61 protein-coding genes and 2 tRNA genes (1 of these 63 running past the window's edge) are annotated in these 56,408 nt (G+C 58.1%); 35 read left to right on the top strand and 28 right to left on the bottom strand.

What is annotated here, in order from left to right; genetic code table 11:
• A protein-coding gene (locus NT179_10985) for an AsmA family protein (protein ID MCX5722534.1) crosses the window boundary here: on the top strand, positions 1-143 show its 3' portion. It extends 1,744 nt beyond the left edge of the window; the window shows 143 of its 1,887 coding nt (coding positions 1,745-1,887); the start codon falls outside the window, past its left edge; its stop codon occupies positions 141-143.
• 43 nt (positions 144-186) lie between these two features.
• On the opposite strand, the gene NT179_10980 is transcribed toward NT179_10985, so the two are convergent.
• Both NT179_10980 and NT179_10975 read right to left on the bottom strand, forming a co-directional pair.
• Entirely contained in the window at positions 187-1,431 is a 1,245-nt protein-coding gene (locus NT179_10980) for an ABC transporter substrate-binding protein (protein MCX5722533.1), read from the bottom strand.
• A gap of 163 nt (positions 1,432-1,594) precedes the next feature.
• Entirely contained in the window at positions 1,595-2,668 is a 1,074-nt protein-coding gene (locus tag NT179_10975) for a HEAT repeat domain-containing protein (protein ID MCX5722532.1), read from the bottom strand.
• 422 nt (positions 2,669-3,090) lie between these two features.
• Between NT179_10975 and NT179_10970 the strand changes: the two genes are divergently transcribed.
• The 6 genes from NT179_10970 (at position 3,091) to NT179_10945 (ending at position 7,843) form a co-directional block, all read left to right on the top strand.
• Positions 3,091-3,173, top strand: a tRNA-Leu gene (locus NT179_10970).
• A 68-nt stretch (positions 3,174-3,241) separates the two neighbouring features.
• On the top strand, positions 3,242-4,552 hold the full coding sequence (gene tig, locus NT179_10965; GenBank protein ID MCX5722531.1) for a trigger factor: 1,311 nt from the start codon (positions 3,242-3,244) through the stop codon (positions 4,550-4,552).
• A 68-nt stretch (positions 4,553-4,620) separates the two neighbouring features.
• On the top strand, positions 4,621-5,256 hold the full coding sequence (clpP, locus tag NT179_10960) for an ATP-dependent Clp endopeptidase proteolytic subunit ClpP (GenBank protein MCX5722530.1): 636 nt from the start codon (positions 4,621-4,623) through the stop codon (positions 5,254-5,256).
• 11 nt (positions 5,257-5,267) lie between these two features.
• Positions 5,268-6,524, top strand: a complete 1,257-nt coding sequence (gene clpX, locus NT179_10955) for an ATP-dependent Clp protease ATP-binding subunit ClpX (protein MCX5722529.1) — start codon at positions 5,268-5,270, stop codon at positions 6,522-6,524.
• A 234-nt stretch (positions 6,525-6,758) separates the two neighbouring features.
• Entirely contained in the window at positions 6,759-7,277 is a 519-nt protein-coding gene (locus tag NT179_10950) for a TIGR02266 family protein (GenBank protein ID MCX5722528.1), read from the top strand.
• Positions 7,278-7,324: 47 nt separating this feature from the next.
• A complete protein-coding gene (locus NT179_10945) occupies positions 7,325-7,843 on the top strand; it encodes a PilZ domain-containing protein (GenBank protein ID MCX5722527.1) in 519 nt (172 codons plus the stop codon).
• On the opposite strand, the gene NT179_10940 is transcribed toward NT179_10945, so the two are convergent.
• From NT179_10940 to NT179_10930, 3 genes are all read right to left on the bottom strand, one after another.
• A complete protein-coding gene (locus NT179_10940; GenBank protein ID MCX5722526.1) occupies positions 7,840-8,643 on the bottom strand; it encodes a HEAT repeat domain-containing protein in 804 nt (267 codons plus the stop codon). The two genes, NT179_10945 and NT179_10940, sit on opposite strands and share 4 nt — an antisense overlap.
• Complete coding sequence (gene tatA, locus NT179_10935) at positions 8,640-9,440, bottom strand: twin-arginine translocase TatA/TatE family subunit (protein MCX5722525.1); 801 nt, start codon at positions 9,438-9,440, stop codon at positions 8,640-8,642. The genes NT179_10940 and tatA overlap by 4 nt, the downstream gene beginning before the upstream one ends.
• Positions 9,441-9,548: 108 nt before the next feature.
• The gene (locus NT179_10930; GenBank protein ID MCX5722524.1) at positions 9,549-10,745 is read right to left on the bottom strand and encodes a M24 family metallopeptidase; all 1,197 of its coding nucleotides are present in this window, start codon (positions 10,743-10,745) and stop codon (positions 9,549-9,551) included.
• Positions 10,746-10,826: 81 nt separating this feature from the next.
• Here NT179_10930 and NT179_10925 point away from each other — a divergent pair, with 81 nt between their 5' ends.
• The 4 genes from NT179_10925 (at position 10,827) to NT179_10910 (ending at position 14,140) form a co-directional block, all read left to right on the top strand.
• Complete coding sequence (locus NT179_10925) at positions 10,827-11,291, top strand: hypothetical protein (protein MCX5722523.1); 465 nt, start codon at positions 10,827-10,829, stop codon at positions 11,289-11,291.
• Between the two features lie 140 nt (positions 11,292-11,431).
• Positions 11,432-11,857: a hypothetical protein gene (locus NT179_10920; protein ID MCX5722522.1), complete on the top strand. Its 426-nt coding sequence runs from the start codon at positions 11,432-11,434 to the stop codon at positions 11,855-11,857.
• 3 nt (positions 11,858-11,860) lie between these two features.
• Complete coding sequence (locus tag NT179_10915) at positions 11,861-12,601, top strand: gamma-glutamyl-gamma-aminobutyrate hydrolase family protein (protein MCX5722521.1); 741 nt, start codon at positions 11,861-11,863, stop codon at positions 12,599-12,601.
• 96 nt (positions 12,602-12,697) lie between these two features.
• Positions 12,698-14,140 carry an amino acid permease gene (locus NT179_10910; GenBank protein MCX5722520.1) on the top strand — a complete coding sequence of 481 codons (1,443 nt, stop codon included), beginning with the start codon at positions 12,698-12,700 and terminating at the stop codon, positions 14,138-14,140.
• A gap of 10 nt (positions 14,141-14,150) precedes the next feature.
• Here NT179_10910 and NT179_10905 read toward each other — a convergent pair whose 3' ends face one another.
• The 7 genes from NT179_10905 to NT179_10875 all read right to left on the bottom strand — a co-directional run bounded on the left by NT179_10905 (position 14,151) and on the right by NT179_10875 (position 19,820).
• Positions 14,151-14,504, bottom strand: coding sequence for a hypothetical protein (locus NT179_10905; protein ID MCX5722519.1), 354 nt, complete (start codon positions 14,502-14,504; stop codon positions 14,151-14,153).
• 162 nt (positions 14,505-14,666) lie between these two features.
• Complete coding sequence (locus NT179_10900; GenBank protein ID MCX5722518.1) at positions 14,667-15,155, bottom strand: phosphate-starvation-inducible PsiE family protein; 489 nt, start codon at positions 15,153-15,155, stop codon at positions 14,667-14,669.
• 21 nt (positions 15,156-15,176) lie between these two features.
• Complete coding sequence (locus NT179_10895) at positions 15,177-15,563, bottom strand: hypothetical protein (protein MCX5722517.1); 387 nt, start codon at positions 15,561-15,563, stop codon at positions 15,177-15,179.
• Between the two features lie 154 nt (positions 15,564-15,717).
• On the bottom strand, positions 15,718-16,821 hold the full coding sequence (nagZ, locus tag NT179_10890; protein MCX5722516.1) for a beta-N-acetylhexosaminidase: 1,104 nt from the start codon (positions 16,819-16,821) through the stop codon (positions 15,718-15,720).
• 17 nt (positions 16,822-16,838) lie between these two features.
• Positions 16,839-18,350, bottom strand: a complete 1,512-nt coding sequence (locus NT179_10885) for a leucyl aminopeptidase (GenBank protein ID MCX5722515.1) — start codon at positions 18,348-18,350, stop codon at positions 16,839-16,841.
• A gap of 74 nt (positions 18,351-18,424) precedes the next feature.
• Positions 18,425-19,060: a 7-carboxy-7-deazaguanine synthase QueE gene (queE, locus tag NT179_10880; protein MCX5722514.1), complete on the bottom strand. Its 636-nt coding sequence runs from the start codon at positions 19,058-19,060 to the stop codon at positions 18,425-18,427.
• 49 nt (positions 19,061-19,109) lie between these two features.
• A complete protein-coding gene (locus NT179_10875; GenBank protein ID MCX5722513.1) occupies positions 19,110-19,820 on the bottom strand; it encodes an HAD-IB family hydrolase in 711 nt (236 codons plus the stop codon).
• 118 nt (positions 19,821-19,938) lie between these two features.
• Between NT179_10875 and NT179_10870 the strand changes: the two genes are divergently transcribed.
• The 5 genes from NT179_10870 (at position 19,939) to NT179_10850 (ending at position 24,316) form a co-directional block, all read left to right on the top strand.
• Positions 19,939-20,022: transfer RNA gene (locus NT179_10870), tRNA-Leu, on the top strand.
• Positions 20,023-20,357: 335 nt separating this feature from the next.
• Positions 20,358-22,595: a PAS domain S-box protein gene (locus NT179_10865; protein ID MCX5722512.1), complete on the top strand. Its 2,238-nt coding sequence runs from the start codon at positions 20,358-20,360 to the stop codon at positions 22,593-22,595.
• Positions 22,582-23,238 carry a response regulator transcription factor gene (locus NT179_10860; GenBank protein ID MCX5722511.1) on the top strand — a complete coding sequence of 219 codons (657 nt, stop codon included), beginning with the start codon at positions 22,582-22,584 and terminating at the stop codon, positions 23,236-23,238. Before NT179_10865 ends, NT179_10860 begins: the two co-directional genes overlap by 14 nt.
• Positions 23,239-23,413: 175 nt before the next feature.
• Positions 23,414-23,785, top strand: a complete 372-nt coding sequence (locus NT179_10855; GenBank protein MCX5722510.1) for a response regulator — start codon at positions 23,414-23,416, stop codon at positions 23,783-23,785.
• Positions 23,786-23,872: 87 nt separating this feature from the next.
• A complete protein-coding gene (locus NT179_10850) occupies positions 23,873-24,316 on the top strand; it encodes a hypothetical protein (protein MCX5722509.1) in 444 nt (147 codons plus the stop codon).
• A 3-nt stretch (positions 24,317-24,319) separates the two neighbouring features.
• Here the strand turns inward: NT179_10850 and priA are convergent, their stop codons facing one another.
• Together priA and NT179_10840 are read right to left on the bottom strand one after the other, a co-directional pair.
• On the bottom strand, positions 24,320-26,641 hold the full coding sequence (gene priA, locus NT179_10845; GenBank protein ID MCX5722508.1) for a primosomal protein N': 2,322 nt from the start codon (positions 26,639-26,641) through the stop codon (positions 24,320-24,322).
• A gap of 94 nt (positions 26,642-26,735) precedes the next feature.
• Positions 26,736-27,815 carry a hypothetical protein gene (locus tag NT179_10840; GenBank protein MCX5722507.1) on the bottom strand — a complete coding sequence of 360 codons (1,080 nt, stop codon included), beginning with the start codon at positions 27,813-27,815 and terminating at the stop codon, positions 26,736-26,738.
• Positions 27,816-27,966: 151 nt separating this feature from the next.
• On the opposite strand from NT179_10840, the gene NT179_10835 reads away from it, so the two are divergent.
• From NT179_10835 to NT179_10770, 14 genes are all read left to right on the top strand, one after another.
• Positions 27,967-28,176, top strand: coding sequence for a hypothetical protein (locus NT179_10835; protein MCX5722506.1), 210 nt, complete (start codon positions 27,967-27,969; stop codon positions 28,174-28,176).
• A 174-nt stretch (positions 28,177-28,350) separates the two neighbouring features.
• Positions 28,351-28,734, top strand: coding sequence for an NADH-quinone oxidoreductase subunit A (gene ndhC / locus NT179_10830; protein MCX5722505.1), 384 nt, complete (start codon positions 28,351-28,353; stop codon positions 28,732-28,734).
• Complete coding sequence (locus NT179_10825; protein MCX5722504.1) at positions 28,725-29,252, top strand: NADH-quinone oxidoreductase subunit B; 528 nt, start codon at positions 28,725-28,727, stop codon at positions 29,250-29,252. Before ndhC ends, NT179_10825 begins: the two co-directional genes overlap by 10 nt.
• A 10-nt stretch (positions 29,253-29,262) precedes the next feature.
• A complete protein-coding gene (locus NT179_10820; GenBank protein MCX5722503.1) occupies positions 29,263-29,766 on the top strand; it encodes an NADH-quinone oxidoreductase subunit C in 504 nt (167 codons plus the stop codon).
• Between the two features lie 17 nt (positions 29,767-29,783).
• Positions 29,784-31,028: an NADH dehydrogenase (quinone) subunit D gene (nuoD, locus tag NT179_10815; protein MCX5722502.1), complete on the top strand. Its 1,245-nt coding sequence runs from the start codon at positions 29,784-29,786 to the stop codon at positions 31,026-31,028.
• A 72-nt stretch (positions 31,029-31,100) separates the two neighbouring features.
• Entirely contained in the window at positions 31,101-33,794 is a 2,694-nt protein-coding gene (locus tag NT179_10810) for a molybdopterin-dependent oxidoreductase (GenBank protein ID MCX5722501.1), read from the top strand.
• Between the two features lie 19 nt (positions 33,795-33,813).
• Positions 33,814-34,401: an NADH-quinone oxidoreductase subunit NuoI gene (gene nuoI, locus NT179_10805; GenBank protein MCX5722500.1), complete on the top strand. Its 588-nt coding sequence runs from the start codon at positions 33,814-33,816 to the stop codon at positions 34,399-34,401.
• An 8-nt stretch (positions 34,402-34,409) separates the two neighbouring features.
• Positions 34,410-34,934 (top strand): NADH-quinone oxidoreductase subunit J, encoded by a 525-nt coding sequence (locus NT179_10800; protein MCX5722499.1) that lies wholly within the window; start codon positions 34,410-34,412, stop codon positions 34,932-34,934.
• Positions 34,935-34,964: 30 nt separating this feature from the next.
• The gene (gene nuoK, locus NT179_10795; protein MCX5722498.1) at positions 34,965-35,267 is read left to right on the top strand and encodes an NADH-quinone oxidoreductase subunit NuoK; all 303 of its coding nucleotides are present in this window, start codon (positions 34,965-34,967) and stop codon (positions 35,265-35,267) included.
• Between the two features lies 1 nt (position 35,268).
• Positions 35,269-37,233, top strand: coding sequence for an NADH-quinone oxidoreductase subunit L (gene nuoL, locus NT179_10790; GenBank protein MCX5722497.1), 1,965 nt, complete (start codon positions 35,269-35,271; stop codon positions 37,231-37,233).
• A gap of 9 nt (positions 37,234-37,242) precedes the next feature.
• On the top strand, positions 37,243-38,802 hold the full coding sequence (locus NT179_10785) for an NADH-quinone oxidoreductase subunit M (GenBank protein MCX5722496.1): 1,560 nt from the start codon (positions 37,243-37,245) through the stop codon (positions 38,800-38,802).
• Positions 38,803-38,806: 4 nt separating this feature from the next.
• Positions 38,807-40,498, top strand: coding sequence for an NADH-quinone oxidoreductase subunit M (locus NT179_10780; protein ID MCX5722495.1), 1,692 nt, complete (start codon positions 38,807-38,809; stop codon positions 40,496-40,498).
• Complete coding sequence (locus tag NT179_10775; protein MCX5722494.1) at positions 40,495-41,988, top strand: NADH-quinone oxidoreductase subunit N; 1,494 nt, start codon at positions 40,495-40,497, stop codon at positions 41,986-41,988. Before NT179_10780 ends, NT179_10775 begins: the two co-directional genes overlap by 4 nt.
• Before the next feature lie 113 nt (positions 41,989-42,101).
• Complete coding sequence (locus tag NT179_10770; protein ID MCX5722493.1) at positions 42,102-42,995, top strand: hypothetical protein; 894 nt, start codon at positions 42,102-42,104, stop codon at positions 42,993-42,995.
• Between the two features lie 168 nt (positions 42,996-43,163).
• On the opposite strand, the gene NT179_10765 is transcribed toward NT179_10770, so the two are convergent.
• The gene (locus tag NT179_10765; GenBank protein ID MCX5722492.1) at positions 43,164-43,580 is read right to left on the bottom strand and encodes a rhodanese-like domain-containing protein; all 417 of its coding nucleotides are present in this window, start codon (positions 43,578-43,580) and stop codon (positions 43,164-43,166) included.
• Positions 43,581-43,616: 36 nt separating this feature from the next.
• Between NT179_10765 and NT179_10760 the strand changes: the two genes are divergently transcribed.
• A complete protein-coding gene (locus NT179_10760; protein MCX5722491.1) occupies positions 43,617-43,925 on the top strand; it encodes a hypothetical protein in 309 nt (102 codons plus the stop codon).
• Between the two features lie 7 nt (positions 43,926-43,932).
• Here the strand turns inward: NT179_10760 and pyrE are convergent, their stop codons facing one another.
• The 9 genes from pyrE to NT179_10715 all read right to left on the bottom strand — a co-directional run bounded on the left by pyrE (position 43,933) and on the right by NT179_10715 (position 50,941).
• Positions 43,933-44,511: an orotate phosphoribosyltransferase gene (pyrE, locus tag NT179_10755; protein MCX5722490.1), complete on the bottom strand. Its 579-nt coding sequence runs from the start codon at positions 44,509-44,511 to the stop codon at positions 43,933-43,935.
• Between the two features lie 122 nt (positions 44,512-44,633).
• A complete protein-coding gene (locus NT179_10750) occupies positions 44,634-45,140 on the bottom strand; it encodes a CbiX/SirB N-terminal domain-containing protein (protein ID MCX5722489.1) in 507 nt (168 codons plus the stop codon).
• A gap of 13 nt (positions 45,141-45,153) precedes the next feature.
• Positions 45,154-46,107: a DUF523 and DUF1722 domain-containing protein gene (locus NT179_10745; GenBank protein MCX5722488.1), complete on the bottom strand. Its 954-nt coding sequence runs from the start codon at positions 46,105-46,107 to the stop codon at positions 45,154-45,156.
• Positions 46,108-46,202: 95 nt separating this feature from the next.
• Positions 46,203-46,733, bottom strand: coding sequence for a hypothetical protein (locus NT179_10740; protein ID MCX5722487.1), 531 nt, complete (start codon positions 46,731-46,733; stop codon positions 46,203-46,205).
• Positions 46,734-46,813: 80 nt separating this feature from the next.
• Positions 46,814-47,233, bottom strand: a complete 420-nt coding sequence (locus NT179_10735; protein MCX5722486.1) for a PDZ domain-containing protein — start codon at positions 47,231-47,233, stop codon at positions 46,814-46,816.
• A 231-nt stretch (positions 47,234-47,464) separates the two neighbouring features.
• Positions 47,465-48,382: a TIGR01777 family oxidoreductase gene (locus NT179_10730; protein MCX5722485.1), complete on the bottom strand. Its 918-nt coding sequence runs from the start codon at positions 48,380-48,382 to the stop codon at positions 47,465-47,467.
• Positions 48,383-48,604: 222 nt separating this feature from the next.
• Entirely contained in the window at positions 48,605-49,450 is an 846-nt protein-coding gene (locus NT179_10725; GenBank protein ID MCX5722484.1) for an SUMF1/EgtB/PvdO family nonheme iron enzyme, read from the bottom strand.
• Positions 49,447-49,815, bottom strand: a complete 369-nt coding sequence (locus NT179_10720) for a hypothetical protein (protein MCX5722483.1) — start codon at positions 49,813-49,815, stop codon at positions 49,447-49,449. Before NT179_10720 ends, NT179_10725 begins: the two co-directional genes overlap by 4 nt.
• Positions 49,816-49,975: 160 nt before the next feature.
• Positions 49,976-50,941 carry a formylglycine-generating enzyme family protein gene (locus NT179_10715; GenBank protein ID MCX5722482.1) on the bottom strand — a complete coding sequence of 322 codons (966 nt, stop codon included), beginning with the start codon at positions 50,939-50,941 and terminating at the stop codon, positions 49,976-49,978.
• Between the two features lie 471 nt (positions 50,942-51,412).
• On the opposite strand from NT179_10715, the gene NT179_10710 reads away from it, so the two are divergent.
• Together NT179_10710 and NT179_10705 are read left to right on the top strand one after the other, a co-directional pair.
• A complete protein-coding gene (locus tag NT179_10710; GenBank protein MCX5722481.1) occupies positions 51,413-52,333 on the top strand; it encodes a cobalamin B12-binding domain-containing protein in 921 nt (306 codons plus the stop codon).
• 205 nt (positions 52,334-52,538) lie between these two features.
• Positions 52,539-52,997, top strand: coding sequence for a hypothetical protein (locus tag NT179_10705; GenBank protein ID MCX5722480.1), 459 nt, complete (start codon positions 52,539-52,541; stop codon positions 52,995-52,997).
• Between the two features lie 173 nt (positions 52,998-53,170).
• Here the strand turns inward: NT179_10705 and NT179_10700 are convergent, their stop codons facing one another.
• Complete coding sequence (locus tag NT179_10700) at positions 53,171-53,305, bottom strand: hypothetical protein (GenBank protein ID MCX5722479.1); 135 nt, start codon at positions 53,303-53,305, stop codon at positions 53,171-53,173.
• 167 nt (positions 53,306-53,472) lie between these two features.
• Complete coding sequence (locus tag NT179_10695; protein ID MCX5722478.1) at positions 53,473-53,820, bottom strand: hypothetical protein; 348 nt, start codon at positions 53,818-53,820, stop codon at positions 53,473-53,475.
• 129 nt (positions 53,821-53,949) lie between these two features.
• On the opposite strand from NT179_10695, the gene NT179_10690 reads away from it, so the two are divergent.
• Positions 53,950-54,660: a hypothetical protein gene (locus NT179_10690; GenBank protein ID MCX5722477.1), complete on the top strand. Its 711-nt coding sequence runs from the start codon at positions 53,950-53,952 to the stop codon at positions 54,658-54,660.
• A gap of 28 nt (positions 54,661-54,688) precedes the next feature.
• Here the strand turns inward: NT179_10690 and NT179_10685 are convergent, their stop codons facing one another.
• Positions 54,689-54,967 (bottom strand): hypothetical protein, encoded by a 279-nt coding sequence (locus tag NT179_10685; GenBank protein MCX5722476.1) that lies wholly within the window; start codon positions 54,965-54,967, stop codon positions 54,689-54,691.
• Between the two features lie 213 nt (positions 54,968-55,180).
• On the bottom strand, positions 55,181-55,783 hold the full coding sequence (locus NT179_10680) for a hypothetical protein (GenBank protein MCX5722475.1): 603 nt from the start codon (positions 55,781-55,783) through the stop codon (positions 55,181-55,183).
• A 297-nt stretch (positions 55,784-56,080) separates the two neighbouring features.
• On the opposite strand from NT179_10680, the gene NT179_10675 reads away from it, so the two are divergent.
• Positions 56,081-56,257: a tyrosine-type recombinase/integrase gene (locus NT179_10675; GenBank protein MCX5722474.1), complete on the top strand. Its 177-nt coding sequence runs from the start codon at positions 56,081-56,083 to the stop codon at positions 56,255-56,257.
• The last annotated feature ends 151 nt before the right edge of the window (positions 56,258-56,408 follow it).

Here is a 56,408-nt window from a genome sequence, read left to right as displayed (position 1 = left end):
TGCGTGCGCTCACAGGCAGGGTTCAGGGACAGGTGAAGGAACAGCTCAAGGGGGCTATCGGAGACTTGCTGGGCGGATCGCCGAAATCCCAGGACTTAAAACAAAAGGGGCAGGACTTCTTGAAGGGGTTATTAGGAAGATAGGAATTAGGAACACGTCGCCTTCTGTTGTCTCTTTGGCGATTCGCTACAGCCTGCAGGTATTCTGATCGACAGTCCCTGCTAGGCGATCCCCGGGAACCGTGGCCAGAATCTTATAATGGCCCAGTCCCAGCTCCTTTCCGAATGCCTCGCCGACGAGGACATCCTGCACATGTTGATGGTCCCATGAACGGAAGGAGGACGGGCCGACCTTCAATCCATCGAACTCATGTCCTTCCAACGATTTGATCAGGTGGGCCGTGTCGGTCGAACCGGCCCGCTGGATCGCCTCAAGAATTTGTATCGCCGCGGCGTAGCCGAGGTAGCACCGTGACGTGGGCGTATGGTTGTACTTGTCGATTACGTCTTGGATGAACCGCCGTGAGCCCTCGGTGTTGATCTTGGGATCCCAGATCAGGCCCCAAATTCCCGCATTATTGGCATAGCCTAACGGGCGGCCGATCTGCTCGCCGGCGATCATGCCGCCCACGCCGATCTTCTCCTTGGCCAGCTCCAGTTTCGTATAGGCTTTCAACGCATGGACGAGATCCCACCCATACAGGTTGAGAATGATGGCCGTGGGATTCGTCGCCTTCGCCTCGGTGAAGGCTGGCGTAAAATCCGTCGAGCCGAATGGCGTGACTGTCTCCCCAACGAAATCGACGCCTTGGGACTGGCCCGCCTCCAGCATTGCCTGGGCCGATGCCTTGCCATCGAGGGTGGCAGCCGTAATCATGTGCCAGCGAGTCCCGTAAGCTTTCGCAAGGTGTGGCGCGACAGCCTGAGCCATCATCCGGGCATTGGGCATGAACACGAACGTTTGCGCATTGCAGACTGCGCCTGTCAGCTCGGGGAGATGCGCGCCCGTCACCATGAATAGTTTGTTCTCCCGTTGTGCCAGCGCACTCACGGCGAGGGCGCAGTCCCCGTTGAAGGTCCCCATCAACACGTCGACCCGATCTTCCTTGATAAGCTTCGTAGCCGCTTTCACGGCGGTCTCAGGATTCGACGCATCGTCCGCTTCGAGGATCGCAACCGGGCGTCCCAGTATGCCGCCACGCTTGTTATAGAGATCGATGGCGACGTTGGCTCCGTGCACATCATGGATCGAGGAGGTCTTGTAGGGGCTCGACAAGGGATCAATGATGCCGATCTTGATTGGTTCGCCCGCTGCCGCCATGCGAGGCCCGCCCGTCACCCCCAGCACCTGGTCGATCAGATCCCCGCAGACCAGAGCCCCACTGGTCGCAGCTGTCAGTTGGAGGAATCGTCTGCGTGAATAGTCGGTCATGAGAGTCTCCCATTATATTTAATCCAGCGAAGTAGCCAGTCGCGCCGAGCCGGTCGTGAACTTGGAGAAGAGAATCGCAGACGGGAATGCGCCCATCCTGTTGTCTCCGAGCCGGCTCTCGACCGGCTCGGAGGGCAATACGCACCTTACAGGGGACTGTCAATTAACTGAACTGATCCCATGTATCGCATTGTTTGATCGACCAGAACACCGCTTCTTTGAGTTTCTTCAACGGTATGTTCTCTGGATCGCGCATGCCTTGGAGTTTCTTGTCGAGGTCGTAGAGCGGCTGAATCGATCGTTTGTCCGGAATTTTCCCCAAGGCCCAGGCCACTTCCGTGAGCACAGACCAGTCCGTCTTGGGATCCTTGAGCTTGGTCAGCAGCGGCAGCACGACCGAGGCGTCTCCATGCAGCCCGCCGAGTTGGCCCAACCCTTTGGCCGCGGCTGCTTGCAGCTCGAGATCTTGGGACGTCGTCATGATCTCAATCAGCAGCGGAATGCCCTCCCTCCCGAGATTGCCCATCGCCGACAAGGCCTGTTTCGCTAAGTCTCTATCCTGAAGCGCTTGTTTCAGCCTCGGCAGGGCTTCATCTGCCTGCATTTCACCGAGCAACGAAAAGATTTTGATTTTGCGAGCCTGGTTGGTTTCGGCAGAATCCAGCAGCTTCAATAGCCGCTCCGGCTGGCCCCACTCCGCCGTCAATAGCAGCGGAAACTCGTACTTCTCCAGCTCCTCTTGTAGTTTCCCTATCGCATAGGCCCCTGGGTCCCCGGCCTTCGCGGCTTGGGCTGCCACGACCGCATCGTCGAAGCCGGTGCGCACCTCCCTCTGCCATCGAATCTTTAGTTCCCCCAAGAGATAGGTCAGCTGACAGGCAGGCCCTTTCCAGAGGCGCGACGGAGCATCTGGCAGATCTGCGTCGCCGCCGGCCGCAGTGGTCCCTTCCCAGGTCTTCCGCTGTTCGCACTTCACCTTGAAGACTGCGTCGTGGGGTTTCGTGCGATCCTGAACTATTGTATAGCCCAACTCGCCCAGCCTCCGTGAGACGATGTCGGCAATCGGTCCTGCCTCAACGGATCCCTTATCGGTCAGGGCCATGGCATCGACCAGGACTGTCTGGACCTTGGCGAGTTGCGCCTTCTGATCGATCGTAAAATAATCGCGGTAGGCCCAGGAAGGAGTCGGTAGCAAAACCAGCAGGCAGGCAATGGAAAGGAGAAACGCTCGCATCATGCACCTCCTTACGGAACAGGGCCTCAGGGGAAGCCATTGAATGCAGCGGAGGAGAGGGAGCCTCGTGCTGTTCCCGCTCGTTCCCATGACTCACGTCCTCACCTCGTGTCGGGCCCGCAGGGTTTGAGACGATGGAGCAGCCTCGCCGGTATTATACCCCCCATAAGATGAGGGCGCTACCAATCACTGACTTAGGACAGGGAGTCGTGCGTAGTTGGCCTGATAGGGCTCGATAGAAAGCCTGCTAAACTCAATTGTTTTCCGCTCCTGGGCTGACTCAGGGCCATCTCGCCACGCGTCCTCTCCCCCAGGAGTATGGGTTGACAGTAGGAGGCATCCAACGGTACAAAAGACTAACGCTATTGAGTTATTTCGCTTGTTTGCTCATCATGCTGGAGGCGACTTCAGCATAACCCCACCATGCGAGCGTGGCGAAACTGGCAGACGCGCGAGACTTAGGATCTCGTGGGTAACCGTGGGGGTTCAAGTCCCTCCGCTCGCACCAAACCACGGACGGCTGCGACGGCGCAGTGGCACCTGGCGGCTTCTTACAAGATAAGGGTAGTACCAGCTATGAAAATGGAAGTGACTGAATTAGGACCGATGAAACGCGCCCTCAAGATCGAGGTGCCAGCCGACGAGGTCACGCAACGGTTTGCCCGTGCCTACGTTGAGTTGAACCGCCAGGTCAATATTCCGGGGTTTCGCCCAGGCAAGGCGCCACTGGCCTTGTTGGAAAAGCGCTATTCCAAATCCGTGGAAGAAGACGTGATCCGGAATCTCGTGCCGGACTACTACGACAAGGCCGTTCGCCAAGCGGGGATTGTGCCGGTTCTCGTCGAAATTCCCCCGCTGGAACGAGTCAAGATCAAGAAGGACGAGCCCTTCACCTTTACCGCGACCGTCGAGATCAAGCCGACCATTGAGTTGCGGGACTATAAAGCGCCGAGCCCCATCTCGCTCAAGCCGGACAAGCGCACCGTGACCGAGGAGCAGCTGGCCCGTGGGCTCGAAGTGTTGCGCGAACAGCAAGCCCGCTTGGAAGCGGCGCCAGCCGGCCACGTCATCGCGGAGGGGGACTATATCGTGCTGGACGTGCAGGGCACCCTTGACGGGGCGCCTCTGGACGGCACGAAGAAGGATGGGCAGCTCCATAAGGTCGGATCGAACGCGTCCGTGTTGGGCGTGCAGATCGATTCGCAGGTCATAGGCAAGAAAGAGGGCGACGTAGTCGAGATTTCCCAGCCCTATCCAGCCAGCCATCCCGATCCGCGCGTCGCAGGGAAAACGGTGGTGTTCAACGTGACGTTGAAGGCCGTCAAAGAGAAGAAGTTGCCGGTGTTGGACGACGAGTTCGCCAAAGACTGCGGCCCCTACACCTCGCTCCAGGAAATCAAAGACAAGTTGCAGGGCGGGATGGAGCAGGCCTTGAAGCGAGAGATCGAAGATACCTACAAGGATACGATCATCAAGCGGCTGGTGGAGACCCACCACTTCGATCTTCCGGAAACCCTGGTGGAGCGCGAGCTGGAGGCCATCATCCGCCAGCACGTGCAGCAACAGCAACAGAAGAGCGGCAGCGAAGACGCACTGAGCATGGAAGCGCTCACGGCTCTTCGTCAGGAGCACCGCGATGAAGCCGCGCGCCGCGTGAAGCTTGGCCTTATCTTAGAAGCGATTGCCGAGAAAGAAGGGCTGACGGTTACGCAGGACGATCTGAACGCCGAAGTCATGCGGTTGGCGTCGGAGCTCAAGATGCCGGCTGCCGATCTCGTGAAGATGATCAAGTCGGGCGGGCAAGATTCCATCGATGAATTGCGCGCCAGGATTCTGGCGGACAAGGCCTTGGATTTCGTGTATCGCAATGCGGTGATTCAGGGATAAGAACCGAACGGTGCCGGTCCTCTGGCACCTCGGCTTCAACAGGCTGTAAGCGGAAAGGAACGACGTGCATGCTGGTTCCCATTGTTATTGAAACGACGAACCGAGGCGAACGGGCCTACGACATCTATTCCCGGCTCCTCAAAGACCGGATCATTTTCCTTGGTGCGCCAATCGACGACGTGTTCGCCAACCTGGTCATTGCCCAGCTCTTGTTCCTCGAAGCGGAAGATCCGGAGAAAGACATCAATCTCTACATCAACTCGCCAGGGGGAAGCGTTACGGCAGGTCTGGGTATTTACGACACGATGCAATATGTGAAGCCTCCGATCAACACCATCTGTCTGGGCCAGGCCGCCAGCATGGGAGCCTTCTTGCTCACCGCCGGTACCAAGGGCAAGCGATTCGCCCTGCCGAATGCCAGAGTCATGATCCACCAGCCCATGGGCGGGTTTTCCGGGCAGGCCACGGAAATCGACATTCACGCCAGAGAGATTTTGAAAATCCGCGAGCGGCTCAACGAGATTATGGCCAAACATACCGGCCAGCCGTTGGAGAAGATCGCCCAGGATACCGAACGGGACTACTTCCTGTCGGCGGAAGAGGCCAAGCAGTATGGTCTCATCGACGAAGTCATCACGAGGCCTCCGAAGCTCCTCAAGGCCGTCAGCGGTGATGCAGGGAAAGACGCGGCGAAGGATAAGTAACAGGGGGACGTATGGCTAAGCCGGATAAGATGGATCGACATCTCCGCTGCTCGTTCTGCGGAAAGAGCCGCGACGAAGTCCGCAAATTGATTGCCGGGCCTACCGTCTACATCTGTGACGAATGCGTCAACCTCTGCAACGACATCATTGCCGAGGATTGGGAAGAAGCCAAAGAAGAGATTTCGTCGAAACTGAAAAAGCCGGTGGAAATCAAACACCACCTGGATCAATACGTCGTGGGGCAGGAGCGGGCCAAGCGAATCCTCGCGGTGGCCGTGCATAATCACTACAAGCGGATCTCGTCCAAGGACAAGGACACGGATGAGGTGCAGCTCCAGAAGGGCAACATCCTCATGCTGGGGCCGACGGGCACAGGCAAGACGCTGTTGGCTCAGACCCTCGCGAAGTATCTGGATGTTCCGTTCACGCTGGCCGATGCCACCACGCTGACCGAAGCGGGGTATGTCGGTGAAGATGTGGAAAACATCATCCTCAAGCTCCTGCAGGCAGCGGATTACGATGTCGAGCGGGCCGAGCGGGGCATCGTCTACATCGATGAAATCGACAAGATCAGCCGCAAGAGCGACAGCCCCTCCATTACGCGTGACGTCTCGGGTGAAGGGGTGCAACAGGCGCTGCTCAAACTCATCGAGGGCACCGTTGCCAACGTGCCGCCTCAAGGCGGGCGCAAGCATCCGCATCAAGAATTTATTCAGGTCAACACGAGCAACATCCTGTTCATCTGCGGTGGCGCGTTCGTCGGGCTCGAGCAGATTATCGAACAGCGACTCAACCGCAAGTCGATGGGATTCGGCGCCGAAGTTCGCGGGAAGAACGAAATCAAGCTTGGCGAACTGTTCGCGAAGGTTCAACCGGAAGACTTTCTCAAGTACGGGTTGATCCCGGAATTCGTCGGTCGGCTGCCGGTCGTGGCCACGTTGGATGAGCTGGATGAGCGAGCGCTTATTCGTATTTTGACCGAACCGAAAAACGCCCTTACGAAACAGTACGAGAAGCTGCTCTCCTTTGAAAAAGTGAAGCTGAAGTTCACGGAAGGCGCGTTGGGCGCGATCGCGCGGAAGGCTTTTATTCAGAAGACCGGTGCCCGAGGACTGCGCGCGATCCTGGAAGACGTGATGTTGGACGTGATGTACGACGCCCCGTCGCAAAAGCAGATCAAGGAAGTCCTCATTACTGAGGATGCCATCCTTGGGAAGCATCCGCCCATTCGGATCTTCGAACAGGATAAGGACGTGAAGACAGCGTAAGCCGTTGTAAATAAATGATTTTTATTTAGTAAGCAGTCTTCTTTCATTCAGGAAACAACCAGGACAGGGTCACCCTGTCCTGGTTGTTTTGTTATAGAGCCCCCTCTTGAATCGGCTTGGCCATGAGCCCTCTTTTCATTCCAACCGGTGACAGCCTCCTCATTTCGCGCTTTCCCTCGACAAGATAGAATCCTGCGCTATACTTGCCTTGTCACTCTTGAACGTGGAGGACGTGTGAAGTATCCAGTGTCTTCAAGCCTTCGACACAAAGGCAAAGCCATCGACCTCGACGCAGCCCGGGAAGTCATCACGCTTCTGGGAAGCAACGGTGAGCCTATGGGCAATCTGTCCTGGGATTTCGTCATCGATCAGATTTTGGCCTACCGTAAGCCCCCTACGAGCCGGGAACCCAGGAATGAGCCGCGCGTGACGCTTACGTTCCGCATCAAATACAAGACTCCGGAGGGGCACCGGTTTGAAGGTCGCGCTGGCGGCATCGGCGGAGGCGGGCTCTTCATTGAAAGCCAGAGCCCTCTCACGGTCGGCACCAAGCTCGCGTTGGAATTTTCGCTGCCAGAGAATCCGGCAGAATGGTTGCCGGCTAAGGGAGTTGTCGCGTGGGTCTGCCCTAAGGCAGATCAATATACGTTTAGCCCAGGCATGGGGGTGCGCTTTACAGAAATTAACCCCGATATTCGTACTCGCGTGCTGGAACTGGTGAAATCCATCCAGATCGTCGGGCAGCCCGCCTAGTCGCGACCCTCCCGCATCAAATCATTCCGCGTATCATAGGTCTACGCATGAAGTTTCCTGTCACCACGACAGAAAGACATGAGGGGAAAGTTCTGGCGATGAATGTCGAGGAGGAAGTCCTCACACTTCATAGCGCGACGGGAGAGCTGCTCGGCGCTCTCGCGTGGGGCGATATCATTGAGCGGGTTCTTGTTCGTGACGATGACGCTAAATTTTCCTCGGTGCGTTCTCATCCGAGAGTGCCGCTTGCCGTGAAGGTCCGGTATACGACTCCGGAGGGCAAGCAGTTTGAGAGTTTAACCGGCAGTATCGGTGCGGGTGGCCTGTTCATCGAGAGCAGCGCACCGCTGGCTCCTGGCACCGAATTATCCATCGAGTTTGCTCTGCCAGACCGTCCCCTGGAGAAGCACAGAGTCAAGGCGAAAGTCGCCTGGACTCGCAGCAAGCCTGAACGGTACGTGCTCTTTCCCGGGATGGGCGTCAAATTTACCGCGATCGACGACCAGGCCCGGCACGAGCTTGTTCAGCTGGTTGAGGCGTTGACTCGTTCCCGCAAGGCGGTCTAAGTCCCCTGCTTCGTCCAGCGCCGCACCTCGCGGTCAGCATCCTTCGTGCCCGCTGCTTCAAGCGCGGCCTTTGTCTCGAAATCATTGAATGTTCTCAGGCGATAGGCGGCTTCTGCCCGCACCATGGGCGAGGGATCCTGGGCCAAACATTTTCTGAGCCAAGGGGCGACAGAGGCTCCTCCCCATTCCCCCACCGTTGCCACAATTCCCTGACGAACCTCCGCATCGGAATCACGGCCTGCGGCGATGAGCGCAGGAATCGATTGACTTGAATCGACTTGGAGCAGCGATCGCGCCGTTGCGCTCCTGATTGCCGCATCCGAAGATCGCAGTAAGGAGACGATCGGTTTTAGCAATTGAGGGCTTGGTTCGATTTCACCGGTCGCCACAATCGCAGCCTGCCGGACCGACTCGACGGGATCTTCCAGCGCTTGCGCTAGGAGGAGTATGACCGCTTCTGTGGCTGTTGGCTTCAACCGTCCCAGCGCGGTCACCGTCGCCTCGCGAACCAGCGAGGCCGGATCGCGGGTGAGGGAGAGGATGGAGTCGGTGGCTTGTGGGTCGCCGATTTTGCCGAGGGATTCCACTGCCGTCCGCCGCATCTCTGGCCGCTCATCCTGGAGCAGTGCCAATAATAGCGCGACCGCTTGTGTTTTCGATGAAGGGGGAGAGTCCTGGATACAGCCGGAGAGAGAAAGGATCAGTGAAAGGGCAGCCCATCCGATGGTGCGAGAGGAGGATACGGGACGGAACAGGGGCCAGACATCGGTCAGGCTGATGGAGCCCTTTCCCCAGCTCACGCTTGCTTCGGAGGCTCCTCATGCATTGCAGGCAGTTCTTTGGCTGCTTCAAGGGATTGCTGGAATTCTTTCTGCGCCGAATCCATTTCAGCTTGGATCGTGCGCATCTCAGGATCGACCGAATTCCGAACATCGGCGACGGCCTGTTTGAACGTCCGCAAGGCATCGCCCAACCCCTCGCCCAGGCTCTGCATGTCTTGAGGGGAGACGCCGGTTGGCTGCGCGGCTTTCGCCTTTATCGCCGCTTGCTGCGCCTGTACGCGGGCCACGGCATCCTTGTTCACAATGGCTGAGGGGCGCTTGGCCACTGGTTTGGCCTGCGCGCCGGGAGGAAGGGGCGGGTACTGCGCTTTCATCATCGGTGAGGGAGCCGCCGCTCGTTCTTCCATCGTGGGGGGCTGCTGGCCCTGCGCCGCTGACGGGGCCGCAGCGGATGTCGCTGCGCGAACTGGCTGCGGCGGAGCCGCCATGTTGTACATCAAGGCGGCGGTGGTCCCGGGGGTCAGTTCCGGACCTGGCGTATAAGGAGCGGTGGGCTTCAACGAGGCTGGAGCCTGTCCCTGCGTGACTGTCGTGGCTGGAGCAGCCTGGACCGTTGCTTGGACTTGCATGGGGGCCGGCTCAGTTGTTTCCGGCTGCACCGCCTCCGGCGCGGGGATTTCATTGACTTCTTTTTTAAATCCTCTGAGTGCCTTGCCGACCCCTTCACCGATTTGCGGAAGCTTGCCTGCCCCGAAAATGATGAGGACGATGACCAGGATAATGATGAGTTCTGAGATCCCCATGGTACCAAACATGGCGTCGTTCCTTTGTTCAGTTCGGTAAATCGACCGTGGCCCTGCTATTTTGAGAGCCGAATCAACTGTATAGGCCAGTAGGAGGCACTGTCAAGGAATGGTCAGGGGCTAGAAAATGGAGACGATTTCTCGTTGCAATGGCAACCCAAAGACCAGGGCTTCCCGGTCTGCGAGGTACACATCCAGCTCGCTTCTGATCCCGAACTCGCCCGGCAAGTAGATCCCCGGCTCAATCGAAAAGCAGGTTCTCGGCATCAGGCGGCGGGTGTCCTGCGTCTCCAGGCTGTCGATGTTCGCTCCGTTGCCATGGACCTCTTCGCCGATCGAGTGGCCTGTGCGATGGACGAATTGGTCGCCGTAGCCACCCTGTTGGATGACCTGCCTGCATGCTTGGTCGACTTCCCAGCCGAAGGGGCGGCGGCCTGCCGCAATTTCTGTTTTGGCAAAGGTCAAGGCTGCGTCCCGTCCTTGCCGGACCAAGTCGAAGATCGCGCGATGTTTCACCGGCACAGTTTGCCCGACATAGCCGGTCCAGGTGATATCGGCGTAGACCGCACCGGTCTCCGCTTGTTTGGCCCAGAGATCGATCAGGAGCAATGAGTCGCGGGTCACGTCGGCTGAGCCGGATTTTGTCGGGCCATAATGGGGGTCGGCGCTATGGGCATTGACGGCGGCGATCGGCGCACTCGACGTGACCATGCCCGCATCGCCGATGCGAGCCAGAATAAACTGCTGCACGTCATATTCGGTGAGACCGCGGCCTTGTGCGACTGCGTCACGCACATGGCTGAACGTTTCGTCGACGATGCGCCGGAGCGCCGCCGCGGCAAACTGGTGTGATTCGAGTTGCCGGTCCGTCCAACGCGCTTCAAATATCTGAATCAAATCCGCTGAACTGACCACCTCGGCGCCGTAGCTTCTGATCAACTCGATCGTGCCGCCATCTACGCGCGACACGTAGGGCACAGCATTCAGTGGAGAATATTGCATGGCGACGCGGGGGCTGCCGGCCAACAGGCGCGCCAGGATCTGCCGCTGCTGTTCCCAGGACACGTAGTAGTCAGCCTGTCCTGGCAATGAATCCAACACATGTGGCTCGATGCGGTGCAATAGCTTGACCGGAGTTCCCTGCGCCGGAATCCAGTAGTACCAGCGTCTGGTTACATGGAGCGTTGGATCGAGCTGGAGGATGCGATAGGCGAGGGGATCGCTTCCGCGGAAGTCGTAGAAGAGCCAGCCGTCGATCTCGGCCTCGCGAAGGGCCTGCTGAATCTCGCTCACGCGCTGATGGAGGGCTGTGGTCATCGTAGGGGCATCTTATCGTCGCGCTACCAAGCCGTCAATGAGACGGCGGGTGAGAGCGGCGGTCGTGCTACAATGCGCGTCATGGCAGTCGAGCATGCACCAGAGCCCTCTCAGTTTCGGGTGACCCTGTTTGTCGGACCGCAGCCGGTGGAGGGAAGGCCCGGCCTTTCTTCCTGCGTGTTCAACGTCAAGAAACGGAGTTGGAAGGGCGGGGTCCAGGTTGCCGTCCATATGACGCAGGGCCAAATCGATAGGCTCAGCGCCGAAATGGATTTCCCCGGCTGGTTGGCCCGGGCCTTGAGTGATTCCGTAGCGGAAGATCGTGCATTGTGCCAGGAACGAGCCTGCGAGCTCTTTGTCCAGGCGGTCTGTTGGTGCAAGCTGGACATCCTCTTGCAGTCCGGCATCACGCAAGAGAACCAATGTCTCGCAGAGGACAGCTGGATCGTCGAAGTCGGAGAGTGGGTCATCCGGCGGAGGGGCTTTGTCACATCGTACATTGCCGCCGAGCTGGACCTCGCGCCGGGAGAGTCTGCCGCCTCGTAGGCAACGCGTTCCCTCTGCTCCGCAGGGGCTTTGCAATCAGAGTCGAATTTGCTATAACCCCACTACCCTGCAATGTGGGTGAGCGTCCTGGGGTCAACCACCGCCGCTCAGCTTGTTCTGTCGAAGAAGGAGGATTACCTGTGAATACATACGCATTATCTGCTCGTCTGTGTACGGCTTCCGGTTTCAAGCTGGTCGCAGCCTGTATGCTTCTGGCTTTGTGCACCATCACGATGGTGCCATCGGCTTGGAGTCAGGACGGCACATCGACCTCTTCGAGTATGAGTACCGAAGGGGGCAACCCTTCAAGCGCGGGCCTGCAAGCCGCAGCTGTCCTTTCCACGCTCGTCTATTTTCCACTAAAAACGGCATTTGCCATCGGCGGAGGCATTGTCGGTGGACTGGCCTATGCGTTTTCAGGCGGGAATGAACAGGCGGCCAAAAGCATTTGGACCACGAGCCTCTACGGCACCTACCTCATTACGCCGGACCATCTCCAGGGCAATCGGCCCGTGCGGTTCCTGGGGGTCGCGGATTCGAACGGTGGGTCTGAACCAGTCCGCTAGCCGATGAAACCGATCATCGGCGTCACACCAGACTTTAATGCCGGTGATCGGAAGGAATGGGGCGGGCGCGAGCCCACGTACTTCCTGCGTGCGCGTTATATTCGTGCAATCGAAGAACTGGGCGGCATCCCGCTGGTGCTACCGCTCGTCGCAGACCGGGCCGCGAGGCGGCGGCTGCTGCAGCAACTCGACGGACTTCTCCTTACCGGAAGCGGGCCGGACCTTCCCCCGTCATTGTACGGTGAGCGTCAGCGCTATCCGTTTGGAACCGTGAGCGACCGCCGCGCGAGCTTTGAGTTGGATCTCGTTCACCTGGCCAGGCGGGCTGATGTCCCCCTGCTCGGTATCTGTGGAGGGATGCAGACCATGAACGTCGCCTGCGGCGGCAGTCTGTTCCAGGATATCGCGTCCCAAGTGACGAAGCCGCTCCAGCATCGGCAACGGACTCACGCGACGAATCTCAGTCACAGCGTGACCGTCACCCCGGGCAGTTTGCTCCGCCGTATCGTACGATCCGTCTCGATGCGAGTGAACAGCTCGCACCATCAATCGGTTAAAGCCGTTGCTCCGTCATTGATCGCCAGCGCGGTGGCTCCCGACGGCATCGTCGAGGCGATCGAATCCCCGACCCACCGTTTTTTTCTCGGCATCCAGTGGCACCCGGAATTTTTGTTCGAACAGCATCCTCTCCATCGGCGATTGTTCGAGGCCTTTTTGCGCGCCGCCCGTCGCCGGGCCACTTAGCAGGATGTTGAAAAAAATCGCCAGCTTCGTGCTTGATAGCCGCGCCGCATATTTCGCGATGTGTCGTTTGGCGTCCCAGCGGATCGAGGTGGTCCGGTGATCAGGCGGCTCTTCCGAACGAAATCGATCGATCAGATTCTCAAGGACGCCGATCATCCCGATCATCGTTTAAAAAAGACCCTCACGGCCTGGGATCTGACGGCGCTTGGCATCGGCGCGATCATCGGCACCGGCATCTTCGTGCTCATCGGCACCGCCATCGTCGGCGATGCCCATCGGCCAGGCGCAGGACCGGGAATCATTCTGTCATTCGTGCTCTCCGGCCTGACCTGTGCCTTTGCGGCGCTCTGCTACGCAGAGTTCTCCACGATGATCCCCGTGGCCGGTTCCGCCTATACCTATTCGTATGCAACGCTGGGAGAATTTCTGGCTTGGATCACCGGGTGGAATTTGATCCTTGAATATGGCGTGGCCTGTGTCGCTGTGGCCATTGGCTGGTCCGGCTATTTCAATAATTTGCTCCGGCTGGCCGGGATCGAATTGCCACACTGGGCGACGCACCCACCGGGAGGACCGGACGGGGGCGTGGCCAACTTTCCTGCCGCCATTATCGTGCTGCTGGTCACGATCATCCTCGTTATCGGGATCAAAGAAAGCGCCCGCGCGACCGGCATCATTGTTTGTTTGAAGCTCGCGGTCATTCTCTTTTTCATTGCCGTGGGGACGCCGGCTGTGAATGCGGACAACTGGATCCCCTTCATGCCTCAGGGGTTCGCAGGCGTCGGTGCCGCAGCGGCGATAGTGTTTTTCGCCTATATCGGATTCGACGCCATCTCCACGACCGCCGAGGAGGCCAAAAACCCTCAGAGGGATCTGCCGATCGCGATCATCGCCTCGCTCAGCATCTGCACGGTCCTCTACATTGCCGTGGCCGCTGTCCTGACCGGTTTGGTCCCCGCGTCACAAATCGATATCCATGCGCCGGTGGCGGAAGCGCTTAACAGGGTAGGGTTCAAGTGGGGAGCGGCGATTGTGGGGATCGGGGCTGTGGCAGGAATTACCAGCGTGCTGGTCGTGATGATGCTGGGTCAGATCCGGGTCTTCTTTGCCATGTCGCGCGACCACCTTTTAAGCCCGTGGCTATCAACCGTGCATCCGCGCTATGGCACGCCTCACTATGCCACGATTATCACCGGTATCGGCGTGGCCACGCTTGCCGCCTTGATTCCCATCGGCGACGCGGCGGACATGACGAACATCGGCACCCTCTTTGCGTTTGTCCTGGTCTGTATCGGTGTCGTGATCCTGCGCTATACGAAACCGAATCAGCCCCGCCCGTTCCGTCTTCCCTTCATGCCGGTCGTGCCCATTCTTGGCATGTTGGCCTGCCTTGGCCTCATGAGCTTTCTTCCCTGGGTGACCTGGATCCGATTCGTCGTCTGGACCATTATCGGCATTGCGGTTTACCTGGGATATGGCTTGAAGCATAGCAAGCTGGCCGGCCCTTCCCCTGAAGGCCACCTCCCGCGTGCACGTTAAATAGAGTGGGTTAGTTCGATTCGTCTGCTGGCTGAGCCGCCGGGGCTGGAGCCGCTGCGGATGCCGCCGGCTTAGGCGCGGCAGGTGGCTTGGGAGGAGCAGGTCTTTCAGGCTTGATGCCCCCTTCCCATGAGGGGCCGGAATACATATCCGCCGCGAGACCTGTGGCTTTCCATTTCTCTTCGAAATCAGCCGCTGCTTTATTCGGCGTCTCACCACTGCCGACCACGTCATTCCAGGGATAGGCTCTGGGGCCGATCTGGCACTTCATTTCCATCCGCTTTAAATAGAGGGCGATCGGGTTTCCACGGTAGGGGCCGAGGAAGATGTGTACCGAGCCGACGTATTCGAGTAACTGTGGCATGCCCGCCTCCAAGAGGGTGGCATGATGCCATAAGAGGTGCGCCGAGGGCAAGGAGGTTGCTCCCTTTTGCTCGCAGAACGCGCACGATGAAACTGTGCTCGTTGGACGCGCGCAGTTAGGGAGCAGGCCTCCTTGCCCTTCAATGAGGGAGGGAAGAGAGGGCTACGGCGACGTGGTCTGGGATTGCGCCGGGCGTTTGCGGATCATGAAGACGCCGAGGGTCAGCACCATGATGACCGTAACGTTCAAGCCGACGTCCATGAGGTACTGATAGAATTGCGTGTCGGTCATGGCGGTCAGATGGGAAAGCTCCGCACTGGCGGTGAGAATCCGTCTCGTGCAGGCGATCACGCCGACGGCAAGGTAGGGCTCCAGGTCGAGGATTTCCGTCTGCAGAAACCGGATGACGGTTCGAAACAACTCCAGCAGAATGATGACGAGCAGAATATCGTTTAGCAGCTTCAGCCCTGCCGGCAAGAGTTGCTGGTGGCTGCTGGGATTGAATTGTCCCGCCACAAACACATACCAGGCATGCACGAAGATCAACATGCCGAGGATCAGGAGGCTGAATCCCGCCGTGGCATAGCCCAATCGGTCCAGCCATTCCATGGCCCCGCACCAGCGCGTCATGAGCTCTTTTCTGTGCTGCATGATCCCTCCTGTGTGAAGCCGTTAGGCCGTTCCCGCCGGTCCTGTCGATTCTGGATCCGGTCCCCGCATCTTGCCATATTGAAGGTCCCGCATCGAGCTGGCCGTCAGCGAATGACCACAGCAGCGAATCTCTGTGAAGCCGGCTCCTCCGTCTATGATCATGACGCGCAGCCCGCAGGAATCAGGATACAATTTCTTTTCATCGAGTACGACCGCGGGAGGCAGGCTCCCCTTTTTCCGGCCGCGTATGATTTCGGCGTCCGGCACCAGGTCCTCTTCCGTCAGATCGTGGTCGCAACAGACGATCTTCTCAAACCCGCCGCCGCCGCCCATGACTTTGACGACCAAGCCGCAAGATTGTGAGTGCCGCTTGAATTCATCGAGGATATCGCCTTTTTTCAGTGCCACAATCCCTCCCTGCCGTGCCGGCTGCTGAAACAGTCCGTCAGCGGCGTTCTCGCCTCGCTTCCAGAGCCAGTGAAACGTGAGACGTAAAACGCGAAATGACGGTCAGCGTGCGTATATATTTTCCGCAGCCTGCTCTAGTTGAATCGTTCTTATTTTACAGTGTTGAGACCTTCGGTAACCGATCCCGGACCTGTTCGATGGTGCGCAGCAAGGTCTGATGGGTTCGGCATCCTGCAATGAGTTTCGCGTCGGAGATCGTCACTGGTTTATAGGGCGCCACAAACTTATCTTTGAGTCTGGCGATACGAGCCACCGAGAGGCTTAATCGCTCGGAAGAAATCGTTCCAGCCGAGACTGCCTGCTCGATGGCCTTGAAGGCAGCGATCTCGCGATCCCGATCTTTGCAAATCAACAGCACATCGCATCCCGCCAGCACCGCACGGACTGCAGCGTCTTCCACTCCGTAATGGTCGATGATCGCATGCATCTCCAAGTCGTCCGTCAAGACCACCCCATCGTATTGCAGCTCCTGGCGCAAGAAATTGGTGATGATGGTCGGCGAGAGGGTGGCAGGCAATTCGTTGTCGAGGGCTTGGTACAGGACATGGGCAGTCATCAGTGACGCGACCCCCTGCGTCACGGCACGGCGGAACGGAGGGAACTCGATGGATTCCAATCGCTCACGGGAAGCCTCGACCACCGGAAGCTCTTTGTGGGAATCGACGCTCGTGTCGCCGTGGCCGGGGAAGTGCTTGCCGCAGGCCACGACCTTATTGTCTTGCAGCCCTGCCGCCGTGGCCAAGCCCAGTTCACAGACCACATCCGGCGTCGTCCCGAATGCCCGGTCGCCGATGACCGGATTGGCCGGATTGCTGTTGACGTCGAGCACCGGCGCCATATTCATGTTCACGCCCACCGCCTTCAATTCTTTGGCGATGGTGGCCGCCGCCGCATAGGCCAATTCGGTCGAATTGCAGCGGCCCAAGAGATCGCAGGGCGGGAAAATTGTAAAACCCTTCGGGAGCCTGGAGACTCGACCGCCTTCTTGATCGATCGAGATCAAAAGCGGTGAATGGGGGCTGCAGGCTTGTAAGTCGTTGGTCAGTTCGACTATCTGTTCGACGGATTCCAGATTCCGTGAGAACAGAATGACGCCGCCCGGCTTGTATTCCTTGATGAACGCAGCCAGGTCCGGCGTCACCGACGTGCCTAGAAACCCGACCATGAAGAGCTGTCCGATCTGATCTCGTGTGGTCATGCGATAGGGTTCCACGATTAGAGACTCCGATCAATCAGGTATTGCAGCAACAGCCTGGTTCCAATTGCGGAGGGCCCCTTCGGCACGTAGGCCCGTTCCCGCTCGCTCCAATCCGTACTGGCGATATCGAGGTGGACCCAGGGGCAGTTCCCCACGAACTTGCTCAGGAAGAGCGCGGCGGTGATCATGCCGCCGCCCCGGCCGCCGATGTTGCGCATGTCGGCGACGTCGCTCTTGAGCTGTTCGAAATATTCTTCCCACAGGGGCATTTCCCAGACTCGTTCGCCGGCCTTCTGTCCGGACCGACGCACCTGTTCTTTAAGGGTCACGTCGTTTCCGAACATGCCGATCGCAAATTGGCCGAGCGCTACCACGCAGGCGCCTGTGAGCGTGGCAATGTCGATCAAGGCCGCCGGCTTGTAGCGCATCGCATAGGCGAGGCCGTCGGCCAGGATGAGCCGGCCTTCCGCGTCCGTGTTCTGGACCTCGACGGTCTTCCCCGCCAGCGTCATCACGATATCGCCGGGCTTCATCGCCCGCCCGCCCGGCATGTTTTCCGCCACTGGCAGGATACTGATGAGGCGCAACGGGAGCTTGAGCCGGGCCGCCGCCCTGATCGAGGCGAGGACTTCGGCCCCGCCCGTCATATCGGCCTTCATATGTTCCATATTTTCGGCAGGCTTCAGCGAGATTCCGCCCGTGTCGAAGGTGATCGTCTTCCCAACCAGCACGACCGGACGCTCGTCTTTTTTCTTGGCGCCGTTATATTCCAGAATGATGAACTTAGGCGGCTCCTGGCTCCCGCGCGCCACGCCGAGCAGCGCTCCCATTCCCAAGCGCTCCATGTCTTTCTGTTCGAGAATCTTGATCGTGATCTTTTCAGCCTTGGCGATGGCCTTCGCTTCATCGGCCACCATGGTCGGGGTCAGGACGTTGGAGGGATGGTTGCAGAGGTCTCGGACAAAGACGGTGGCCTCTGCCGTAGCCACGCCGCGCCGGATCCCTTCGGCAACCTGCCGCAACTGACTTTTTTGCGGGATGAGCACCTTCATCTTCGCGACGGTATGATCCGAGGTGGACTCGCTCCGATAGACAGTGAACTGATAACTGCCCAGGATCGCGCCTTCGACCATCGCTTGCGCCACCTCGAGCGATGACATCCCGCTAGGCGTCACTGTCGGCAGCGCTACCGTAAAGGACCCGACTTTCGCCTGCCGGACTCGTTTCGCGGCCGAGCCCATCGCCTGCCGGATCGTCTCCAGCGTGACCGTGCTCTTCTTACCCAAACCGACCAGAATCAGCCGCTTGGCCGGCACCTTGCCCTGCGTGTGGTAGAGCAAGACTTCGTTGGCCTTGCCCTCGAACTCCTTGGATTGCAGCAGCTTGCGCAGCGAGCCTCCGAGAGCCCGATCGAGCAGGGCCGCATCCTGCTTGGCCAAGCCCTCTCCTTCGCAATGCGTGAGCACCAACACCTCTGTCGGTGTCGTCTCCGCTTTTCCAACCTGTGCGTTGACCTGCATGATCTTCATTCACGTCTCCTTGTTTAAGCTGTCAGCCATCAGCATTCAGCTTTCAGTTCAAACGGACCGCTGATGGCCATAACTCACACTCCACGCATGTCGGGGGCCCATATATATTTATGCAACTGTATCTGGAACTTCACCGGAAGTTTGTCGGCCAGAATCCATTCTGCTAGCTGACGCAAGTCGAGCGTGCCGAAGGCCGGACTGAAGAGTATTGAGCAGCGGCCGACCAAGTTATGTTGGACAAGCATCTCGCGAGCCCAATCATAATCGGCCCGATCGGCCAGGACAAATTTCGCCTCATCCTTGGCGGTCAGCGCAGCAAGATTCGGCCAGTGCATCCGCTCTGCCATGCCGCTCCCCGGACATTTCACATCCAGAATGACATGGACTCGGGGATCAACTGGCGCGATATCGATGGTGCCGCTGGTTTCCAGAAGGACGGTGTAGCCGGCATCGCAGAGCCTCGCCATGAGGGGGAGACTCTCAGTCTGCGCGAGCGGTTCCCCTCCTGTGACTTCCACGAGCCGGCATCCATAGGTCTGCACCTTCGCCAAGACCTCATCGATCGAGCAGTCCCGCCCTCCATAAAAGGCATAGTCGGTATCGCACCAGGTGCAGCGGAGCGGGCATCCGGTCAGCCGGACAAATACGCAGGGCTGTCCCGCGTAGCTCGACTCGCCTTGAATGCTATAAAAGATCTCGGTGATGCGCATAAATTAAGACGTGAAAGGCGAAAGGTGGAATGAGCAAGGAGTCACGTCGTTATGTCCATTCCGTCACAGGCCAGCCACGGCGGCGCGCGACGCGTCTCATGCCCCGGATCGGATTAACGACCAGGGGGTGCCCGACTAGTTCCAGGAGGTCGTGGTCTCCGGGGCTGTCTCCGTAGGCGTAGGACCTGGCCAGATCGAGGTCCATTTCCTGGGCATGGGCGAGGATCAACTCGCGCTTGCCACTGCCATAGGGCAGGGGGGGAATCAAGGCGCCGGTATAGAGGGAATTGTGCTGTTCCGGTTTTGCCGCGAAAATTGTGGGTACATTCAAGAATGCTGCAAGGGGCACAATTAAAAAATCCGGCGCGCCAGTCACAAGAATCAGCTGATGTCCAGCCTGTCGATGGGCGTCCAGCTTGGCGCGGCCCTGTGGGGATAGCCGGTCGATCATCTCCGCCTGACAGAACTCCTTTGCATAGGATTCAATGTCGGCGGGGCGCTTGCCCGTCAGATAGACTTTTCGTTCTCGGAGCGAGTGCAGCGAGAAGGGGGGCACATGCCCGGCCAGCCAGGCCATCGTTCGGCTCAACTCGCCCCATCCCACCAGACCGCGCCGCCATAGAAACCGGAAGAACCGTATTTCGCTGGCCTCTCCTGGCAGAAGCGTGTTGTCGACGTCGAATAATGCCGCGACGGACCCTTGGGCCCGTCGTTCAGCGACATCATCAAGTGTAGAAGTCAGGATCTGGTGGCTCTGCACAACGTTGGAGGATCCGGTGAGTATATGCCGCCCGATTCTACCGGACACTCTATTGATTGACAAGGATTTTGCCCCACTTCTATAATACGCCTCCCTCGTCTTCGAAGTGATCTCCAATGCCGAAGTGGTGAAATGGCAGACACGCACGTTTGAGGGGCGTGTGGCGCAAGCCGTGCGGGTTCAAGTCCCGCCTTCGGCACCAATCCAAGTTTGCTTATCCCGGCGACTCTTTTCTACGATCGAGTTGCCGGGGTCGAGCGCCGCTCCTCTTCTTCAAGTGACTCCGCATCGTACGCCGACCAAGCCAGGGCCTTGATCTGGACAGTAGATCTCCATCCGTAGGAGAATATCAAACGCCTGGCATTTCTGTTGAGGATAACCGGGAGCCTGCGCCGATGCGGTGTCTGCAGTCTGATCCGCGCCCACGAACCTGGTTCCCCGTTGTCACCTTCACCGATGTCGTTCTTTTCGTTCCTCCGCTCGTCGATTCGTTCGTTCACGCCTTTGGTCTTTCAGGTCGAAAGGATCGCGCTCCCCATGGCTGGCTTTGAGTTAGATATCACCGAGCAGAAGCGGACAGAAGAGGCTCTCAAGCTGAGCATCGAGCGATTCGACTTGGCCGTTCAGGGCTCTCGGGATGGTCTCTGGGATCTGCACTTCTCTGCCGACGACCCGCTCAATGTTGCCAACCCTACCTACTACTCTCCCCGCATGAAAGAGATCATGGGGGTGAAGGGGGAGGATGGGCCGGATCTGTTGGGGACGTGGGTCACGCGGCTCCATCCGGACGACCGTGAGCGGGTCTTTGCCGCAGTCCATGCGCATCTTACCCGGCGCATTCCCTACGATATCGAGTATCGGATTGTGAGGAAGGACGGCGTATGCCGATGGATTGCGGCCAGAGGTCAGGCGCAGTGGAATGAGACCGGCGACCCGATCCGCATGTCCGGCTCCTTCAGCGACATTACGGAGCGAAAGCAGGCAGAAGAGGCCTTGTGCGAAAGTGAAGTCCGTAGCCGTTCGATTATTGAAACGGCCTTCGATGCGGTGATTGCCACGAATAAAGAAGGTCGCATCATCGGCTGGAATGCGCAAGCTGAGGCCATTTTTGGCTATTCCGCTCACGAAGCAATCGGGCGCGGGTTGAGCGAGACGATTATCCCTGCTCGATTTCGACAGGCCCATGCCATCGGAATTGCGCGGGTCTTTCAAGCCGGAGAAAATCCCGGATCGAAAGGGCGTCGTGAGTTTTCCGCCCTCCATCGAGACGGCCATGAGTTTCCGGTAGAGTTGGCCATTACTTTGTTTCATGTTAATGGCCAGCCTGTATTGAGTGCATTCGTACGAGATATCACGGAACGCAAGCAGGTGGAGGAGGCGCTGCGTGAGAGCGAGGAACGATACCGGCTCCTGACCGCCGCCACCTTCGATGGCATCGCCATCCACGACCAAGGCATTATCCTAGAGGTGAACCCCGGGCTGGAACGGATGTTCGGTTATGGGCCGGGAGAACTCCTCGGGAAACATGTGCTGGACCTGGTGGCCGACGAATCCCGCGAGACGGTTCTCGCCAAAATGAGGAATAACGAGCAAGGTCCGTACGAATCTGTGGGGCGGCGGAAGGACGGTTCGACGTTCTACGGGGAAGTCATCATCAAGCCTTGTCGATACAAAGGGCGGGACGTCCGTCTTGTGGCGGGGCGCGACATTACCGCGCGCAAGCAGACGGAGCAGGCATTGCGCCAGACCGCCGATCGTCTCTCGCTGGCCACGCGTGCAGGCGGCGTGGGTATTTGGGATTGGAACGTTGCGTCAAACGTATTGACCTGGGATGACCAGATGTTTGCTCTCTATGGCGTTTCGCGGGAGAGTTTCACGTGCACCTATGAGGCCTGGAAGGCGTGCGTACTCCCGGGAGACGTCGAGCAAGTCGATGCCGAGGTCCAGAGGGCGCTCCGGGGTGAAAAAGATCTCGATATCGAATTCCGCGTGCTGTGGCCGAACGGCACGATCCGCAACATTCGCGCCCTCACCACCGTGCATCGCGACGTTTCCGGCCACCCCCTGCGTATGATCGGCACGAACTGGGATATCACCGAGCGCAAGCGCATGGAAGAGGCTTTGCGCCAGCGAGAGCACGATCTGCGCGCCGCGATCGAGGAGCGCGAGCGGATCAGCCAGGATCTACATGACGGGATTTTACAGTCGTTGTTTGCCGTGGGCCTGGGCCTGGAAGCGTCCCAGGCGCTGCTGTCTCCAGGGAGCCGCAAGGTGGCCGGTTCGCGATTGGACCAGGCCATCGGCGAGTTGAACCGTGTCATACGCGAAGTCCGGAGTTTCATTGCGGGGCTGGCGCCAGACCCGCTTCAGGGGAAGGACTTGTTGCCGGCGCTGCGTCTCATGTTAAAATCACTGACGCAAAATCACGCGTTGCGTGTGCGTCTTGTGGCCGAGGACCGTGCCGCGCAGGCCGTTTCGGCTGAGCAGGCGGCGCATATGATCTACATCGCCCAGGAAGCGGTGAGTAATTGTCTTCAGCATAGTGGCGCGCAAGAGGCTATGGTATCGCTGAAGCTGTTGAAGCAGGGAGTCCGGTTGAGTATTCGCGACAAAGGCTGTGGATTCAATCCGGCTTCCGTCAAAGGGCATGGGTTGATCAATATGGCCGACCGTGCGCAGAAGATCGGAGGACGGTGCGCCGTCTTCTCGAAAATCAAGAAGGGGACGCGCGTCGTGCTCGATCTGCCCAAAGAGGTCTTGAATGTCCGCCGCTAAGGCCAAGCCGGTTCGTCTGCTCTTGGTCGATGACCATGAAGTGGTTCGTGTCGGCCTTCGGACCGTCTTGCACAACCACCACGGCATTACCGTCGTCGGCGAGGCAGGGTCCAAAGCCGCCGCAGTGCGAGCGGCCAAGCGTTTCCGTCCGGATATCGTCCTGATGGATGTCCGGCTCCCGGATGGCTCCGGGGTCGAAGCCTGCCGCACGATTCTCGCCAATCATCCTGCAACACGTATCATCTTTCTCACCTCCTATGCCGATGAGGAATCCGTCCTGGCGGCGGTGCTGGCCGGCGCGCACGGCTATGTCCTCAAGGATATCGATTCGAGCCTGCTCATTCGATCGATTCGCACCGTGTCCAATGGTCAGTCGATTTTGAACCCGGCCCTCACCCAACAGGCGAGGAATTGGATTAAGGCCGGGCCGGAACAGGGCGGCCTGGCGCGAGGGCAATCCCTGTCCCCTCAGGAGGAACGGGTCTTGGCGTTGGTGGCGGAAGGATTGACCAATAAGGAAATCGCCACCACGATGAAGCTCAGCGACAAGACGGTGAAGAACTATCTTGCTAACATGTTTCAGAAACTGCACATCTCGCGACGGTCGCAAGCCGCCGCTCTCTTCGTCAAACGTCAGACCTGATGGCATCGTCCGCATCAGCGTCTGTGCGCGATAGCAAGAGGGCCGTGGCTATTGACGAAAATGCATTGTTTGTTTGCCTGCTCGCCAGGGAGATGGTACAGTCATAAATATTACCTAGAAGATTCAGCGTGCAGGGATTTGAGGCACGGAGTCATTCACCGAAGCCACGAGGACGATGCCATCTATTCTTGTTGTCGATGACGAAGACCAGATCCGCCGCTTGATCCGAGAAACATTGGAGCAGGCGGGCTATCAGGTTGCGGAAGCGCGTGACGGGAAGGAAGCCATTCTGCAATGTCGGCGGGCCCCGGCCGACCTTATCATTATGGACATTCTCATGCCCGATCAGGACGGTCTGGAGACTACCTCCAGGCTGCGACGGGAATTCCCAGATGTGAAAGTCATCGCGATCACCGGCGGCAGCGAGATGGTTGGCACGCTCAATTTTCTGGACGTGGCCAAAATGCTAGGCGCCCACCGCACGCTGCAGAAACCGTTTGAGATGAAGGCGCTCCTCGACGCAGTCCACGCAGAATTACCGACCTAGCCCTGTTTCCTTTTGCCTCACCCTCCATTGACAACCACGCCGTCAGAATTCACACTGGCCCCTCGTCCACGGAGAGGAACGTTCAGTATGGTTACCGGTTGGTGGAACCCTCAACTCAATGCTGTATTGGGCAGTCTCGTCGTGGCAGCAGGTGCCTGGCTGGCCTGGGACTCGTTTTCACCCTGGGGAATCGTACTCGTTGCAGGGGCCGCAGCAGGACTGCTGCTCTGGCAAGGGCGCACGATCGGACTGGTCTGGGCCTGGGCCACTCTGCTGCTGGGCCTGGAGAGTTTGGCTTGGCCGATCATGACGATGGTGCAGGTTCGCTCGATCACGGCGGAGCCGACTGACGAACAGATGGGGGCGATCCTTTCAGCCGTTCTGACGGGAATTTTTTCGGCGGTCTTTTGGATCACGTTTGCCTACGGGCTCTTTAAACGAGCCAGTCAGCCAAGTCTCGCTCCTTCATCGGAAGCGCCAGGCAACCCTCTGCCTGCGCCTCAATCGAGGCGTTCCCGCAAGAATCGATAGTTGCTACCACATCTCGATCGGATCGACGTCGACATCGAACTTAATGGACCGGCGATGGTGGGTTCGTTCCATGTCCTTGACCGTGGTTCGCACCGCCGCGAGCCCCGTTTCCCGTTCGAGCGATTTCACGAGAATTTGCCACCGATAGCGGCTCCGGAGTTTTGCCACGGGAGAGGGGACTGGGCCGAGAATTGTGAGAGGGCCTGGTCTACCCATCAATGGAGCCATCGGACGGGTCTTTGCCCTGGCCGCTTGTCCTGCTACGGAGGGTGTTGCGTAGGCGGTGAGTCGAGCCACCCAGGCTGTGGCCGCGTCGCGCACCATGTTTCCATCGGTCCCCGAGACGAGGAGGGCGATCAGATGGACCGAGGGCGGATAGCCCAACGCTGCGCGATGGGATAGTTCCTCCGAGAGGAAGAGGGATTCGTCATCCTGTGCCACGGCCTGAATCGCATGGTGCGAGGTCAGAGAGGTTTGCATGATGACCTGGCCTCCAGCCCCTGCCGGACCGGCGAGCGCTACGGCATCGAGCAATGTGTGATAGGTGCGTTCGGCTGATCGGAAATCCGGCACGCTGAGGCCTGCGTCCGCCTGCACCATCCCGACGAGGCCCATGGCCGGAAGCGGTCCGCGCCGTAAGAGCAATTGTGTGCCGACGATGATATCCCATTCCCCCCGGTCGATCTTTCGCCAGAGAGCCTCGGCCTCTGCCGGCTTCTTCATGGTATCTCCATCGAGCCGGATCACGGCTGCGTGGGGAAACAATCGCTTGGCATCCTCTTCGACCCGCTCTGTGCCCTCTCCGATCAATTGCATGCGGGGGCCGGAGCAGGAATGACAGGTTTCCGGGATGGACGATCTGCCTCCGCAATAGGAGCAGAGCAGACGATCCGCCTGTCGAGAATACATCAGCGCCACGCGGCAGGCGGGACAGCGGGGCACCTGGCCGCAGTCGCGACAGACGAGGGCGCCGGCATAACCCTTCCGGTTGAGAAACAGGAGGACGCCGGCCTTGCGGCTGATCGTCTGTTGGATGGCCCGAAGGAGCGGCTGGCTCAGCACCGTGCCGTATCCCTGCTTGCGGAGATCCACGACTTGTATGGCAGGCCGCGCATTGGACGGTACGGACTTGAGGATGATGACTCCGCCTTGTTTCACGGCCGCCCTGGTTTCGAGGGAAGGATGGGAAGAACTCAGGATCAGCACCGTTCGCTCAGTCTGCGCCCTCAACCAAGCCACGTCCCTTGCATGGTAGCGGGGTTCCTGCGCTTCTTTGAGCGCTGCATCTTCTTCTCCCTCGACCCAAATTGCCCCGATAGCAGTCAATGGGAGAAAGATGGCCGATCTGGTTCCCACGACCACTCGAACGACCTGCCGATGGATCTGATCCCAGAGCTCGGCTTTTGCCTGGTCCGACAGTCCGCTATGGACGCAGGCCGGGGCAATGTTCCGTTCATTATCACGGAGCAAGTCTGCCACCCATTGGGCCCGCTCTGCTTCACCCACGAGAATGAGGATCGTTTGCCCACGATCGAGTATCAGGCGAATAGTCTGCTGTAACAGCCTCAATCGATCGGCCCAGGGAGCCTGTACCAGAACCCGGGAGGGGCCAGGATTTTTCAATGTGTCAAAGAGCGGCTCAGCCCACGAGAGGGCTGGATCGTGAAGGAGCGGCGCAGCGTGGTCGGCATGAGCCAGGCTCAATTGTGTGGACGGTTGGGCGAGCGGCGTTGTCGAAGCAGCGGGCAGATCCTGAATTTCCCGCACCCATCCACGAACCGTGAAATCTTGCAATAAGTCGGCAAGGCCGGAGCGGCGGGAGGACTTGCGAAGTCCCGATGGTGTTTTGCTCAGCTTGACGAGCAGAGCCCGTTCCTTCACCGAGCAGGGTTTTCGTGCTGCAACTGCGGCCCTCCCTTGCTCTGTTAGCTGGTAGTGGCTGATCGGCTTCTGTGGCTTGGCGGTTGGAGGCAGTATCAGCCTGAGACATTGCCCCCATGGCGCGACATATTGCTCGGCCACCTGCTGTGAGAGTTGGAACAGGTTGGGCGGCACATCGGTTGCGGTCCCTTCCGGGAGCAACGAGTGAATTTCTTTGAGGCGCGCCGGGTTCAGGCCATAAGGCAGCAGAGGGGAAAGAGCGACGACCGCTCCTTGGAGCATGGTTCGCCCGAAGGGCACAAGCACGCGATGGCCGATGCGCAGCGTCGGCTTGAGCGACAGGGGTACGATATAGGTGAAGGGGCCTGCCAGATGTCGCGGGACAATGACGTCTGCGAACAGAGCCTCAGGCTCCGTGCGGGGAGGGGCTTGGGTCGAAATCATGCGGCATTGTAGCAGCAGTAGAAAAGTGGGAACAACGAGAGAGAAAGGAGGGCTGACGCGATCACGTCAGCCCTCCGCACGATGTTCTGTGAGTTTACGGGAGAGGGACGGCCGGAACCTCGGGGCTTTGATCCGAGTCGCCTTGGCCGACTGATGGAGGAATCGCGTCCTGGACCGATGTTGCAGGGACAGATAATGGGTCCACTGTGGACTGATCCGTTGGAGCTGCCTGGCTCGTTACGTCCACTGCCGTGATCGAAGCGCTGCGTTTCCCAGGACTGAGGAGGGATAGGCGGTAGTCTGTATCGTCCTGCTCGATCGACTTGGCCGTCGGCGCAAGCATGACACCAGGGGATCGTTTGGGAGATCGAGAGATCGGCGCGATGGGAGACACATGAGTTTTCGTGCGGAAACGATCGCCCTTGAGAATGCGGGACGTCGATTTGGTGATCAGCGCCGTGGCAGTTTGGTCCTCCAAGGACAGGACCTTTATTTCTCCCACGACCCGTTGGGGCAGGTTCCCTCCTGACCGGATGACGTCCAGGCGATCCCCTGCCCTGATTCCATCTTCCCGTCCCCGGTCCAGATAGACGACATTCCCCTGTGCCACGAGGTTCATGGTGCCCATGTCGGACTGAAGCTCCACGATCCGTCCCTCCACATCACTGGCGGAGGGCTGGCTGCCGACCGTTCCTTCGTGAATCGGGAGGACGAGCTTCATTACCGGGTCGCCCGGCGATACCGTTGCGTAGGCCCGGACAATCTGAGCGGTGGTCAGGTCCTTGTCAGTCTGGGTCACTTGGACCACAGCAAGCCGGTTAACCAAATGGCCCAGATATTGACCAGTAGTCGGATGGAAGACTTTGTGCGTTCGCTTGTAGATCGTGAAGAGATCTCCCGGCGCCGCCGCGCTGGGATTCACCAGTCGAAGATACAGGATATCCAGGCTGCCCAGGATCATGTGATCTCCGGTGGTCTGATTGTCGCCGGTAATCACGTTCACGAACCCATCTTGGGGAGTCGATCGCTGGATGGCGCCGGACGAATAGGCCAGGGCCTGCTCTCCGGACCGGATCGCATTGAGAGTGTCTGCTGTCCCGGCCAAAGAACAGAGCGGCAGGGCCAGGGTCCAGGCGATGGACGAAACGACATATTTCATTGAATAGTGAGCCATGGGGGTGCCCTTCCGTAAGACAAGGAGTGCTCTCAAACCATAGCAAGTAGCCCTGTATTGTCAAGAATATTGAGGCTTTGCCTCGTTGACCCGCCAATTCACCCGATGCTAAGGTGTGTGAAGATCGATTGCTCACAGATCGGGAACGTCCATGGCTCCTGACAGACCCTCCGTCGACAAGGCCCCACGCCAGACTCCTCCTCGTATTGAGACCCAGATTCACCGCCGGAAGAAGGCCAAGGCCTTTTCGTCCTTGGAGCCTGAATGGGATCAAGTCGACCAGGTGCCTCCTTCCCATCTGCGTATGCCATCAGGTCGCATGGCGCCCACTCCGCCGAACAAAGCCAAAAAATCTTCGTAGCGCGTCTTCTGCCGGATGGCCGGCTCCTGCTTTTTGAGGGATGCCACGCGCAAGGCCGCCGTGCCTAGGACTTTCGGGTCTCGGCTATAGGTCCTTTGGACGCTTGCTATCCCCGCAATCCAGAGTCTAAGATCCCGCTCTCATTTGTACGCAAGGTGTTGAAAGGTCAGCCCTATGAGCGGTTTCGAGTTACTCCTTGAGTACCTAACCCGATACTTTCCGATTCTGCTGTTTATTTTCGTGGCGCTGGCGTTCGGCGTGGTCACGCTACTGCTCAGTTATTTGGTCCAACCCAAGTATCCGGAACCGGAGAAGCTCACCACCTATGAGTGCGGATCGGAGCCGTTTTCCGATGCGCGCATGCCGTTCCCGGTCCGGTATTACATCTTCGCCATGCTCTTCGTGATTTTCGATATCGAAGTGATCTTTCTCTATCCCTGGGCGGTGGTGTTCACCAAGATCGGGTTTATCGGACTGATCGAAATGCTGATTTTTATCGCGTTGTTTTTGGTCGCCTATATTTACGCCTGGCGCAAGGGAGCCCTGGAATGGGACTGATCCAAATCGGTCGACACGACAAGGACGGCACACCGGACATCGTGACCACCACGGTCGAAAAAGCTGTCAATTGGGCTCGCAAGGGCTCGCTCTGGCCGATGACATTCGGTTTGGCCTGTTGCGCGATCGAGATGATCGCCGCCGTGTCGTCACGTTACGATATGGACCGGTATGGGGCCGGCGTCTTCCGGGCTTCGCCACGGCAGTCCGATTTGATGATCGTGGCCGGGACCGTCTGCCGCCGAATGGCGCCAGTCATCCGGAAAATTTACGACCAGATGCCTGAGCCGAAATACGTCATTGCGATGGGGTCCTGCGCCACGTCGGGAAATATCTACGACAGTTACAGCGTCGTCCAGGGCGTCGATCGTTTTGTGCCGGTGGATATCTATGTGCCGGGCTGTCCTCCGACGCCGGAGGCGCTCTTCGACGGCATCCTTAAATTGCAGGAGCGGATCATGCAGAAGCGCGTGTTCCTGAAACAGCCGGAGCAGGTCAGGCCGGGCTATAAGGTATAGGGTTCGATCCATGTCATTGCAGCAAGTGATCAGCCAGCTCCAGGATGCGTTCCCCACCGGCTTGACGAAAATCGTCGAGTGGCGCGGCGAGCTTGCGGTGACCGTGCCGCGGGAGCGGCTCCATGAGGTGGCGCAGTTTCTCCATGACGACCCGGCCATGGACTTTGACTACATCGTGCATGTGAGTTCGGTCGATTGGCCTGATGATGACGAGCGGTTCGAAGTCGTGTATGAGTTCTATTCGATCAAGAAGCGCCAGCGCATCCGCCTCAAAACCAGGACGCCGGAATCGGATTGCATCGTGGATTCTCTGACGGATCTCTGGAAGGGCGCGGATTTCATGGAGCGCGAGGTGTACGACATGATGGGCATCCGTTTCCGGAACCATCCGGATCTCCGCCGGATCCTCATGCCGGACGATTACACCGAAGGCTATCCGCTGCGAAAAGATTTCCCGCTGCGCGGCAAGGGCTGGCGCGACACCTTCGAATTCCTGGACGAAACGGCCCGGTAGGCCCTGTAGGATAGACGATGGCTTTTGAAGATCAACGTACAACCGTCTATAAGGTCGATCCGGCCCATCCGGAAAGCGAGACTCTGCCGACCCTGCGGACGGAAGAGCTCCTGCTCAACATGGGGCCTCAGCATCCAAGCACCCATGGAGTGCTGAAAGTCATTCTCGAGCTGGAAGGCGAGCGCCTCGTTAAATCGACCCCCGTGCTGGGATTCCTCCATCGCGGCGTCGAGAAGCTCGCGGAAGACGGCACCTACCACCAGTTCATTCCCCATACGGACCGGCTCGACTATGTCTGCGCGATGTACAACAACTTCGCGTACTGCCGCGCGGTCGAAAAGCTCATGAACATCACCGTGCCGGACCGCGCCGAATATTTGCGCACGATCGTGGCGGAGGTGCAGCGGATCATCGGCCATCAGTTCTGGCTCGGCACCCAGGCCCTCGACATCGGCGCCATGACCGTCTTCTTCTATTGTTTCCGCGACCGGGAAATTTTGCTGGATTGGTTCGACGAGCTCTGCGGCGCGCGGCTCACGACCAGCTGGTACCGCATCGGCGGCGTCGAACGGGACTTTACCGCGTCGCTGCTCGACAAGCTGAAACAGTTCCTGGACTACTTCCCGCCGAAAATCGATGAATACATCGTCTTTCTGGAGAAGAACCGGATTTGGGTGGCGCGGACGAAGGGCGTGGCGGTGATCTCGGCGGAAGATGCCGTGAGTTTCGGCCTCAGCGGCCCGACGCTCCGCGGGTCCGGCGTCGATTACGATCTCCGGAAGGCCGAACCCTATTCGGCTTACCCAAAATGCGAATTCAGCGTGCCGCTCGGCAAGAACGGCGACACTTACGATCGGTACTGGATTCGCGTTCAGGAACTCTATGAAAGCGTGAAGATCATCCGGCAATGTCTGGAGCAGATGCAGGACGGCCCCATCATGGCCGAGGTGCCCAGCGTTACCATGCCGCCGAAAGAGCGAGTCTTTACGAATCTGGAATCGATGATCCAGCATTTCAAGCTCTTCTCCCAGGGGTTCGATGCGCCTCCGGGAGAGATCTATTGCGGCACCGAAGCGCATAAGGGCGAACTGGGCTTTTACATTGTCAGCGTAGGCGGCGGGAAACCCTACCGCTTGAAGATTCGCGCCCCCTCCTTCATTCACATGGGCGCGTTCGACTATATGTCCAGGGGCTACATGATCGCCGACGCGATCACGCTCTTCGGGACCTACGATATTGTGATGGGTGAGTGCGACCGGTAGACGTGAAACGTGAGAAGTGAACAGTAAACGGTAGAGCGACGATTTCGTTTTGCGTTTCACGGGGAAGAGAACATGGGTTTAAAGCCAGCAACCAATCCTGACGTGGAAGCCACCACGATCGAACTGTCGATTGATGGAAAAACCGTGACCGCCAAGGACGGCGTGTCGCTGTACGACGTGATCTCCAGCACGGGCAAGATCATTCCGGCCATGTGCTACCACTATACGTTCGATCCCTTCGGTTCCTGCGGCATGTGTCTGGTCATGCAGGAAGGCAAGAAAGCGCCGGTTCGTTCCTGCACCGCCAAGGCGGCAGCTGGCATGATCATCAGAACCGAGGGCGAGGACCTCTTCCTGGCCAGGAAGAAAGCGGTGGAGAAGCATCTCTCGGTCCATCCGCTCGATTGCCCGGTCTGCGACGCTGACGGCCATTGTGAACTGCAAGACATGGCGTTCCAGCACGGGGTCACAAACCTGCCCAACGCGAAACAAAAATTCATTCCGGAAGATACCCGCAGCCCGGTGCTCGACTTCAACATGAACCGCTGCATCGCCTGCGCGGAATGCATCAACGTCTGTAAGGACGTGCTGATGATCGACGTGCTCCAGTTCATGAAGAAGGGCGGATTCAATCAAGTCGTGCCGAAGGGCGACGTGGCGTTGTCCTGCGAATTCTGCGGCGATTGCCTCGCGGTTTGCCCGGTCGGCGCCATCACGAACAAGTTCTCCAAGTATCTGTACAAGCCCTGGCAGATGAAAAAGACCACCACGACCTGCAACTACTGCGGGGACGGCTGCCAGATGCATCTTGAGACCAAGGACGCCGAAGTCGTCCGCGTGACCTCGCCTCTCTCCTGGAAGAATAAATGGGGCGACCGGGCCGACACGGCCAAGGGCCATGGAGGGCTGTGCGTGCGCGGGCGCTTCGGGTTCGAGTACATCGATAGCCAGGCCCGGCTGAAGCAGCCGCTTCTCCGCAAGGGCAATCAGCTCGTGCCGACTCCCTGGCTCGAAGCCATGCACTTTGTGTCTGAGCGATTCGCCGAGATCCAGCGCAAGCATGGACCGGGCGCGATTGCCGGCTTGATTACCGCCCGCTGCACCAACGAAGAGCTGTATCTGTTCCAGAAGCTCATGCGCACCGGATTCAAGACCAACCATCTCGACAGCAGCGCGCGCTACGGCCATCTCAATTTCGTGCATGCCTCCCGGCAGGCCTTGGGGATCGGGCGGAGCCCGAACGACTGGGAAGACCTGACGAAGGCCCAGGCGATCATCGTGATCGGCTCCAATATTACGGAGACGAATCCCCTTACGGCCGTGCGGATCAAGGAAGCGCTGCGCGTGTATCAGGCGCAAGTGGTCGTGATCGACTCCACCGTGACGAACATGGCCCGGCTCGCGTCCCATCCCGTCCTGATCAATCCGGGAACGGAAGGGCTCGTGATCGATGGACTCATCAAGGCCGCGTTGGAATTGGACTTGATCGACGAGGCAAGCGTCAAAAAGTACCCGCGGGCCTTCGAGGCCCTGAAGGCCGCCGTGGCTCATATTTCATTGGAGCGGATCGAGGCGCAGACCGGCATGTCGGTCGATTCCTTGAGGAGCACCGTGGCGATCTTCGCCGAAGCGCCCCGCTCCATCATCCTCTGCGCCGAGGGCATCGTCCGCCAAGCCAATGGCTGTCAGAACGTGTTGAAGCTGATCGACCTCGCCTGGATCACCGGCAAGCTGGGCCAGCCAGGTTGCGGGGTGAATACCGTGACGGAAGAGCCGAACGAGCAGGGCGCCGTGGACATGGGCGTCGCGCCGGAATTCCTTCCCGGGCAAGCCTCATTCAACGATCAAGCCGCGCGTGACCGTTTCGGCAAGGCCTGGAATATGCCGCTCCCGGCAGCCAGCTCCGGCGCGAACCTTGTCGAGATTCTCAATCGCTGCAAGAGCGGCGAGATTCGCGCCCTCTATGTGGTCGGCGAAAATCCCCTGGCAACCTTGCCCGCGTCGATGGGGGTTCGTGCTGCGCTGGATCGGTTGGAGTTGCTCGTCGTCCAGGATCCCTTTCTGACCGACACGGCTCGGATGGCCCATGCGGTGCTGCCTGCTTGCACCTCGGCGGAAAAGGACGGCACCTTCACCAATCTGGAAGGTCGCGTCCTGCGTGTCCGTGAGGCCATGGATCCGATCGGGGAAAGTTTGCCGGATTGGCATATCATGACGGCGCTGGCCAACGCGCTGGGTTGTGAGTGGGCCTATGAATCCTCGAACGATATTCAAGCCGAAATCATGAAATTGCTCCCCGGGTACTACAACCTTGGGCAGCCCCGCAAGGTCGTGCCGACGGTGGACCGTTATCTGTCCAGCGGCTATGCCTCCGAAGTCTCGGCGCGCTATCAGGCTTCTGCTCCAGCCCCTAAGGACCAGCGACCCTTCACGCTGCTGATGGGGCAGGTCCTCTATCACTCAGGCAAGATGTCCACGGCAGCGCCCGGTCTCATCAAGATCGCGCCCAATACCGGCCGGCTCAAGATGAATCCGCAAGATATGAAGCGGCTCGGAGTGAGTGAGGGGGCGAGGGTGCGCCTCACGTCGGATAGCGGTTCGCTCCAATTGGCGGTCCAGGCCGATCAGTTCGTCACGCCGCAGACCTGTTTCTTCCCGGAGCATTTCAATGAGCCTCCGGTGAAAGACCTGATGGCGGTCCAGATCGATCCGACGACCGGCGTGCCCTCGTTCAAGCAGACCCGCGTGACGATCGACAAGGCGTAAGGGGAAACAGGAAGCGCACATGCGTATCACCGTACTGATCAAAAAAATTCTCCAGGCCGCCCTGTTCTACGAGATCTGGGACGCGATGAAGGTCACGTTCAAGCATATGTTCCACAAGCCCATCACCTTCCAGTATCCGCGGGAGCAGCGGGTCCTCCCCGATACGCACCGGGGGGCGCTGGCCCTGTTGCGCTACGACGATCATCAGGAGCGCTGTGTCGGCTGCGACCTCTGCGAAGCCGCCTGCCCCTCCCGCTGCATCAAGGTTGTCAGCGCGGAAGATGTGAAGCGCCCGCTGCAGCGGTTCGCCAGCGAGTTCTATATCGACATTACGAAATGTGTGTTTTGCGGCTATTGCGTCGAGGCCTGTCCCGTCAACGCCCTGGCCATGACGAAGATGTATGAGTTTTCGACGCACGACAAACGCACCCTGCTGTTCGACAAGAAGCGGCTATACGACATCGGCGAGCGCCATCTCGACGATGCAAAAAAATACTTGTACGCGCATAATCAGGAAAAGAACGTTGAGGAAAGCCGGGAGTATCGGTATTACTTCCCGCAATCGGTGCTGAAGCCGACTCAACCACCACCGAAGCATTTGGGCTGAGTCGATTCATGGTTGTGGTCTTTTTTACTTATTTCGCATTGGCCAGCATCGTGGCAGGCGTGATGACGGTTGCGCTCAAGCACCCGGTCCATTGTGGTCTGGCGCTCCTGGCCCTGTTGCTCCATGTCTCCGGACTCTTCATCCTCCTCAACGCCGAGTTCCTCTGGGCCGTGCAGGTCATTGTCTATGCCGGCGCGATCCTTGTCCTCTACCTCTTCGTGCTGATGCTCTTGAATCTGAAAACCGACGACCGGTATTTCCATTCCTCCTACCGGTATTTCCTGGCGCCTGCTGCCATCGGATCGGCCTATGTCCTGTTTCTGCTGATGCGCTCACCTTTCAAGGGTGCGAAGGGCGATGCCCCCACGGTGGCGGTCCTCCAGGACGGCGATACCTACGCAGTCGGCATCAAGATGTTCAGCGATTATCTGTTGCAGTTTGAAATTGTCGGGGTGTTCCTGTTGGGCGCCATCATCGGAGCGATCGTGCTGGCGAAAACGCCGAAGCCGATCGTCGACAAACGTGATAGGTAAGGGGTTCACCCTGTTCAGTCCACGAGGCCTATGGTTCCTTTAAGCGCATATGTCGCCGTCAGCGCCGTCCTCTTTCTCACCGGCCTGCTCGGCGTGTTGATCCGGCGGAATTTCATCATCGTGTTGATGTCCGTCGAGATCATGTTGAACGCGGCCAATATCAACCTCGTCGCCTTTTCCTACTACCTGGAATCGATGGCAGGCCAACTGGTGGCCCTCTTTATCATTGCCATTGCAGCAGGGGAAGCGGCGATCGGGCTGGCCATTATCATCGTCGTGTTCCGTGGAAAGATTTCCACGAACGTGGACGAGATGAATCTTTTGAAGTGGTAACGTGACAGATTTATTGATCAAGCTGATTCCGGTGTTCCCTTTGCTGGCCGTGCTCCTGAACGGGCTCGCGGGCAAGCGCTATTCCCATGAGATCGCCCATCGCCTGGCCTGGGGATCGGTGGGCCTGTCCTTTCTCTGCACGCTCGGCGTCTTTGTCGACGTCGTCCAGACCGGCACCGCGCATGAAGTCGTCGCCTATCAATGGATTTTCGGCGGCGATCTGACGATCAATCTGGCCTACCTCGTCGATCCGCTCACCTGCATCATGTTGCTGGTGGTGACGGGCGTCGGTTTCCTGATCCATATCTACTCCGTCGGCTACATGCATGGAGAAGCGGGGTTCACCCGCTTCTTCACCTACATGAACCTCTTCATGGTCTCCATGCTGCTCCTCGTCATGGGGAACAACTATCTCGTCCTCTTCATCGGGTGGGAAGGGGTCGGGCTCTGCTCCTATCTCCTGATCGGCTACTATTACGACAAGGTCTCAGCCGCAAAGGCCGCCTCGAAAGCCTTCGTCGTGAACCGCATCGGCGATGCGGGCTTTCTATTGGCCATCTTCCTGATCTTCATCAATTTCAAGACGCTCGACTATACGAAGGTCTTCGCCCAGGTCGGGCAGCTTTCTCCGGACATGGCGACGGCGATCGCGCTCTGTCTCCTTGTCGGCGCAGTCGGCAAGTCCGCGCAGCTGCCCCTCTATACCTGGCTCCCCGATGCGATGGAGGGCCCGACCCCTGTCAGCGCCCTCATCCATGCTGCGACGATGGTGACGGCCGGGGTCTACATGATCGTGCGGAACCATGCCATCTTCGATCTGTCGCCCACGGCCATGACGATCGTCGGCGTCATCGGCGGTCTCACGGCCCTCTTTGCCGCGACCATCGGCCTGGTGCAAACGGATATCAAACGCGTCCTGGCCTATTCGACGGTGAGCCAGCTCGGCTATATGTTCCTGGGGTGCGGGATCGGGGCCTATACGGCCGCCGTGTTCCACCTCATGACCCATGCCTTCTTCAAGGCTCTTTTGTTCCTCTCGGCCGGATCGGTGATCCACGCGCTCTCGGGCGAGCAGGACATCAGAAAGATGGGCGGCCTCAGCTCGAAGATCCCCTGGACCTATCGTCTGTTCCTGATCGGCACCATCGCCATCGCAGGCATTCCTCCCTTGGCGGGGTTCTGGAGCAAAGATGAAATTCTGGCCCATGCCTTCACGCATGAGCATTATCTCTTGTATGGCATGGCCGCCATCGGCGCATTGCTGACGTCCTTCTATATGTTCCGCCTGACCTATCTGACGTTTTACGGCACGTCCCGCATGGATCACCATACGGCGGAACATGTCCATGAATCGCCGATGGTGATGGTCGGCCCCTTGATGGCGTTGGGCGTGCTGTCCATTTTCGGCGGGCTTCTGGGCTTTCCTCCCGAGCATGGCTGGCTCCATGGATTCCTGGCGCCGGTTGCGGGAGCGGGAGCCGAACATACCGCGAGCACCGGCCTGGTGCTGACGCTCATGATGGTGGCCACAGGGATCGCGTTGCTCGGCTGGGGCGTCGCGCATTATTTCTACAGTGTGAACCTCTCGGCGCCGGACCGGCTGGCGGCCAAGTTTCAGGCGGCCTATCAGACGCTGCTCGACAAGTACTACGTCGATGAGCTCTATGATCGGCTCTTTGTGGAGCCGACCAAAAAGTTGGGGGAGCTGCTCGATTGGTTCGACCGCACCGTGATCGATGGCCTCGTCCGTGGAGTGGCCCAGATGGCAGAATTGGGCGCGGCCGGCTCGACCTGGATGGAGAAGTATGTGGTCTACAGCGGCCTCAACGTGATCGGATACGGCAACCATCTCATCGCCAGACAGTGGCGGCAGCTGCAAAGCGGCATGGTGCATCATTATGCCGCGATCCTGGTGGCGGGCCTGTTCCTGTTGGCGGTGATTATTCAGCTCATCATGCAACTATAAGCACACTGTATGTTAGAAGAACTGGCCTCAACATTTCCCATTCTGACCTGCATCCTCTTCCTCCCCCTCGTCGGGGCCGTGGTCCTGTGGCTGGTCGAGGACGAGGACATGGTGCGGACCTCTGCCTTGACGATCGCGCTGGTGGAGTTGGCTCTCTCTGTGTTCGTGCTGCTCCGGTTTCTTCCTGATTCCGCCGCGATGCAGTTTACGGAACATGTGCCGTGGATTCCCGCCCTCGGGGTGAGCTATCACCTTGCGGTCGACGGGATCAGTGTACTGTTCGTCGGGCTGACGGCCTTCCTCACGGTCCTGATCGTCATCTATTCCTGGGACACAGTCCGCCATCAAGTGAAGCTCTATATGATGGCTCTGCTCGCGCTCGAAACGACGACGATGGGGGTCTTCCTCTCCATCGATTTGATCCTCTTCTTCGTCTTCTGGGAGTTGATGCTCATTCCCAGTTACTTCCTGATCAAGCTCTGGGGCGGAGGGGCGGAGCGGCATTACGCGGCGTTGAAATATGTGCTCTATACCCTGCTCGGCAGCGTCTTCATGCTGGTCGGCATTGCCCTCCTGGACCTCAATTACCACCAGTGGGCGACGCTGCACCATATGGATCCGACCTATTCGTTCGATCTGTTGGAACTGCTTGCCGTGCCGATTCCGCTCAGCCAGCAGATCCTCATTTTCTGGCTCCTGTTCCTCGGCTTTGCGTTCAAGGCCCCGCTGTTTCCGTTCCATACCTGGCTCCCGGACGCCCTCCTGGAAGGACCGATCGGCATGGCGGTGGTGCTGGCAGGGCTGAAGCTCGGGACGTTCGGCTTCATCCGCTTCAGCATTCCCTTGCTGCCGGATGCTTCGAAGAGTCAGACCGTGGTCACAGTCATCATGGTCCTGGGCTTGTTGGCTATTCTGTACGGGGCCATCATGGCGCTGATCCAGTCGGATTTCCGCCGGCTCCTGGCTTTCAGTAGCATCAGCCACCTCGGGTTCGTCGTGATCGGCCTGTTCGCTCTGAACTATCAGGGGCTCCAGGGCAGCCTGCTCACCATGATCAACTTGGGGTTCAGCACGGCAGGCCTGTTCTTTATCGCGGGCTTTCTCTATTCGCGGCAGCAGAGCACCGAACTGAGTGCCTTCGGTGGCATGGCCAAACAGACTCCTTTGCTCGCCAGCTTTTTCTTATTGATCGGACTGGCCTCGATCGGTCTGCCTGGCACCAATGGCTTCGTCGGAGAATTCCTGATCCTCCTGGGCACCTTCAAGGCCAATTGGCTGTACGGCGGGATCGCGGTCACCGGCGTGATCTTTGGCGCGGCCTATTTTCTCTGGTACTACGAGCGGGCGATGCTGGGACCGGTCGGGAAGGCGGTGAAGGATTCCCTTCGCGACCTGCATCCACGCGAAATGATCATTGCCTCGGCCCTGTCGGTCATGATTCTTTGGATTGGACTCTATCCCGCTCCCTTTTTGAGAATGATGAACGGGTCGGTGCAGGCGTTAGTCGATCGAGTGGACCGGGGCGCCATGCCGTCACTCGAGTCCAAGCCGCAGATAAGGGTGGATTGATCGTATGGGTGATTACGCACTGCTCTATATTCTCTTCGCTCCCTTCCTGGGAGCCATCGCGCTGATCTTCGTCTCCAACCGGCAGCCGATGCTCGTGCGGGGCATCGCGGCGGGATCGGCCTTCGTCTGTCTGCTATCCTCGCTCTATCTGTTCTACTCTTACGATTATGTGAAGGGCGGCTTCCAGTTCGTTCAGAAGTTCGAATGGTCGCGTCAGCTGGGGATTTCGCTCCACCTCGGGGTGGACGGCATCGGCACGCCGCTGGTGCTGGCCTCGGGGATCTTATTGTTCGCCGGCATTTTCGTCTCCTGGCACGTCAAAGACCGGACGAAAGAATTCTATATCTGGTTGCTCATCCTCGCCGCCGCCACGATCGGCGTCTTCATGTCGCTGGATCTGTTCTTCCTCTACTTCTTCTACGAGATGTCCGTGATCCCCATGTATCTCTTATTGGGCATGTGGGGCAGCCATACGAAGAAGTACAACGAGATGACGGACCCGGAAGGGTTGAAGTTGCGGGACTCGGTCGGATTTATCTACAACTTCGGTTCCAACAGTAAAGAATATGCCGCGATGAAGCTGGTGCTCTTCCTCTCGGCCTTTGCCGTCGCAGCCCTGATGGGTATTTTATTGATCTATAAGTATTCGGGGCTCAACACCTTCGACATTCTGGTTCTGCGCGAACATGCCAATTTGATGCATATCCCGGTTCTGGGCACGACGCTGGACAAGATCATCTGGCTGCTGATCTTCTTCGGGTTCGCCTCGATCGCTCCGCTCTGGCCGCTGCATTCCTGGTCGCCCGTGGGCCACGCCGCCGCTCCGGCCGCCACGAGCATGTTGCACGCGGGCGTGCTGATGAAGCTCGGCCACTTCTCCATCATCCGCGTGGCGTTCGAAATCCTGCCGGAGACGACCAGGGAGCTCATGCCCATCGCGGCCGTGCTCTGCATGTTCAGCATCGTCTATGGCGGTTTCGTGGCCTATTACGCCAAAGACACGAAATATGTCATCGGCTATTCCAGTTCGAGCCACATGGGCTATGTGTTCCTCGGCATGGCGGCACTGGACTACATCAGTTTGACCGGCGCGGTGATGTATATGTTCGCCCATGCCATGGCGACGGGGATGCTCTTCGCGATGGCCGGCTGGGTGTACGACCAGACCCATACCCGCGACATTCCCTCGCTCGGGGGGCTCGCGAACCGCATGCCGTTCATTTCCGGCTGCTTCGTGATCGGCTGCATGGCCTCGATCGGCGTGCCGGGCACGATCAACTTTATCGCCGAGGTCATGATCATCGTCGGCAGTTGGGAGAAGTATCCCTTCCAAGTCATCGTCGCCGTGGTCGGGATCGTGTTGACTCTGGCCTATCTGTTCAAGATGATGCGGGGGCTCTTCTACGGACCGATGGACCAGAAGTACAGTCACGCGCACGACGCCGTGTCTGCGGTGGATCGTTTGCCGCTCCTGATCATGATCACCGTCAGCATCGGATTCTTTTTCTTCCCCATGCATCTCTATAACGTGGTGCGATCCGGCGTGGACCCCTTGATCGCGAAGATCACCCGCGTCGTGCCGTTGGTTGCGGAATCTCCGGCCGTGAAGCTGGAGGCCCCAGGTGCCGGGAGCGCGTCTCTCGTCCTGAGCCCTGAGCCCGTAGACGCGGCTCCTGTGAGCGGAGGCCAGCCATGAATTTTTCGCTCACCATGTCTCCATCCGATCTGCTGTTGCTGTTGCCGGAAATCATCCTTACGGCTTGGCTCTGCCTGATCCTGATCGTCGATTTTTCGTTCCCCCGCTTGCCCAACGAGCAATTGGCCTATCTCAGCATCGCCGGGCTCGGTGCCACCCTCGGCTGCCTGGCCTGGTTCAACGTCGGCGGCGTGACCGGAACCCTCTTCGCGAACATGTTCGTGCTCGACCGGATGGCCCTGTTCTTCAAGATGTTCATCGTCGGCTCGACCATTTTGGTCATTCTGGCCTCGATCGACTATGTCCATCGATTCAAGTTCTTCCGCGGGGAATATTATTTCCTGGTCGTGATGTCGGCCCTCGGGATGATGTTCATGGCCTCCGCCAACGACCTCTTATCGGTGTTCGTCACGCTGGAATTCTCCACATTCGGGTTCTACGTGCTTGTCGCTTATCTCCGCGAGGACATGGCGTCGAATGAAGCGGGTATCAAGTTTTTCATCCTGGGCGTGTTTGCCGCAGGCCTCCTCGCCTATGGCATCAGCCTGGTCTACGGGGAAACGGGCCAACTGGTCTTTTCCGACATGAAGTTGACCCAGGTCACACCGGGGCTGGCCATCGGGTTCCTGCTGATTTTCGGCGCGCTGGGTTTCAAGATCGGCGCCGTGCCGTTCCACTCCTGGATTCCCGACACGTACCATGGCTCGCCGACGCCGGTGACGGCATTTCTGTCGATTGCACCGAAGGGGGCGGCCTTTGCCATTCTCCTCAGAATGTTCTTCGTCGCGCTGGCGACCTTTAAGCCGATCTGGGTCCTGTTGCTCGTGGCCGCATCCGTCCTGTCGATGACCTACGGCAACATCGTGGCCATCGCCCAGAAGAACATGAAGCGGCTCTTGGCCTATTCCGGTATCGCGCAGATCGGCAACGTGCTGATCGGGCTCGCAGCCGGGACCAAGATGGGCAACGATGCGATCCTGTTCTATCTCCTGACCTATCTCTTCGCGAACCTCGGGGCCTTCGCCATCATCATCGCCGTGAGTGAAGCGATCGGCAGCGAGGAGATCGACGACTACAGTGGCCTGGGCCGCCGGTCGCCTTTCCTCGCTTTTTCGATGCTGATTTTCTTGCTGTCGCTGGCCGGTGTGCCGCCGTTAGCCGGGTTCATCGGCAAGCTCTATATCTTTGTCGCGGCCATGAAGGAAGGGCTCTACGTGCTCATCACGGTGGGGCTCATCAACATCGTCATTTCCATGTACTACTACCTCATCGTCGTGAAGAAGATGTACATCAGCGAACCCCACGACCCGTCACCCATCAGGGTCTCCGGTCCGATCAAAGCGGTGCTGTACGTCTGTCTCGCCGGCACCCTCACGATCGGTATCTATCCGCAGCCCTTCACCGATTGGGTGGTCTCTGCCACGATGATGTTTTCAGGCTTGGTGGATTTACCCCTCACGGCCATTCCTCCTGCCGTCATCAATCCATAAGTGAGCCTCCGCTCCCGGCGCTGCAGGACGGAGCGCCGGGCTTCCGTGTGAACGATTGACGCTGCGCGCCGGCCCTCTCTATACTCGATTGCTGGACCACGATTCGAGATCCTATGGCACAGGACAAGAGTTTCCACAGGCCGTTCCCTCTCACCCGCTCAGCCGGATTTCTCCTGGCTGTCGTTATCGTCATGTCCAGCGGGCCTTCGGCAGCATCGGCCCAAAGCCTTATAGGGGACCGGCTGGGAGAAGGCCTCTCCATCTCCATCTGGAGCCCTCAAGCGAAATGTCCTGATGTTCCACCTTTGGTCGCCATTGACGTCGACCCGGAGCGTTACCGCTTTACCGTGCATTACTATCAGCAGGATGGCCTGACGAATCCTCTCGATATCCACCAATGGCAAGAGCGAACCGGCCACGACCTGGTCTTCAATGCCGGGCTCTTCCGCGAGAACTATGCCTATCTCGGACTGCTCTATGGAGAGGGCCGCTCGATGGGAAGCAGGCGGCATGGCACGTGGCTGGGATTGTTTGTGGCAGAACCGGCAGAGGCAGGCTCACGCCGCGCGAGGGTGCTGGACCTGACCTTTGACAGTTTTGATGAACAGCAGATTCCTTACCGGGAAGTGGCGCAATCCCTGATGCTCCTCGACCGGACCGGAAAAATTCGGGTCCGCCAAACAGGGAAGCGCGCGCACCAGACCCTCGTCGCAGAGCAAGGGGATGGGCACCTCCTCATCCTCAAGACCACGGATGTTGTCTCCCTCCATGCCCTGGGGGAATGTCTGCGGGACGCCTTTCCTTCGCTTCGTCAGGTTATGGCGATGGATGGAGGATCGTCCTCTGACGTCGCAGTCAGCCCGTCGCTCCGGCAAGCCACGTCCAAGATGGCAGGCTTTCACAGCTGGATTCCTTTGCTGGAAGAGAGCACCACGACTCACATCGGACTACCAGCGGTGATCGGGATCAGTCCGAGACGTGAGCAGGCAGGAGCCAAGACGAGATAGAGCAGATGAGATCGTGGCATGAGGATAGAGGCCCATGCAGGATGCTCAAAAAAGCCGTCCAGCAAGGCCGCAGCAAGCGAAGGGCCGAATCGTACCCGAGGGTACGTTGAGGGTCTGAGCGAAGCGAGAACGAAGCTGGCGGACTTTTTCAGCATCCTGCTAGCGGCGTTATTTTCCCAACGGAAATCCTGCCGCAACCCACGCATCCATGCTGCCGGTGAGGTTGTAGACATGACGGTAGCCCAAGTCCGCCAAGGTTTCCGCCGCAATGTTGCTCCGATGGCCGGACTGGCAATAGACCACCAGGTGGTCCTCCAGCTGGGCGCCGATGTCCCGATGTCGAGCCTTGATCTCCCGGAAGTCGATGTTCAGGTCTGTTCCTGGAATAAATCCTTCCGCATGTTCTTCCGTGGAACGGACATCGATCAAGATGAACCCCTTCTGGTTCATCGAGGGAGCCTTGGTCAATCCAGACCGCAATTGCTGAACGCTGAGCTGGTACGAATGATCGGCTGACACGCCACTAATCGTGACGGTCGATAGTAGAAACAGGCCGACAAGGGTTCTGACGATGGGCTTGGTCATGATGGGCCTCCTTACGATAGCTATGATAGGGATTGCATGAAGATTGGGTCAAGTTTTAGTCTCCTTGTTGCTCTTGCCTTAGTCGGCTGTGCCGAGGGGGCTAAGCTGGTTCAGGAGCGGGCCGATGGAGGGGTGGTGATCTATCCCTTCAAGGGAGAGCAGGGAGCGATCCTGGCCTCCTCTCGCAAGGACGCCATCGCCCTCATGCAGGAGAAGTGCGGCGGGCTTTATACCATTGTGCGCGAGGGGGAGACGAAAGGCCGAACCCGTATGGCAGGCCATGTCGAAGGGGCTCAAGAAATCATTCAGGAGCGCCGATGGGGGATTGAGTTTCGCTGTAAGTAGGGGGTCGCTAGGAGTGCGGTTGCGCGCTGGTCAGATCATCAATATCCAATAGGCTCAGAAGCGTCAGCCCTTCCGCTTCAATTTTCTTTCGGCCATCCTGTTCCTTCCGGTCCACGATCACCAAGGCATGGGTCACAATCAGTCCTGCGCCTCTGGCGGCAGCGACGGCTTTGAGGAGCGATCCTCCGCTGGTCAGCACATCATCGACGATCACCGCGCGATTCCCCGGCTGAAACGATCCTTCGATCAGCTTCCCGAGCCCATGGTCCTTCGCCTGTTTCCGCACCACAAAGGTTTTCCAGGTTCGCGGCGGCTTGGATGCGAAGGCAAAATCAGAGATGCTGGTGGCAATGGAAATGGCCCCGATCTCCAGTCCGCCGAGGCAATCGAGCTCGACAGACTTCAGCGCCTCGCAGGCCAAGTTGGCCACCAGTCTGCGCGAGCTTGGATGGGCCATGAGGGACCGGCAATCGACGTAGAAGGGGCTGGTTAAGCCGGACGCGAGGGTGAACCCTTTACCCTGGTCCCACTTGAACGATTTTGTGTCGTGGAAGGCTTTGGCTAATTCAGCTTTCAGGGGCAGCATGCTGTGACTCGACAATGTTCTGAAACAAAGTTTCGCATTGTACACTCGGCGAAGGGCAAAAAAGAATCCTCCGCTGTAAATTAATTCCTGCCCATGCATGCACAGACGCCCCGCGATCCTATTCAAGAAAATCGTTTGATCTGTTCCGCCAAGGTGTTCGCGACAAGATTTAGATCGAAGGGCCAGGCGTAACGGAGTTCGATGCCTGGATGCTTCGGCTTCAGATGGTCGAGGATTTCCGGAATCTCAACCTCCGAGTGCGAGCCGCCTGGCGTGAACATCGTCGTGGTTACGGTAATGTGGGTCGCGCCCTGCTTGATCAGCCCTTCCACCGACTCTTCCAGGGTCGGGGCGCAAAATTCGTTGTAGGCTACGGCAAAGAGGACCCCGTCCAGTTGCGCGCGCAAGCGCGCTGCGACTGCTTCGAGGCCTGCCTGATAGGGCTCCGTCTCAGCAGTCCTCGGCCAGCTTCGGATCTTGCCATCCAGCTCGATTTCTTCCTGGGAGCGAGGCAGCTTGGCAGCTCGCCGCTGAGCCTCCAATCGTTTTAGCCTCGTGACCAACTCCTGCGGGCAGTCTTTGGGAATCCCGCCATGACCAACCAGAATCACTCCTCGTACAGCCGCCATTACCGGACTCCTTTTATGCATGATTGCGCAGCATGAGTTCTTTTGGGTCAGGCCTAAGATAGATTTGATCCCGCAGATAGCTCACGTCAAAGACCTGGACATAGTGTTTGATCAGCGTCAACGGGACAACCAGCGGCGTGCGCTCGCGATGATAATCGTCAATCGCGCCCAATAGATCTGCCTTTTCCTGAGTGTTCAGCATCTTTTTGAAGTATCCCAGCATGTGCTGGAGCACGTTCACCTGTTTGCGCACCGTCGCCTTCATGGCCAAGGTCTTCATGAAGAGCTTGCCATAGAAGTTGGCGAGTGTCTTGGGGCTCTGTCGATGAGTGTGACCGACCAGCCGCCCGAGCGCTTGGTATTGTTGCGGACTATGGGCCATCAACAGATATTTGTGGATCGTGTGGAACTGCACCAGGGCCTGTCTCGTGACTTTGCCCTGCATGAAATCCTGCCAGCGGCGATAACAAAAGATCCGTTCGATGAAATTTTCTCTGATCGTTGGCTCGCAGAGCTTCCCTTCGTCCTCGACCGGAATCAGAGGGAACTGCTCGATGAAGGCCCGAGCAAACAGCCCGACCCCGTTTCCGTTCTGCTTCCCCTGCTCATTATAGATGCGAACCTGTTCGATGCCGCAGCTCGGCGAGTTCTTTTTGAACACGTATCCGGAGAGGTCCAGCTTTTGTAGTTCACGGATGCGCCGGACGCTCATCTTTTCGAGCGCCTTCGTGTGATCGATTCCGCTCTCGATGGTTACGAGCCTGGGATGGAGAGGATCGCCCACCAGCTTCATCGCGTCCCTGGGCGTGCCGAGACCGGCCTCCACTTCGGGACAGACTGGAACCCATTCCACATAACGGCCCAGCACGTCTGTGAGAAAACTGTCCCGCCTATGGCCCCCGTCAAAACGGACCTCGTCACCGAGGAGGCAGCGGCTGATGCCAAGACGGAGCGGCGCGGTTGTCATCTCGTCCTCTGTTGTCTGCCGAGGGCTAAATAGTCCTCGCGGGCTTGCCGGCGACCCACGATGGGCGAAAGCCGAACGTTCAACCTACGCTCGCTTCAACGCCATGCGTCCGGGATGCCAGTCCACCAGGTCTGTGGATTCGCCGTACGCCATTGAGTCTGTTGCTGCCACAACCGATCTGCCTCGCTCTTGTTCAGACGGGTGGCCATCGCGGCGCTCACGTCAGATTGTTGATGCACGCCGGTCTGAATCATCTCCTTCGCCATGCGGGCCAGCCCACCAGGAGGATCGATCAAATCTTGCGGATCCTTGTAGGCAAAATTCAGATACAACTGTTCCACTGTGTTCCACCGCTCCTCCCGAGACAGATGGTCTAAGTAGGCATCGATCGCATGGAACACATAGGTCAAATGGATATAGGCTTCGACGGAGGGTTCGTCGTCGATTTCTCTCTGGCAGACCTCCAGCGCCCGACGGTAATCGCCGGCCCCCAGATAGATATGCGCTTTCGTCAGGCTGGTCCGCGGTGAGCCAGCCGCAACGGCTGCCGGTTCACCAAACGCGGCACCCCCGCCAAGCATGACGATGAGTCCAAGAGCCGCAAATAGTTTCAGGCTGTTGATCATGATGCACCCCTATCGCGCCGGACCACCATGGGATCCCATCTCGCCCTTATAGAGTTTTTCGCTGGCGATCCTCGTGATCACTAGCTCGCGCAGCCCCACCCCTCCCCCTTCACCCCCAGTTTCACCACTGTGCCCGCTTCCCCGCGCACCATCTTCACCACCTGTTCATAGGTCTTACCGACTACCGCCGCACCGTTCACCGTCACCACCTCATCTCCGTGCTTCAGGCCTGCTTGCTGGGCAGGGCCCTCCGGATGCACATGGGCTACATACAACGAAGCAGGATCGCCGATACGTTCCGCCCCGACATGCAGCGACAGGCCGATCACCCCATTCGGCAGGTTGGCCTCGTCTCCGTGCGGTCGCTGGGCCTGACTCCCTGCCTTATCCTGCCCCTCGGCAGCCCTGACGTCGCTCGTTTTCCCTGAGATCTGAAACAGCACGACCGTTAACAGGCTCAACAATACGTAGCTGGTGATACCGATCTTCTTGGTCATCATGCGAATGCCTCCTTGTGAACTACCGTTGATGTGCGAATCCGAGTACCGAGAGTCCTGCGAGCAGCACGAGTGAATTCAGAGAAATCGATCGCTGAGGGAGACGTTCCATGCAGCTTGAAGGTTCGGATCGACAGCGCTGCGACGAAGGGCAAGAACACAACCTTGCCGATGGCAAAGGCGACGGCACGTGCATGAAGGTATCCCATTGACGAGATCATAAACGATGCCCATTCATCCTTTCGCGAGGATCGCCCGCAAGGCCGGTTCCAGCGTCGGGTAGCGAAAGACGTAGCCCCCGGAGAGCGCCTTCGCCGGATTGACCCGTTGGCCCGTGGTCATGAGCGTCCCGAGTTCACCCATCGCCATGTGTAGCGCGAAGCCAGGCAGGGGAAGCCAGGACGGCCGGTGGAGGACTTGCCCGAGCACCTTGCAGAACCGGTTCATCGTTACAGCCTCGGGAGCCACAGCATTGACGGGGCCAGAGACGCTCGGCATTGCGAGCAGCCACTGGATCAGACCGATGTGGTCACGCCGATGGATCCACGACACCCACTGAGTCCCCGGCATGATCGGCCCGCCAACGAAGAGCCGAAACGGCAACAGCATCTTCGGCAAGGCCCCGCCGTCTCGTTCGAGCACCATTCCGGTCCGTAACGTGACGACTCGCACACCGAACTCCGCAGCCCGAAGTGCCTCCGCTTCCCATGCGAGACAGAGATCGGCCAGAAATCCTTGGCCGCGCGCGGCGCCCTCATCCAGCAGGCGATCGTCGCTGGCCCCGTAGTAGCCGATACCGGAGGCACTAATCAGAATGCGCGGTTTCGAGGACCGGCGGGACAGGGCTTCTACCAGCAGACGAGTGGTGAGGACCCGGCTTTCTGTGAGGAGTCGCTTGCGGGCATCGCTCCAGCGGGCATCAGCAATGGGCGCACCGGCAAGATTGATGACAGCATCGGCACCTTCGAGACAATGCTCCCAAACTCCCGCCTCTTTGCCATTCCACTCGACGGCCGTGACGGTGGAGCCACAGGATCGTTGCGCCTCTTCCTTCCTTCTCGTGAGGAGAGTCACCCGATGCCCCTCCTGACTTAAGGATGCACATAAGGGCCGACCGATGAAGCCCGTTCCGCCGGTCACAATAATGTGCATGGTTCACCTCCTTTCGCGTGGCGCCGACAGTTCCTCTTCTGCTTTCTTACACCCAGCTTCTCTTGCGGATCAAGACGACAGGCCCCTCCATCGGGAGGGACCTGTCTGCCTCAGCGGGAGGCGCCGTGCGGAGTCGCGGCGCCACCCTAACGGGGAAAAGAAGCCGGCTGTCGTATCTCTGCTGGGGTCATCTGGTCTCATCGCATCGCCACGTCTAATTGTCTACTTCTGCTGAATCTGGTCTTCGAGACCCCGGACACAGCGAAAGCCCGTCCCGTGGGTCTGCAGCGCGAATCCGCCACGCCCGCGAGCCGTCGTCGTGATGTCCGACATCGGGCTATGCCAAGACCCGCCGCGAATCGATCGGACCACGCCTTTCTTGTCAGGACCCTGGGGATTCCGATCCGGCGCATGTTTGTAGTACTCAGCGTCATACCAATCCTGCACCCACTCTCGAGCATTGCCCGACATGTCCTTCACGCCGTAGGGTGAGTCGCCGCCTGGCAAGGACCCGACCGGATGTAAGGTTTTCTCTTCATCCCACTCACGGTCGAAGTTCGCCCGCTTCGCTGTCGCTGGTTCGTTGCCCCAGGGAAACAGCCGACCATCGGTGCCACGAGCGGCTTTCTCCCATTCCGCTTCCGTCGGGAGCCGCTTCTTCGCCCAGCTACAATAGGCCTTGGCGTCGTACCAGGTGGCCTGCACGACCGGAAGCTGTTCGATTCCCTTCATGGATAAGAGCGGGCCGGTGCCATAGGGATTCGGAGGGCTTCGGTGGCCTGTGGTCGCAACGAACACCAGATACCGTTCATTCGTCACTTCGACTTGATCGATCGCAAACTCGTCGAGGTCTACAGACCGCTGCGGCCACTCATCAGTCCGGCCTTTGCCTTCCGGATTCCCCATCAGAAATGGTCCAGCCGGAATCGTCACCATGGGGACTTGGTCGAGTTCCTTGGGCGCCGGCGGCGCTGCCATGACAGGCGCGAAGGCGGCAGCAGAGGCTAGGGCCATCATCGCAACGGTAGTGCGCCAGCTGGTTCCTCTTCTTCTCAGACCTTGTGTCATTTCTTCTGCTCCTTACTCCCTTCGATGGCTTTCGTGGTATGGACTTTCACTTGGCTCACGAGACGTTTCACCTCACGGCTGTCTCCCTGCGCGGCTGCTTCTTGCGCCTGGGTAATGAGGGTTCTGGCTTCGTGCAGGTGTTCTTCGATGTCCGCCTGCAGGGCAGGGGACGCGACCGTTCCCCCTAACGCGGCGCGATGATAGACCTCCCACGCGTGGTCCACATCATGCTCGGCCTCATGTACCGCCTGTGCGCTCTCCGGGTGCGAATGCCGGGCCGGATCAATGGGACCAGCCTGGAGGGGCGAGGCCCCGAGGAGCGCGATGAGAACGAGCCCTAGAAGAAGAATCTTGTCGTGTATCATAGGTCCGCCTCCGTCACGATCAAACCATTGAGAAGAACCGCTTCAACATTCCCTCACGGCCGTTTCATCATGGTTCTGGAATTATTCATTTCAGGCCACTAGTCAGGATGTCTGTCCTCAGAGGGGGACGGCGAGGCCGCCCCCCCCATCAGTCCTGCAGCTATTTCTTCTTCATGCTCTTCTTTATCAAATCGCGGGTCGCCAGGTATTCCTTGTTGCCCGGCTCCGAAGCCAGCGCCTGTTCGATGGAAGCCAGCGCCTCGGCGTTCTTCTCGACACCCATCGCGATTAATGCCTGTATGAAGGCATCGCGGCCTGCCTGCATCGCTTCATCGGACACCGTCTGCGCCGACTTCGCGCAACGGAACCCGAGGCCGACCCCATAGGAGTTATTGTCCGGCTGATTCCAGAACCGATGGCTTGTGTGGAGGGAGCTTTCCGGCGCGAGCCAGGAGCCACCGCGCAGTACCCTGACCGGGCCTTGATTGGCGAAGTTGTAGCCCTTCTCGGCGCCACGCGGATTCAGGGCAATGCTCTCCTTATAAAACTTCGGGTCATACCAATCCTCGACCCATTCAAAGACATTGCCCGCCATGTTGTAGACGCCAAACCCGCTGACACCCTCCGGGTAGGAATCCACTGGCGTGGTATGGCCGACATTCTGCCCGTAGTTAGCTTTCTTGGAATCAAGGGTATGGCCCCACGGATAATGGTTGTCGCCTTCCGGACCTTTGGCCGCTCGCTCCCATTCTGCTTCCGTCGGAAGGCGCTTGCCGTCCCATTTGCAGAAGGCGCTCGCGTCAGTCCAGCTTACGCCGACGACTGGCTGATTGGCCTTGCTGAGCCGCGGGTCATCCCAATAAGCTGGGGCCGGATGACCGGTGCCTTTCATAAACTCTTTATACCGAGCATTCGACGCCTCGTACTTGTCGATCAGATAGGCATCGAGCACGACCTGGTGCCTGGCTTCATCCGAATGTTCGTTGCTCCCCATGGTGAACTCACCCTTCGGGATGGGCACCATGTCCTTGTCGCTGCCCGGCATGTCCGCCGCAGTCGCGACTGAGATGGCTCCCGCCATCAACGCTACCCCCAATCCGACCTGGAATATTATTTGACTCCGCATGGGAAACCTCCTTGGTTTGAGAATGCCAGGACGACCCTGGTTGGTTGAACGCACTGCTAGTGACCTCCCGTCATTCTTTCGGCCCACCGACTCGGCATCGAACTCTGCCGGAGTTGGCGATTCTGCAGAATGACGGGGTCAACGAGCTCGCCACATTGCACGCAACGTATTGCGGCAAACTCCAATTCGCCGGTGCTGTTTAGTAAATCCAGACAGAAGTCATTCACCATGAGTCCGCCGCACCTGGCGCAGATCGATTTATGTTGGACTGTAGAAGAGATCGAGTGACTCCCGAGCTTCTCAGCTCTTGTTTGCTCCGATAATGCTCTTGCCATGTTGCCTCCTAGGCTTTATGTCCAATGTTTGAAGCAAGTATGTCTAACGTATAAAGCATTATGTCCAATGTGTCAAGTGTTACAACGAAAAATATTTGACAAACATTGGACATGATAATACAATGGGCCAGTAAATATGAATACTCATAGAATTCATAGGGTTGCAAAGCTTACAGGCCTCTCGAAGGATGTCATTCGCATCTGGGAGAGGCGATACGGGCTTGTCGTACCCTCCAGAAGCTCCAATCGCTATCGCGAATATAGTGACGAGGAAGTGGCGCTCCTCCGCTTTCTGAAGGCGCAGATGGAGCAAGGCGCGACGATCGGTGCACTGGCGGAAGAGGGGCGTGAGTCGCTGGTCGCACGGATGCACGTCGCGACTCCTGTGTCGGCGGAGGAACAGAAGCCCCATGAGCGTCTGCTAGATGATTTGGTTGGCTTGCTCGACCCGCTCGATAAGGCAGGATTCGAGCGCAAACTGAACGGAGCAGTGGCCGTCATTCCGTTTGAAGAGGCCGTCCAGCGGATTCTGCTCCCATTGCAACGGCGCATCGGGGAGCTCTGGCACCAGGGCCGAATCACTGTTGCCGTCGAACATTATGTGACGAAGATCGCCCAGCAGAAATTGTTTTCGGTCATGAACCAGCTTCCGGTGAATGAATTCGGACCACGAGTTCTGATTGCCTGTCCGGAAGGTGAAACGCATGAGATCGGAGCCCAGGCCGTGGCCTACCTAGCCGCGACCAGAGGGTGCCACGTCTATTACCTTGGCCCGAACCTTCCCGTTGCTGCTCTGGTGGATTTTTGCGATCGGATACATCCGGATCTCGTGCTGCTCTCGCTGACCGAAATCAAATCAGATACCGAGGCTCGTCAGCTCCTCAAAGAGCTCGCACCCCTGTCGGCGCGCTGGGCCGTGGCGGTCGGGGGCCAAGGCGCCTGTGCCATCGGAGATCTGCTTCGTGAAACCAAGATTGAATTGCTCGATGATCTCACCGCCCTCCATAGACGCCTGCTGATGCTTCTTTCCGCCAACATGCGGGCCTCGCGATCGTAATAAAGAACTCACGCGCCCATGAACGTTTGTTCGCCTAAAAGGTAAATGGGGCGCTGGCTCCAAAGCCTTCGGTGGGCGGCAATCAGTATGATCGTGCGCAAAAGAGCCTGAAGCCGTTTGCTATACTTGATGGATTGTTTGGCCGGTGGTCCTTGGTCTGCAATCCTGAATGCGATGGCGCAGTGGAAGAGAGGAGTGAATCGACATGGTGCAATTTTTCGTGCTGTTGTTTCTGGCTGGCACGTTGGGGGCCTGTACGGGAGCGGGAGTGACCGATGCCGAAGGTCAGGCGAGAGCGGCCCAAGCCAATACGATGAGGGATACGCCAGTCGGATTTAGCGTCTGGTCATTGTTCAGCGGGAATGAGGAGATCGTTCATAAGCGGCTCGATGGGGGACTCGGGAAAACGAAGGCAGAGGAGAGCGCCACGTTCGGTGAGCCGTTCCAATGTAATAAACCTCCGGCAGGGGGAGAGGTCTGCGGGTGGTATGACGGGGGCATGAGCAGTGGGGGCATAACCGATTCGAGCCAGCATCGCGTCTTTTACACGTTCGATAAAAACGGCAAAGCCAGCGAGTGGAGCTACCAAGGCCTCTACGGCAAACATAACAGCCGCGATGCGTCGCTCCCACAGCCAGGGACAGGTTCGCAGGGGAAGAAGTGAGCCGGGGCTGTTCTTGGTAATATTACTGCCCGATGGGATGAACCTCAATCAGGAGCTCGTCAAGCAAGGCGGGTGCTGGTGGTATCGGAAGTATGCGCCAGGGGATACGGTGCCGGAAGGGCTAGAGACGGAAGCGCGAGAGGCAAGAAGAGGATTGTGAGCTGACCCGCAGCCTATGCCGCCGTGGGAGTGGAGGAAGGGTAGGCGTGAAAACCGTTAGACTTGTCGAGCTCCATCTGGATCTCGACGGACATGACCGACTTGCTCGAAGTGGCTCTATTGGTCTTGTAATCTTCTAATTGCCACATCTTCACTAGATTCCCTTTGTGATGAATGGTGTCTGGATTGACGTATAACGTTGCATCGTTGGGTGCGCCAATATCCACCTATTCCGCATACGCTGGTTTATTACCAAAAACCAGGAGCAGTATCAGGAAGAGTTGTTGTGTCATACGAATCCCCTCCGCGAAGGCGCCTAGGCTTCTATTAACTCCTCCATCTTGTTCAACGCGATTCTAATTTTCAACTGCGGCTGTTCCTCAACGTGACCTGACAGCTCAAAGGCTCTATCATTTGTGATTATATGGCCGCTGAGTATAAGCCGAAATGGAGTAAGAGGACCAAAGACCGAATTCTGAAGGTCGGAGTATTTGACAACATCTATTGTTCCTGAAATCTGATTCTTCTCATCGAACCTGTATTTTCCTCGGTAGTAATGTGAGGCATCCCCGCCGTGTATCGTGTTGTCTCTAAAAATGGCAATACCGCAGCCCGCTATTTGCAGGCTTGAGGTAAATGCCGCTGAGAAGATTCCTGAAGTCATGGTAGATCCCTCCCTTTAAGGACGACACTACCGGGGCAGGTTATTCAGTGTCAAACGGAAGCTGAGTGGGAGTGGGGAGCGAAGATGGCGTAGCCGTTGGGCTAAAGGTCAATAGGTGCAGAAGAGTGGGTGGATACCTACGAACCTTTCGAGGTACACTTGCCGCCAATGACGCCCGAAGACCTTATCCGTGAAATTTCCCAACAAATCGTTCAGGAGCAATTGCTTCATAATGGAATTTTCTACCTCGTTTTGTTGGCATTGTTATTTCTCAGCTCCGTCACAACTGCATTCGTGGGCTCGTATATCCAAAAGCGCGGGGAGACCTATGCGACCAAGGCAGATTTTGAGCAGTTAATTTCCCAACTACGCGCTACGACTACTGCAGCCGAAGAGGTTAGGACTGAAATAGCGCACTCCGATTGGACAAACAAAGAGTGGAAGACTCTTCGCCGCGTCAAGCTGGAAGAGCTGCTCGGTGCGGTTTACGCAGTTCAATACTGGCTCGACAAGGAATTAAGTGGCCGATTGTATAATTATAATCAGTCGAGGGAGTCAGAATTATCCCCTTTCTGGAAGGTCGATATTATCGCTAGCCTATACTTCCCTGATCTGTGCGATGAGGTCAAAGTTCTATCGGAGGCCTACCACTGCTATAACATTTGGGTGCTGCAGTCTCAGGGGAGACTGCTGGAGGCTGGCAACGATTCTGCTAGACGAACGGCTGTTTTTGAGGCTGTCTCGCAGGAAATAAAACCACACCATGAAAAGCTTCTGCAGTCTATATCCGAGATTCAACGAAAAGCCCCCGCAATCATGAAAGAGATCGTGGGGATCTAATCTGTCATTATATTCGAGCCCTTTCTCCCTAGATCACTCCGAAATCCAACTTATCCCGTAGGCTCTTCTCTACCCCCACATACCGCAGCTTCGCCAATTCGTCCAATAGGAGTTTCATCGGCAGCTTGTCCCGATGGGAATACACTTGCTCGCGTACCGTTCCTGTCGTGTGACCGGCCAGTACCTCGACAATGTGATGGGTTGCGCCTGTCGCGTGCAACTTGAGGATGCTTCCATGGCGAAAGCTAAGCGGCAGAAAAAGACTCCAGGCCCCTTTTGTTTTTTCGAAATATCTGGCCGTCTTCACGATGGACCGTATAGTAAACGCATTGGAGTAGGCCCAATGCAGCGCAAGTAGTCGTGATGTTTGAGGATATAAGTGGCATGAATTCTCAGTGAGGTGTGAGGCAAGATTACGCTGGGTAGCGTTCGTCAAATGGATATAATCTGGGAGTTTGCTTTTGAAACGCTTGGGCCAACCAGTGCCGACGCTGGAATTTTCGCCTACCCCGTCAAAGCCCTAATTGAAATCCATCTGGACGCTAAGCATTTCTGCATGCGCATTTTTTGTTGCCTTATTAAAGGCGTCCATGTTTTTGAATTGCTCGTCAAAGCTACCCTGCATTCTTCCGGATATTTTATCGGGAGTGACCATCTCAGTCAGCGAAGTAAGTACTTTAGCCGCTGTTGAGCAAACATCCGCTCTTGCGAGCTCGGCGAAGACCACCATTCTGCGTATTCGAAGTTCGAGCTCAGAAAGGGAGGCATTGAGGGCGGTAAGCTCTTGCTGGTATTTGACGCCCACCTCTGAATTTGGGTCCTTCAGGATCGTGAGTTGATTCAGTAGCGCCAGATAGCGTTCGAAGGATTTCATGAACTCCTGGCATGTCCCAAAGAACTCGTCGGCCCATTTCTGACGGAAGCTTGACCGTGTTGCGATTGCAGACTTGAAGCCCTCAAGAGTTTTGTCGTGCTCGTACTTTATTGACGCTTCAAGGCGCGCCTTGATCCACAAAGTAGACAGGAATTGCAGTGCGGCAACAAGTAACACGGCAACGCTTAAATCGGTCCATCCGAGATGCGTAAGAATTGTGGAGACGGCTTCCTCCGGAGTAGGGCTCATTGCTCCTCCTTCTTTGTGGAACTTGAAATAGGCACTGCAAGGCTGGCGTTATCTTTCAGCGACAGAGAAATTATAACTACGTACTATCAGCAGGTCAATTGCTGACTTTTTGTGCTGATGGGCTACCATACGGGCATGCGGCTGGAAGAGATTCTCACCTTGACGTGGGATCGTGTGGACTTGGAGAAGGGTCGGATCTTTATTCCAGGCCATCTCACCAAGACAGGGCAATAGCGGCTTGTCCCGATCACGCCAACCCTACGGTGGGAAATTCAGCGGCTACGGGCGCTGGATGGTGTGACACGCATTCAGGGGCTCGTCTTTCACAAGAACGGGGGGGAACTGAGTCATACCTATCGAGAAGTGCGGCGGCTGTGCAAGGAGCAGAAGATTGAAGACTTTGTGTTCCATGACCTCCGGCACTGTGCCGTGACGAACCTCGCAGACTCAGGGGTCGATACCGAACGATCATGAAGATCGTCGGCCATTCCTCTGTGGAAATGTTTCTCCGCTATCGCACGATCAAGGCGGAGACGCTCGACGCTGCCATGACTCGCCTGAACACGCTAATAACGCGGCATGAGAACGCCGCTCGCCAAGTCCCTGGAATCGCTGCACTATAGAG

Source organism: Nitrospirota bacterium, assembly GCA_026387665.1.
Taxonomy (GTDB): Bacteria; Nitrospirota; Nitrospiria; order Nitrospirales; family Nitrospiraceae; genus Palsa-1315.
Note: the sequence above shows the minus strand (reverse complement) of the source record. Positions and strands in the feature narration are given on the sequence as shown.

Coding starts and splice junctions, on each gene's coding strand:
- NT179_10740 (MCX5722487.1), bottom strand. CDS start 46,733: ATGATCAACAGCCTGAAACTATTTGCGGCTCTTGGACTCATCGTCATG.
- NT179_10750 (MCX5722489.1), bottom strand. CDS start 45,140: ATGGCGGCTGTACGAGGAGTGATTCTGGTTGGTCATGGCGGGATTCCC.
- queE (MCX5722514.1), bottom strand. CDS start 19,060: ATGCGCATCACCGAGATCTTTTATAGCATTCAAGGCGAGTCGAGCTAC.
- NT179_10980 (MCX5722533.1), bottom strand. CDS start 1,431: ATGACCGACTATTCACGCAGACGATTCCTCCAACTGACAGCTGCGACC.
- NT179_10800 (MCX5722499.1), top strand. CDS start 34,410: ATGGTTGTGGTCTTTTTTACTTATTTCGCATTGGCCAGCATCGTGGCA.
- NT179_10735 (MCX5722486.1), bottom strand. CDS start 47,233: ATGATGACCAAGAAGATCGGTATCACCAGCTACGTATTGTTGAGCCTG.
- pyrE (MCX5722490.1), bottom strand. CDS start 44,511: ATGCTGCCCCTGAAAGCTGAATTAGCCAAAGCCTTCCACGACACAAAA.
- ndhC (MCX5722505.1), top strand. CDS start 28,351: ATGAGCGGTTTCGAGTTACTCCTTGAGTACCTAACCCGATACTTTCCG.
- NT179_10715 (MCX5722482.1), bottom strand. CDS start 50,941: ATGCGGAGTCAAATAATATTCCAGGTCGGATTGGGGGTAGCGTTGATG.
- NT179_10840 (MCX5722507.1), bottom strand. CDS start 27,815: ATGGCTCACTATTCAATGAAATATGTCGTTTCGTCCATCGCCTGGACC.
- NT179_10710 (MCX5722481.1), top strand. CDS start 51,413: ATGAATACTCATAGAATTCATAGGGTTGCAAAGCTTACAGGCCTCTCG.
- NT179_10725 (MCX5722484.1), bottom strand. CDS start 49,450: ATGACACAAGGTCTGAGAAGAAGAGGAACCAGCTGGCGCACTACCGTT.
- NT179_10905 (MCX5722519.1), bottom strand. CDS start 14,504: ATGCCACAGTTACTCGAATACGTCGGCTCGGTACACATCTTCCTCGGC.
- NT179_10860 (MCX5722511.1), top strand. CDS start 22,582: ATGTCCGCCGCTAAGGCCAAGCCGGTTCGTCTGCTCTTGGTCGATGAC.
- NT179_10745 (MCX5722488.1), bottom strand. CDS start 46,107: ATGACAACCGCGCCGCTCCGTCTTGGCATCAGCCGCTGCCTCCTCGGT.
- nuoD (MCX5722502.1), top strand. CDS start 29,784: ATGGCTTTTGAAGATCAACGTACAACCGTCTATAAGGTCGATCCGGCC.
- NT179_10885 (MCX5722515.1), bottom strand. CDS start 18,350: ATGAAGATCATGCAGGTCAACGCACAGGTTGGAAAAGCGGAGACGACA.
- NT179_10705 (MCX5722480.1), top strand. CDS start 52,539: ATGGTGCAATTTTTCGTGCTGTTGTTTCTGGCTGGCACGTTGGGGGCC.
- NT179_10720 (MCX5722483.1), bottom strand. CDS start 49,815: ATGATACACGACAAGATTCTTCTTCTAGGGCTCGTTCTCATCGCGCTC.
- nuoK (MCX5722498.1), top strand. CDS start 34,965: ATGGTTCCTTTAAGCGCATATGTCGCCGTCAGCGCCGTCCTCTTTCTC.
- NT179_10695 (MCX5722478.1), bottom strand. CDS start 53,820: ATGACTTCAGGAATCTTCTCAGCGGCATTTACCTCAAGCCTGCAAATA.
- NT179_10680 (MCX5722475.1), bottom strand. CDS start 55,783: ATGAGCCCTACTCCGGAGGAAGCCGTCTCCACAATTCTTACGCATCTC.
- NT179_10700 (MCX5722479.1), bottom strand. CDS start 53,305: ATGTGGCAATTAGAAGATTACAAGACCAATAGAGCCACTTCGAGCAAG.
- NT179_10945 (MCX5722527.1), top strand. CDS start 7,325: ATGAAGTTTCCTGTCACCACGACAGAAAGACATGAGGGGAAAGTTCTG.
- NT179_10770 (MCX5722493.1), top strand. CDS start 42,102: ATGGCACAGGACAAGAGTTTCCACAGGCCGTTCCCTCTCACCCGCTCA.
- NT179_10825 (MCX5722504.1), top strand. CDS start 28,725: ATGGGACTGATCCAAATCGGTCGACACGACAAGGACGGCACACCGGAC.
- NT179_10865 (MCX5722512.1), top strand. CDS start 20,358: ATGGCTGGCTTTGAGTTAGATATCACCGAGCAGAAGCGGACAGAAGAG.
- priA (MCX5722508.1), bottom strand. CDS start 26,641: ATGATTTCGACCCAAGCCCCTCCCCGCACGGAGCCTGAGGCTCTGTTC.
- NT179_10810 (MCX5722501.1), top strand. CDS start 31,101: ATGGGTTTAAAGCCAGCAACCAATCCTGACGTGGAAGCCACCACGATC.
- NT179_10850 (MCX5722509.1), top strand. CDS start 23,873: ATGGTTACCGGTTGGTGGAACCCTCAACTCAATGCTGTATTGGGCAGT.
- NT179_10900 (MCX5722518.1), bottom strand. CDS start 15,155: ATGCAGCACAGAAAAGAGCTCATGACGCGCTGGTGCGGGGCCATGGAA.
- NT179_10820 (MCX5722503.1), top strand. CDS start 29,263: ATGTCATTGCAGCAAGTGATCAGCCAGCTCCAGGATGCGTTCCCCACC.
- nagZ (MCX5722516.1), bottom strand. CDS start 16,821: ATGACCACACGAGATCAGATCGGACAGCTCTTCATGGTCGGGTTTCTA.
- NT179_10775 (MCX5722494.1), top strand. CDS start 40,495: ATGAATTTTTCGCTCACCATGTCTCCATCCGATCTGCTGTTGCTGTTG.
- tatA (MCX5722525.1), bottom strand. CDS start 9,440: ATGTTTGGTACCATGGGGATCTCAGAACTCATCATTATCCTGGTCATC.
- NT179_10855 (MCX5722510.1), top strand. CDS start 23,414: ATGCCATCTATTCTTGTTGTCGATGACGAAGACCAGATCCGCCGCTTG.
- NT179_10835 (MCX5722506.1), top strand. CDS start 27,967: ATGGCTCCTGACAGACCCTCCGTCGACAAGGCCCCACGCCAGACTCCT.
- NT179_10925 (MCX5722523.1), top strand. CDS start 10,827: ATGGCAGTCGAGCATGCACCAGAGCCCTCTCAGTTTCGGGTGACCCTG.
- tig (MCX5722531.1), top strand. CDS start 3,242: ATGAAAATGGAAGTGACTGAATTAGGACCGATGAAACGCGCCCTCAAG.
- NT179_10975 (MCX5722532.1), bottom strand. CDS start 2,668: ATGATGCGAGCGTTTCTCCTTTCCATTGCCTGCCTGCTGGTTTTGCTA.
- NT179_10930 (MCX5722524.1), bottom strand. CDS start 10,745: ATGACCACAGCCCTCCATCAGCGCGTGAGCGAGATTCAGCAGGCCCTT.
- NT179_10785 (MCX5722496.1), top strand. CDS start 37,243: ATGTTAGAAGAACTGGCCTCAACATTTCCCATTCTGACCTGCATCCTC.
- NT179_10780 (MCX5722495.1), top strand. CDS start 38,807: ATGGGTGATTACGCACTGCTCTATATTCTCTTCGCTCCCTTCCTGGGA.
- nuoI (MCX5722500.1), top strand. CDS start 33,814: ATGCGTATCACCGTACTGATCAAAAAAATTCTCCAGGCCGCCCTGTTC.
- NT179_10765 (MCX5722492.1), bottom strand. CDS start 43,580: ATGACCAAGCCCATCGTCAGAACCCTTGTCGGCCTGTTTCTACTATCG.
- clpX (MCX5722529.1), top strand. CDS start 5,268: ATGGCTAAGCCGGATAAGATGGATCGACATCTCCGCTGCTCGTTCTGC.
- NT179_10915 (MCX5722521.1), top strand. CDS start 11,861: ATGAAACCGATCATCGGCGTCACACCAGACTTTAATGCCGGTGATCGG.
- NT179_10760 (MCX5722491.1), top strand. CDS start 43,617: ATGAAGATTGGGTCAAGTTTTAGTCTCCTTGTTGCTCTTGCCTTAGTC.
- NT179_10730 (MCX5722485.1), bottom strand. CDS start 48,382: ATGCACATTATTGTGACCGGCGGAACGGGCTTCATCGGTCGGCCCTTA.
- clpP (MCX5722530.1), top strand. CDS start 4,621: ATGCTGGTTCCCATTGTTATTGAAACGACGAACCGAGGCGAACGGGCC.